The sequence below is a fragment of the Novosphingobium sp. BL-S-21 genome (assembly GCF_055521655.1).
This window is the reverse complement of record NZ_CM145496.1, coordinates 2,759,516-2,816,175: the sequence shown is the minus strand read 5'-3', so window position 1 is coordinate 2,816,175 and position 56,660 is coordinate 2,759,516. Positions and strand designations below refer to the sequence as shown.

The window sequence follows — 56,660 nt, the reverse complement described above, 5'->3', positions numbered from 1 at the left end:
GCGCGGCGAGTGTCAGGCGGTGCGCGCGGCGGACAAGGCGGGCATTCCCTTCACGCTTTCCACCGTGGGCGCCTGCACCATCGGCGAAGTGGCATCGGCGGCGGCCAAGCCCTTCTGGTTCCAGCTCTACATGATCCGCGACCGCGCCTTCATGAAGGACCTGCTGGCGAAAGCAGTCGAGGCGGGCTGCTCCACCCTGGTCTTCACCGTCGACATGCCGGTGCCCGGCAGCCGCTACCGCGACTATCACACCGGCCTGGCCGGAACCGGCGGCCTGAAAGGCGCGGCCTGGCGCTTCGCGCAGGCGGCCGCGCGGCCCGCATGGGCCTGGGACGTCGGCATCCACGGCCGCCCGCACACGCTCGGCAATGTCGCCCCGGTGCTTCAGGGACGGACCGGCATCGAGGACTTCTTCGCCTGGATGCGGAACAACTTCGACCCCTCGATCAACTGGCGCGATCTCGATTTCATCCGCTCGGAATGGAAGGGGCCGCTGGTCATCAAGGGCATTCTCGACCCCGAGGATGCGAAGGAAGCCGCCGCGCTTGGCGCTGACGGCCTGGTCGTTTCCAACCACGGCGGCCGCCAGCTCGACGGCGTGCTCTCCAGCGCCCGCGCCCTGCCGCCCATCGCCGACGCCGTGGGAGACCGCATGACCGTGCTGGCCGACGGCGGCATCCGCTCCGGCCTCGACGTGGTGCGCATGCTCGCGCTCGGCGCCAAGGGCGTGCTGCTCGGCCGTGCCTGGGCCTGGGCGCTCGCCGCAGGGGGCGAGGCGGGCGTCACCAAGATGCTCAAATTGATCGAGGCCGAGATGCGCGTCGCCATGGCGCTCACCGGCACGACGAAAATCGCAGAGATCGACAGAACGATCCTGGCGGGAGGGACCTGACAATGACGGAAACCGCAGAGCAAGAGGACAACTGGCGCAACACCATACTCGCCGGCCTTGCCAACTATATCGACGCCGGCTCGATCGTCGCCGGCTCCGCCGCGCTCGCGCTGTGGCAGGAGAGCTATCACCTCTCCAACGACTTCGTCGGCCTGATCGCCGCCTTTGGCCCCAACGCCATCGGCGCGGGCGTGGGCGCGCTGATCGGGGGCTGGCTCTGCGACAAGCTGGGCCGCAAGAAGATCTACCAGTGGGACATGCTGATCTACGCGCTCGGCATGTCGATGCTGGTCTTCGCGGTGGCGCCCTGGATGATCGTCGTCGGCTTCCTGATCGTCGGCCTGGCCGTGGGCGCGGACATTCCCGCCAGCTGGTCGCTGATCGCGGAGCAGGCGCCGGACAACAAGCGCGGCAAGCATTCCGGCGTGGCGCAGGCGCTGTGGTATCTCGGCCCGGTCGTGGTCCTGCTGATGAGCCTGGCGCTAACCTCGCTCGGCGTCCTCGGCGCGCGGATCGTCTTCGCGCACCTCGTGGTGATCGCGCTGGGCCTCACCCTGCTGCGCTCGAAGATGAAGGAATCGGAGCGCTGGGTGGAGGCGCAGAAATCGGACGTGAAGCGCCCGCCCTTCTCCTCGCTGTTCAAGGGCAAGTATCTCACCTCGATCCTCGGCCTCGTGGGCATGTACGGGTTCTGGAACCTCTGGGCCGGCACCAACGGCTTCTTCTTCCCCTACATCCTGCGCACCATGGGCGCGGCCACCCAGGCGCAGAGCGTCGCCATCCAGGCGGTCTCGTTCTTCGTCGCCATGATCTCGGTCACGTTCGTGTTCATGCGCCTGTCGGACAAGGTGAACCAGCGCACGCTGTTCATCATCTCGGCCGTGATCCAGATCGCGGGCATGATGCTCCTGGCCATCCTGCCGCTGACGATCCCGGTCGCCCTGCTCTATGTGTTCCTGCTCCAGTTCGGCGGCGGCTTCGGCGCGCAGAGCTTCTTCCAGCTCTGGAGCTCGGAGATGTTCCCGACGATGCTGCGCTCCACCGCGCAGGGCGTCTGCTTCGCCATCGTGCGTATCTCGCTGGGCGTGTTCAGCTTCTTCGTGCCCATGCTCAATGCCACGGGCTTTACGAACCTGGCCTGGATTCTTACCGGCTTCCTTGTCATCAGCGGGATCATCGGCGCACTCTGGGCGCCCCGCAACGAAGGCAAGTCGCTGGAACAGCTCGAAGCGGAACAGGCCAATCCCGGCCTGGCTCCCCAGAAGGAAGCACAAGTCGCATGCACGCCGAGGAACGCGAACGCCTGATACTGGAGGCCGTCGCCGACACGGGCTTCGTGAGCTATCGCGCTCTCGAAGCCCAGCTCGACGCCTCGCCCGCAACGATCCGGCGCGACCTGACGCGGCTGGAGGAATCCGGCCGCATCCAGCGCGTCCATGGCGGCGCCAAGCTGCCGGAAGACGACAAGCCGGAAAACCCCCTGGGTCTGGCGGGCACGCCTTTCGAGCAGTCCATCACCCAGCACCTGCCCGCCAAGCAGGCCATCGGCCGCGCCGCGGCCAGGCTCTGCCGGCCGAGCGAGGGGATCATGATCGACGGGGGCACCACCACGCTCCAGATGTGCCCCTATCTCGACGGGCTGGACATGCAGGTGCTCACCAACTCGCTGCACATCGTCCACGCCCTGCTCCCCCAGACGGGAACGCGCGTGCTGCTGCCCTCGGGCACGGTGTTTCGCGAGCAGAACATCGTCCTGGCCCCGGCGGGCGAAGACTCGATGCCGCGCTTCCACGCGCCCAAGCTGTTCATGGGCGCGGCGGCGGTTGGCCCGCAGGGGGTGATGCAACAGGACGTGATCCTGGTCGCCGCCGAGCGCCGGTTCATGGACCGTGCGGAGGAAGTCGTGCTCCTCGTCGACAGCTCGAAGTTCCGCTCATCGTCGGGCGCGATCGTCTGCGGGTTGGACGAAGTGGATACCATCGTCACCGATGAAGGGATTCCGCAGGACATGGCGGATCGGCTGCGGGATCTCGGGGTTAAGTTGATTATCGCCTGAAGGCAGGAAGAAGGCCTGGGGGATGATCCCCCAGGACCTCAGAATTTGGCGGGCTTGGTGCGCGGCTTACCTTTGCGGGCGGCGCCGCGTTCGATGGTCTCCTGACGGGAATGGCACGCCAGCCCGATAGGGCAGCATGCCATGTTCCTCGTCATTGCGAGGAGGCGAAGCCGACGCGGCAATCCAGAGCCGCGCCAAGCCGCCCTGGATTGCTTCGCTGCGCTCCCAATTACGAAGTGCAGGCGTTCAAAGTGAATTCCGCTTCGCAATCCCGCCCAGCACCGCAGCGCTCGGCTTGGGCGTGCGGGCGAACGTGGTGCGATCCACGCTGCACAGGCCGAAGCGCGGCTTGTAGCCGAAGATCCACTCGTAATTGTCCAGCAGCGACCAGTGCATGTAGCCAAGCACCGGCACGCCGTCGTCCATCGCCTGCTTCAGCCCTTCGAGCGCCGCTGGAATGAAGCGCGCGCGCAGCGTATCGTCCTCGGTGCCGACGCCGTGTTCGGAAACCAGCACCGGAACCTTGGTCGCGGCGTGGACATAGCGCACCGCGCCCGCCAGAGACGGCGCCCAGACTTCGGTGCCGGACCAGTTGCGATCGGCGCTATCCGGCGCGGGCAGGCGGCCCTTGTCGTTCCAGACCGCGCGTTCGTAGTTCTGCACGCCGATGAAGTCGTCGCCCTTGGCGATCTCCAGCCAGTCGCCGTAAAGCTCGGCGCGGACCTTGTCGCGCATCGAGTTCTTGCCGGAAGCCTGGTCGTCCAGCACCGAGAGCGTGAAGCCCACCGGCAGATCGCCGCGCACGGCCTTGATCGCGGCGCGGGCGGCCTTGTGCCCGGCCATCTGGCCCCGGACGATGACATCCACGTCCTCGCGCCCGGCGACATTGGCGCAGAGGAAACGCTCGACGCCGAGCCGCTTGGTGGCGGCCTCCAGAGTCTGGCGCTGCATGTCCCATACCGGCGGGGGCAGGATGTTCTTGAGGATGAGCAGGATATTCGGCTCGTTCAGCGTCATGGCCATGGCGATATCGGCACCGATCGCGCGAGCCACCTTGTCGCAGTAACGGCCGAAGAGCTGGGCGGATTCCGGGTTGCTCCAGCCGCCCTGCGCGCTGAACCAGCGCGGCGCGGTGAAGTGGTTGAAAGTCACCAGCGGGGCCAGGCCGCGGGCGTGGCAGCCTTCGACGATCCGCTTGTAGTGATCGAGCATGGCCTGCGAGAACAGGCCCTTCTCCGGTTCGATCCGCGCCCATTCCACGCCGAAGCGGTAGGAGGTGAGGCCCAGCGACTTCACGATATCCAGATCGGTCGCCCAGAGTTCCAGGCTGTTCACGGCGTCGCCCGAAGGCTCCGCGAAGATGGTCGGCTTCTGGTTTTCGACGAACCAGAGGTCGGACGCCACATTGTTGCCTTCGATCTGGTGCGGCGCGGTGGCCGCGCCCCAGAGGAAGCCCTTGGGGAAGGCCGGGTCTGGACGCTTCGCGGCGGCGCGTGCCATGACCGGCGCGGCGGCGGCAAGTGCTCCAGCGGCGAGCAGGCTTCGGCGGTCGAGATTCGCAATCTTGGTCATCGGATGCCCCTCAGGAATGGTCGGCGAAGAAGGAAAGCAGTTCGTCGGACAGCCGGCGGTCGGACGTGCCGAGATGCATGGCCATCGAATAGTGGTTGTGCCCGGAGGCGTAGTGCGCGCGCGGCAGATGGCCGTGGCGGCCGAGGCGGGCTTGCAGGAGGCTGGCCCATTCGGCCTGGAAGCGCGGCGGGTCGAACTCCGCGCAGGCGACCATGAGCGGCAGGCTGGTCGCCATCACCGCGCCCATCGGCATGCGCAAGTCGTAGCAATCCTGCGGGCCGTAATAGAGCATGTCGCGCTCATCCAGCGGTGTGAACCCATAGAGCCCCGAAAGCAGCGCGGCCCCGCGCACCAGCTTGCCGTGATCCTCGCGCGCTTTCAGAAAGGCCGAGACATGGACCGCGCCCGCCGACGTGCCGAGCAGGAAGATCCGGTCCGGATCGCCGCCATGCCCGGCCACGTTCGCGCGCAGCCAATCGACCGCAAGGCTCACGTCCTCCGCGCCCGAAGGCCACATGTGCGCAGGCGCGAGGCGGTAGTTCATCACCGCGCCGATCAGCCCGTTCGCGGCCGCCCAGCGCCCGACATGGGCATTGGTCCAACCGCTTTCGCCGGCGCCCGCTTGTCCACCTTTGTCGCCAACGAGGAAGCCCCCGCCATGAACGAACAGCACCACCGGACGGGGATCGCCTCCCTGGCCATAGAGATCGAGGCGGTTGCGGGGATCGGGACCATAGGCGCAGTCGAGCGCGACCGGCGCGATCTCGGCGGCGAGCACCTGCTGCTCGGCCTGGAACAGACCCCGGCACGCCGCAACGACATCGGGACCCAGCTTCGTACCCATCGCGACGATGGCGCGTCCCGTTTCACGAGCGGTCATGCCACTTCACTCCCTCGATGCGCGAACAGGCGGGTCAGCGAGTAAGTCGTTCCGGCCACGCCCAGCCCGGTTCCATAGACCAGCTTGAGCACGAGCGCGACTGACCAGCCGATCTCGCGCCACGGCCCGAAAAGACCGATCGCGGCGAGAACCGCAGCGCTCGCCAGGCCCGCCAGCACGACGGTGAGAACGGTCCGCGCGATGAAGCCGCGGCTACCCGTGCGCACTCCGGTCTTGCGAAGACTGGCCGAAACCACCAGCAGCGGCACCAACGAGGACATCAGGGCGATGGCCGCGGCCTGCGGCGGGAAATCCAGCGCGAAATTGTTGGGCGCAGCGAAATGCAGCGGGCGGTTCGCAAAGCCGAAAACGCCGAAGAAGAACACCGCGCTCAGGACCAGATTGATCGCGCCGCTGGTCACTTGCTCACGCCGCAGCCGGGCGGCGATGTTCATGGCCGGCATCCGAGATCGAAGCTCTGGAGATCGCGCGCGAGATCGACCGTCCCGGCATAGCGCGCGGCGATTCCGGAGCGGATGGCGGGTTCGAACTGCGGCAATGGCCCCGGCGGGACCGCGAAGTGAGTCAGCACCACCCTGCCCACACCTGCGTCGGCGGCGATCTCGCCGATCGCTTCAGGCTTAAGGTGATGGGTGGAAAGGTGGCGCTCCATGCCGGCCAGCATCTCGGGCGAGGCGTCCTTGCGGCGCTGGCGGATTTCACCAAGCAGAGCGTCGAGGGCGATGATCTCGGTCACGAACATGTCGCTGCCCTTGGCCAGCGCAGTAACGGCAGCGCTTGGGCCGGTGTCGCCGGTATAGGTAATGCTGCGGGTGCCCAGCGCGAAACGGTAGCTGAGCGAGACGTTGGCCGCATCCGGCTTGCCGTCATGGTCGAAGTGACTGTTGGCGGCGGTCTTCACGCTCACGCCCTGCCCGAGGTCGAGTGCCTGACCACCCGCCAGTTCGATCACACGTACCGAGTCCGCCGGGCGCGGCGGCGGTGTGCCGAGACCGAAGCCGATGCTGCCCGGTGTCGCCAGCGAGGCGACGATGCCTTCCACCACCGCCCGCGTACCCGCCGGGCCGTAGACGGTCAGGACGCCGGGAAACTGGTTCATCCAGCGCAGGCCGATCACGGCGGCGAGGCCGCCGGTATGGTCGAGATGATTGTGGCTGATGAATACCGTGTCGATGGCGCCAAGGTCGAGCCCGATCCGGGCGAGCTGGTCCACCGTGCCGTCGCCCGTGTCGACAAGCATCCGGCGATCACCGATGGTTAGGAGATTGGCCGGTTCCGAGCGCTCGGCCGTAGGCACCGGACCGCCGGCCGTTCCCAGCGTCGTCCAGCGCAGCGCCGGGCAGGTCGTGGCCGCCAGCGCGGGAACGGCGGACATCGCCGCTACCGTAAGCGCCAGCGACGTCATTGCGCGTTGAACCTGCATCATCACCCCTCTGTTGGCCGCCTCTTGAGGGCGCCTCGATGAATTGGGCCGGGGCCTTGCGGACCCCGGCCGGATACGATCAGAACTTCGTTTCGGCCTGGACGCCGATCGTGCGACGGCCTTCGCGGGTGAGCCAGTTCACGTAAGCCCCCGAGTCCGCGAACGGCAGGTGGATGACCGAGGCGTGGAAGCGTTGGTCGAGCAGGTTGCGCACGAAGGCGCCGACCCGCCAGTTGCCGTCCGGATGGCCGATCCCCATGCTCAGGCCGATCGTGCCGTAGCCGTCCTGATAGGCATAGGCATTGGCCACCGCGTACTGCACGCGGCTGCGATAGTAGATATTGGCCGAGGTATCGAACTGGAGGCTGTCGTTGATCGGCAGCTTCACGTCCGCGCCCAGCGTGGCGCTGTACTTCGGCGCGCCCGACAGCGGCTCGCCCTTGGCCTGGACCAGGCTGGTGACGCCGTCGGCTGCCAGGAAGCAGGAATATCCGGCCTTCACGTCCTCGGGGCAGGCAGTCACGTAGTCGGTGAACTTGGTGTCCGAATACGTGAAGCCGCCGCTGAACGAGAGCACCGGGGTGACGCGCCAGGAGGCGTCGATCTCGAAGCCCTTGGCGGTGAAGCCACCGGCGTTCTCGGTAACGAATTCCACGCCGTTGAACACCGAGGTCTGGAGGTTCTTGTACTTGTCGTAGAACAGGTTGGCGTTGAAGGTCACCGCGCGGTCGAACAGCTGCGACTTGATGCCCACGGTGATGTCGCGGACGGTCTGCGGCTTCACGTTGGTGCGCGTGCCGGTCAGGCCGGTGAAGGTCACCGTCGGGCCGAGGTAACCGCGCGCGATGGTGCCGAACAGCATGACATCGGGCGTGATCTTGAACTCGGCACCGCCACGGCCCGACCACGAACCCTTCTTGGTGCTGCCGGTCTGGAGCGAAGTGGGCGTATAGGGCGTCACGAAGCCGGAACCGTCGGCAGCAGGCGTAGCCGGCGCGAAGTTGGGATCGATGATCGAGAAGTAGGACGCCTTCACCCAGTCGTACTGATAGCGCAGACCGCCGATCAGGCTGAACTGGTCGGAGACGTGGAACTTGCCGTCGAAGAAGCCGGCCAGCGAATCCGAGCGCGTCTGGGTGTTGCCCTGCCCGCCGGAGATGTTGACGATGAAGCTCTGGAACGGGTTGGCGGGACGAAGCTGGGCACGGTTGAAGTCGTTGTCGTCACCCACCTTGCGCCGCGAGGCATAGACGCCCGAAGTGAATTCGAGTTGGCTGCCGCTCGGCGAACTGATGCGCAGTTCCTGCGAGAGGAACGACTGGTCCGTGCCGGTCTGCTGCGCGGTGAAGACCGGAACGCTCGAACCGTCGATCGAGAAGACCTGCGGGCCTTCGTCGAGGCGGCGATAGGCGGTGATCGAGGTCAGGTTGTAATCGCCAAGCGCGTAGTTGATCTCCATCGACCCGCCGAAGTTCTGCTCCGAGCTGTACCCGGCGTAGTCCTCCACCGACTTGGTGTTGTCGAAGCCTGCCGTCACGCCGAGCGCGGTGAGGTTACCGAAGCGCGCGGCCATCAGCGGATTGGCGAAGCTGGGCAGGCGATTAAGCGTCCAGAGCTGGCCCGGGCCCTTGCGGCTGATTTTCGAATAGTCGCCGATCAGGTAGATCGAGAAATCGTCCGTGGGCTCATAGAGGAACTTGGCGCGGCCGCCGTAGCTTTCCTCGCCGCCCCAGGTCTCGTCCCGGTAGACGTTCTTGAGGAAGCCGTCGTTGCGGCGGTAGAAGCCGAACACGGCAAGCGCCGAATTCTGGGATACCGGCACGTTGACGCTGGCATTGGCGTTGACTTCGTTCAGCTGGGCATAGCTCAGGAAGGCCTTGCCGAAGAAATGCGAGGGATCGGGCTTCTTGGTGGTGATGTTGATGACGCCGGACGAGGCGTTCTTGCCGAACTGGGTGCCTTGCGGCCCCTTCAGCACTTCGACGCGCTCCAGGTCGCCAAGGCTGTTGATCGGGTTGCCGAAGGGAATGACGACGTTGTCGACCACGGTGCCGACGTTCTGCTCGGACGAGCTGGAGAAGCCGCCGGCCGAGCCTACGCCGCGCAGGCGGAAGCCGGAATCGTTGGGCGAGGATCCGAACTGCACGCCGGAGAACTGGTACTGGATATCGGTCAGCTTCTGGAAACCGCTCTCGGTGAGCTGGGCGCCGGAGATGGCGGAGACCGCGATCGGCACGTCCTGGAGACGCTCGGCGCGGCGGGAGGCGGTGACGATGATGTCGGTGCCGGAAACCTGCGGGGCCTCGGCTGCCTGAGGCGCGGCGGCCTGAGGGGTCTCCTGGGCCTGGGCGGAAACGCTGACGGCGCCCAGGGCGATGCCGGAAAGCAGGCTGAACTTGCTGATGGTGTTCATATTGGTCTCTCCCCAAACTGATTGTTTATAGCCGGTTTTTATGGCCGATTTTATGGATGCGACCCGTCAGGTCTCGTCGATGACGGGGTTGGAAAGGGTGCCGATCACGCCCACGGACACTTCGACCGTGTCGCCGGCCTTGAGGTAGAGCGGGGGCTTGCGCTTGTCGCCGACGCCGCCCGGGGTGCCGGTGGCGATCACATCGCCGGGCTTGAGGTCGGTGAAAGTCGAGCAATAGGCGATGACCGTGGGGATATCCCAGATCATGTCGGAGACCGGCTGGTCCTGCACCAGTTCGCCGTTCACGCGGGTCTGCACGCGCTGCGAGGCCAGGTCTTCCACGTCCGAAGCGGCCACCATCGAAGGGCCGAAGCCGCCGGTGCCGGGCCAGGTCTTGCCCGGCGTGAACTGGATGTTGTGGCGCTGCCAATCACGGATCGAGCCATCATTGAACGGCGCGAAACCGGCAACGTGCTCCCATGCGTTCTCGGGCGCGATGCGGCGGCCGCCCTTGCCGATCACGACCGCCAGTTCGCCCTCGTAGTCGAAGCGTTCGCTTTCGGGCGGGCGGACCATGGGCTCGCCATCGGCGATCAAGCTGTCGGCCCAGCGGGTGAAGATCGCCGGGTGTTCCTTCTGCTCGCGGCCGGTTTCGGCAACGTGGCTGGCGTAGTTGAGGCCGACGCAGAGGATCTTTTCGGGGTTCGGCACGACCGGCAACAGCTTCACCGCATCGGTGGCGAACTCGCCCGTCGCGGGCAGCGCGGCAAGGTCGCCTGCCAGCACGTCCTTCAGCCATGCGTCCGCACCGGATGCGCCGAGATCGATCACCTTGTCCCCTTCGAGGCGGCCGAAGCTCTTGCTGCCATCGGGACGTTCGAAGCTGATGTAACGGTTCATGCGTAGTCTCCCCTGCCCCCGCGTCTCGCGCGGCGGCGGTCAAATGGTCAGAGCGGTGCGGCTTCCCAGTCGCGGCGGAAGCGGAAGCGTTCCTCGGCGCGGCGAAGGCCATCGAAATCCTTGTCGGACACGCCCCACTGGTCGATGCGACCCGCGGGCCAGGTCCAGTCGTCCGGCGCGCCGACCTTGTAGTCTTCCGGCACTTTCTCCACGGCGGTCGAGAATTCGATCACCGGGCCGAACGGGGCGATGAAGTAGGCGTAGACATTGGCGCCAGGCCCGTGGCGGCCGGGGCCCCAGGCAGGCACCAGCGCATGGTCACGCAAGCGGCCGATCCCGCGCATCACCGCGTCCATGTCTTCCATCTCGAAAGCGACGTGGTTGAGCGAGGCGAAACCGGCGCGGGCGAAGGCGGTGGAGTGGTGGCTGTCGTTGCAGCGCACGAAGACCATGCCCTTGGTGCGGTCGGACACGCGGAAGCCCAGCACATCCTCCACCGCATCGCCGCAGGCTTCGGCATCGGCGGCATTGAACACGACATGGGTGAGCTTCACCGGCAGATCGCGCCCGGCGATCGGTTCGACTTCGGTAGCATCGACGAGGAAGCGCAGGATCGTGCCTTCGGGCAGTTCGACCAGCACACCCTGCCCGCCGCCGAGATCGTCGCTCGTGGTCGGGCTCGCCGTCCATCCGGCGGCAGCGACGCGGGCTTTCAGGGCTTCCAGTTCCTCGGCGGTGCAGACGAACGTGGTGGAGCGGACGAATTCGTCCTCCGACTTCTCGAACGCCACGAGGTAGGGAAACGGCCCGGAGCCGCGCAGGTACTGCGTATCGCCTTCAGCTTCCGCAGCAGCCATGCCCCAGATTTCGGTCATGAACGCGGCGGCGGCAGCCGGGTCGGGCAGCGCCAGTTCGATGCTGCGCAGTTTCATGCTTCGGTCTCCTGAGAGAGCCCTGCCGCGCGGATGCCGGCGCGGGCGCAGTCGGCATCACACTCGCCGGTGTCACCGCTGACGCCGACGGCGCCGATCAAAGTGCCGGCGGCATCGCGGATCACCACCCCACCCGGGGAGAACGCGATGCGGCCGCCGACGGCAGCGGTGACGCTTTGAAAGAACACCGGATTGCCCTTGGCCCGCTCGGCCAGGACGGCGGTATCCGCATCCATGCCAACGGCGCCTTCGGCCTTGGCTTTGGCAATGTCGAAACGGAAGAGGCTCGCCCCGTCCTCGCGCGCGAAAGCGACCGGGTGGGCGCCGGCGTCGAGCACGATCACCGCGAGTTGCTTGGCACCGCGGGCGCGTGCCTCGGCAAGCGTGGCGGTAACGATGGTCTGGGCCTGAGCCAGCGTGAGAGTCATGCGGCAAGCTCCTGATGGCTGAAAAGCTGCGCCGCGCGGGCGGCAAGCAGGTCTTCGGCGCTGTGGCTGGCGGTTCCGAAGACGTAATGGTCAGGGCGGATCAGCACAGCATCGACGCCGTGTTCATCCAGCCATGCGGTCACCGCGCCATTGTCCGGCAGGGTGCTGGCGGCGATGCGGGTCACGCCCTCGGCTTGTCCCGGCACCGCATCGTCGCGGACGAACAGGCGCCAGTCGCCGCCGGTCAGGTCGTCGAGCTTGCGGCCATCGGTGAGCACCGGCTGCACGAAGCGCGCACCTGCGCCGGTCGTGCCGGGCAGGACCACGCCTTCGGCAATCGCCGGGATCAGGTCATGCGCGGTCTCGCCGGACTTCTGCCGCGCTTCCTCGCGGATGCGGGCATCGCGCGCGGCGGCCTCGGCGGGATCGAGTTCGCAGATGTAGCGCCCGGCGGCAACGGCGGCACCGATCACCGCACGGACATGCGGGTCGCGCTCGGGCTGGTAGCTGTCGAGCACCGCAGCGTCGGCGCCGTGGTTGGCCACTGCGTCCATCTTCCACGCCAGATTGGCGACATCGCGCAGGCCATGGCACATGCCCTGCCCGAAGAACGGCGGCGTCTGGTGCGCGGCGTCACCGGCCAGGAACACGTTCCCGACCTGCCACTGGTGCGCGACCAGGCCGTGGAAACGATAAGTCGCGGCGCGCACGATCCTGTGCGGCACATCGGCCATCCACGCACCGACGAGTTCGGCCACCTTATCCGGTGCCGACATCGCGACATCGTCTTCACCGGGAAGCAGCATGAACTCCCACCGGCGATGATCGCGGCGGCCGGGAACCACGGTGGCGGGGCGCGAGGGATCGCACATCATCACCGAGAGGCGCTGGAGGTCGGCCCCCTCGGGCACGCCGGAGAGCGGCGGGAAGGAGACCGGGCCTTCGACCTCGGCATCGACGACGAGCCAGGGCTCCTCGAAATCGAGATCGTCCAGTCCGACGCCCAGCGCCTTGCGGACCGAACTGCGGGCGCCGTCGCAGGCAATCACCCAGCGGGCGGAGGTCCTGCGCGTTTCACCGTCCTCGCTATAGTCGACGGTAACGCCGCTCTCGTCCTGCGTCAGGCCGAGGAACGTCGCGCCGAGCACGAGTTCGACGTTGTCCCTGCCTGCAAAGCCTTCGCGCAAGTGCGCTTCGAGTTCGGGCTGGTAGAAGAAGTAGTCGTTGGCCCAGCCAAACGGGCGCGGCTTGCCCACGGTGCCCATGTAGCGGATCACCCCGTGGTCGGCGCCAACATGCAGGTGGCCGTCGGTGGCGATCATGTCGCCTTCCACCCGATCGATCACCCCGGCCGACTGGAACAGGCGCATCATCTCATGATCGAGATGGACCGCGCGCGGCAGCGGATAGTGTTCCAGTTCCCGTTCGAGAACCAGCACGTTGAGCCCTTTCAGGCCGAGAAGGTTCGCAGCCAGCGCGCCCACAGGGCCGCAGCCTACGACAACCACGTCGTACGACATCTTGTAAGCCCTTAATAAACCTGGTCTTCAGCTCGGTTCGATCTCGGCAGGCGCCTTATGGAGCACCCCGCCCTTCATGATCATCTTCAGCCGGTCCTTGTCCTGCAGGATCGCGACGTCCGCCGTGGGATCGCCGTCGACCAGCAGCAGGTCGGCCAGCCAGCCTTCCTTCACCAGCCCGACCTCAAGCCCCATCAGCTCGCCGCCATACTGGGTGGCGGAGCGCAGCGCCTCGGCAGGCGTGAAGCCGTAATGCTGGACGAAGTGCTCCAGATCGCGGGCGTTGCGGCCATGCGGATTGAACGGGAAGCCATAGTCGCCGCCGGTCAGGATGCGCACGCCGCGTGCCTTGAGTTCGGGCACCAGCTTGCCTTCCAGGCCCATGCGGACGTTGGCGCTGGCCTTCATGTGCGTCATGTCGACATGCGGCGGCGGATTGGCCTCGATCGCGGCGATGGAGACGCCGGGACCGGGTGCGTAGAAGAACTTGTCGTTGTCCGCCGCCATGCGATCGACGGTGGCGTCATCCGCGAAGGAGCAGTGGTAGAGCACGCGCGCGCCGGCATCGAGCGCGAGGCCGATGGCCTCGGGGGAATAGGTATGCGCTGCGATCCACAGGCCGGCCTCGCGCGCGGCCTCTCCGGCGGCTTCCAATTCCTCGCGGGTGTAGAGCACATCCATCGCCGAATTCGGCTTGAGCGCGTCCTCTCCGGAGACGACCAGCTTGATCGATTGGACGCCCTCGTCCTTGCAGTAAGCCACGAAATTGCGCATCGCCTCGGGCCCGCGCCCGTTGAACACGTCGCCGGTGTCGACGCCTTCGTCGCCTTCCGGGCTGCGTTCGAGGGTGGAGGGCACCATGCGCGGCCCGGGCGTCTCGCCGGCGGCGATGGCCTGCGCCAGTTCCGGCTCGATCATGTCGCCCAGCGCGCCGGCCGAGTAGATCGAGGTGAAGCCGTGGTCCAGCAGCACCCGCGCATTGCGCCAGGCAGCGACTTTCAACTCGTCGGCCGGGAGGATGAACTGGTGATAGATCTTCTCGACCGACGACCCCCAGGTGAGGTGCGTGTGGGAGTCGACCAGGCCGGGCATCAGCGTCATGCCGTGGCCATCGATTACGGTGTCGGCCTCTTCCCCCGCCAGCGCGTCTGCGCCAAGGGCCACGCGCTGGATGCGCTCGCCCTCGATCAGCACCGCACCGGCCTGCGGCGCGGAGCCGGTGCCGTCGAAAATGGAAACCTGGCGGATCAGGGTCCGCATCGCTCTCTCTCCCGCGCTTTGTCGTTCGGCCGGTTGCCGGCTTGAGAGAGGTTTTGCCCCCTATTGGCCCTCAAGTAAAATAATGAGTTTTCTATTTGCCATAGGTGCAAACTATGGAACGACGGGCAAGGCCTTCAGCATGGCTTCCGCCAAAGGAGAGAGCCTCCGCCGGGCGAGGCGCAGCACGCCGACGCTGCGTTCGAACACGGCTTCCTTGATGGCGATGGCCCGGATCGATCCGTCGGATGCGCCGTCGAGCGCCACCGTGCGCGGAAGCACCGTGACCCGGTCCGTCTCGCGCACGATCGCGCGGGTGGTGAGCAGCGAATCGCAGCGGATCGTGGTGCGCGGCACCGAGACGCCCGCGGCGATGAACAGCGCGTCGACCTGCCGGCGAAAGGCGCCGCGCGCCTCGGGCAGGACCCAGGGATAATGCTCGACATCGCGCAGGGACACGCTGTCACCCAGGTCCGCATGGCGCGGACCGACGATGAGCGCGAAGGGATCGCGGGCAGAGGTCACTTCCTCGACATCGGAAGGCACGTTCTGGATGCGGGTGGTGACGAAGGCCAGTTCGATCTCACCCTTGCGCAGCATGTCCAGCAATTGCTCATCGGGCCGCTCCACCGCGCTCAGCGCAAAGTCGCCTACGGCCTGCTCGACGCGCAGGATCGCGCCGGGCAGCAGCGTGAGCAGCGCGCCGGGCGTGCCGCCGATCCGCAGCGGACCGGCTATGCGGTGGCGCGCATGCTCGACATCGCTCACCGCGTCGGACAGCAACCGCGCCATGGCCTCTGCCGGGCGGCGCAGCACTTCCCCCTCCCGGGTAAGCACGATGCCGCCGCGCCGCCGCTCGAACAGGACGACGCCGAGCCGCCGCTCCAGCAGGGCGATGGTGTTGGAGACGGAGGGCTGCGAAAGGTTCAGCATCCGCGCGGCGGCACTGATCGAGCCGGTCTCGCAGACGATGCGAAAGGTCATCAGGGCGCGGGGATCTATGGCCGGCATGCGCGCCAGCGGCAGGGAGGAAGCGGGTTCGTCCGTCATTCAGTGTTCCTCTCGTCGGCCCTGCTGGACCTTGCGGCGACTTCGACTTCGCCGCTCTCCTGGCCGCCCCCCCGCCGAACGGATTGCTGCTGCTGTCGAGAAACGGAACCTGAAAGGGGCCGGGACGGCGAGCCCGGTTCCGCGACGCGATCGCCGCGTCCTAGATCTGCCGCTTTTCCAGCTTGCGCGCGAGCGTGCGGCGATGGAGGCCGAGGCGGCGGGCGGCCTCGGAGATGTTGAATTCGCATTCGACGAGGGTGCGGTGGATATATTCCCACTCCAGCGTCTTGATCGAACTGCGCCGGCCGTCGACCGGCACACTCGCATCGCCCTCGCCGCTGGTGAAGGCGGCCTCGATGTCGTCGGTGTTCGAAGGCTTGGCCAGATAGTGCGAGGCGCCGAGCTTGATCGCCTCCACCGCGGTCGCGATCGAGGCATAGCCTGTCAGCACGACGATGCGGGTTCCCGGCGAGCGGGCGTGGAGAGACTGCACCACGGCCAGCCCCGAGGATGCCCCGAGCTTGAGATCGACCACGGCATAGTCGAAGACTTCGTCCACGCTCAGCGTCTCGGCCTCGTCCGGGCTGCCCGCCGAACTGACGCGGTAGCCGCGCCGCTCGAAGGAACGGCGCAAGGTGCGCGCGAAAGTGGGATCGTCCTCGACGATCAGCAAGCTGGCACCGCCGGGCTCGTTCGCAACTGTTTCCGTCATCATGCCCCGGCTGTGTCCTCGCCCTTCCTGGGCTCGTAGGCCAGTGTAGCAAGGGGAATCGCAAGTTGCACCCTTGCCCCGCCATCGGCGAGATTGTCGACCGCAACCTTGCCGCCGAGCTTGCGGATCACGTTGACGACCAGGAACAGCCCCAGCCCCCCGCCGTCGCGCCCCTTGGTCGAGGCATAAGGCTGGCCGACCCGCGGCAGCATGTCGGGCGCGAAGCCGGGTCCACGATCGCTGACGGTCAGGACCAGCCCGCCATGGTCCACCCGCGCCTCGATCACGACGAGGCCGGGCGAGACTTCCACGGCATTGTCGATCACGTTGCCGATCACCTGCCGCAGGCCGGGATCGGACACGATCGAGCGGTCTTCCTCGATGCGGTCGATGAAGCGCAGTTCGCCGGGCATGCGGGCACGCCATTCCTCCACGATCTCGCCCAGGAAGCCGCGCAGGGTCGTGACGGCCGGGTCGATGCCGCGGATCTCGCCGGCCGACATCAGGATGCCGCTGACGATGTTCTTGCAGCGCGCCAATTCGCGGCGCACGTCGGCGAGGTCGGCTGCCATGTCGGGATCGTCGGCAATGCCCGGCTGGCGCGCCCAGTCGCCCAGGATCACCGAGATCGACGACAGCGGCGTGCCCAGTTCATGCGCCGCGCCCGATGCGAGCAGGCCCATGCGGATGATATGGTCTTCCTCCACCGCCTGCTGGCGCAGCGCGGCGATCTTGGCGTCGCTCTCGCGCCGCGTGAAGTCCAGCCGCGCCACGAAGACGATCAGCAGCACCGCAGCCAGCACGAAACAGAACAGGCTGCCGTAGATGTAGAGTTCGAAGGGATGCTGGGCGTAGCGCTCGGGCAATTGCAGCGGCACGTAGAAATAGGTCAGCAGCAGCATGCAGAGGCAGGCGTTGATCGCGACCAGCGAACTCCAGCGCAAGTCGAGGATCACCGCGGCGATCACGATCTGGAGCAGGAACAGGAAAGTGAAGGGATTGGTCGCGCCGCCGCTGTGGTAAAGCTGCCAGCAGAGCGCGATCACGTCCACCATCAGCGCCGAGAACAGCTCGCCTTGCGTGAAGTCCCGCCGCCGCAGCACCACGCTGGCAGACGCGAGATTGACCACGATCAGCAGCAGCGGCGCCAGCAGCAGCGGCGCCAGCTCCAGCTTGACCCCCAGCCCTTGCGACACGATCACGATCGTCGCCAGCTGGCCGAAGACCGCCGTCCAGCGAAGCTGGGTAAGCAGCACGACATTGGCGCGGCTGGCCGATCCTCCGGGCAGTCCGTGCGGGGCGAACAGCTCTATCAGGCGGTCCATCGCCCGCGCCGCCAGACGAAGATCAGCGCCATGACCGACATGGCCGCCATGGCGAACCACGTCAGCGCATAGCTCAGGTGGCTGTCGGGGAAGTGGACCTGGGTGAGACCGGGCACCGGGCGCAGGCCCTCCACCGGGGCGGCCTGCTCGACTTGCGCGTCGATGAAGGCCGGTGCGACCGCGCCGATCCCGCGCACCAGCGCCAGCGCCTTCACATCGCGCGAATACCAGCGGTCGGCGGCGGGCTGGTTGGACTGGAGCACGCTGCCGCCCGGCTCGGTGGGGCGAAGCAGGCCGGTCACTTCGACGGGGCCCGGCGGGGTCGTGGCCGCAGCGGCCTCTCGCCGGGTACCGGCGGGCACGAAGCCGCGGTTGATCCAGACCTGCCGACCTTCGGCGGTCCTGATCGGCGTCATGGTCCAGTAGCCGGTGCCGAGTTCGGTGGCCGCCCGCACGAGCGAGGTTGCCCCCGCCTCGTAGCTGCCGGAAATCCTCACCCGCAGGTAATCGAGATCGCGCGTGCCCTCGCCGGTCGCGCCGGCGTCGTTCAAGCGCGCATCGTCAGGAACCGCGACCGGGGCCGCGTGGACGCGGGCCTCGACACGGGCGATCAGCGCGTGTTTCCAGTGCATGCGCTGCACCTGCCACACGCCGAGCGCCGCGAACATCGCGAAGGCCAGCAACAGAAACGCGGCGAGCCCCCAGGGCCGCCGCGCTTCCGCTTGATCCGTTACTGTCCGCATTGCTTCGGTCAGGTTGGTATCGTTCATTTCGCCTCGATCACGACGAGAGTCAGGGCAACTGGCCCATGTCGTGGGCGGTCATCGGCATCATGTTGTGGTTCAGGTGGTACATCACCCAAAGCGAGCCGGAAAGCGTGATCACGAGAATGACGATCGTGAAGATCAGCGCCATGACCGTCCAGCCGTTCTCGGCCTTCGTGTTCATGTGCAGGAAGTAGATCATGTGGACCACGATCTGCACCGCGGCGAAAGCCATGATGACCAATGCCGTGGTCGACTTGTCGGCGATCGCGCCGGTCATCACCAGCCAGAACGGAATGGCGGTGAGGATGACCGAGAGGATGAAGCCGATCACATAGTCGCGGAGCGAACCGTGGCTGCCGTGATCGTCGTCGAGATGGTGGTTGGGGTGAACGTGGTCGCTCATCACAGCATTCCCATGAGATAGACAAAGGTGAAGACGCCGATCCAGATCACGTCGAGGAAGTGCCAGAACAGCGAAAGGCACATCAGGCGGCGCTTGTTGGCCGGGATCAGGCCCTTCTTGCCGATCTGGACGACCAGCGTGAACAGCCAGACCAGGCCGAACGTGACGTGAAGGCCGTGCGTGCCCACCAGCGAGAAGAACGCGGTGAGGAAGCCCGAGCGCATCGGCGTCGCGCCCTCATGGATGAGGTTGGCGAATTCGTAGAGTTCGATCGCGAGGAACGAGGCGCCGAACACGGCGGTCACGAGCAGCCAGAGCTGCGTCGCGCCCTTCTTGTCCTTTTCCATGGCGAGCATGGCGAAGCCGTAGGTGATCGAGGAGAACAGCAGCATCGCCGTGTTCACCGCCACCAGCGGCAGTTCGAACAGGTCCTTCGGTCCCGGCCCTGCCGCGAAGCTGCCGCCGAGCACACCGTAAGCGGCGAACAGCATCGCGAAGATGAGGCAGTCGCTCATCAGGTACATCCAGAAGCCCAGCATGGTGCTGCCGCCTTCGGGATGGTCGTGCTCGTTCAGGTCGTAGAAGGCGGCCTGAAGTTGCGGCTGGGACAGTTCCGTCTTGATTGCAGTCGCAGTCATCGATCAGGCTCCTGCGGCTGCAAGCTGGCGCGTACGCGCGGCCTCGGTCGCTTCGACCGTCTCGACCGGGATGTGGTAATCGCGCTTGTAGTTGAAGGTATGGAAGATCGCGTAGCCGATCACGCCCAGGAACGACACGGCTGCGAGCCACCAGATGTACCAGATCATCGCGAAGCCGAGGACGGTCGACAGGCCGGCCAGGATCAGGCCCGTTCCGGTGCCCTTGGGCATGTGGATCGGACGGTAGCCGGTGGTCGGACGCTCCACGCCGCAGCGCTTCATGTCTTCCCAGGCGTCGATGTCGTGGACGATCGGCGTGAAGGCGAAGTTGTACTCCGGCGGCGGCGACGAGGTCGACCATTCCAGGGTACGGCCGTTCCACGGATCGCCCGTTTCGTCCTTCAGTTCCTCACGCTTCCAGATCGACACGGCGAACTGGACGAGCATGGCACCGATGCCGCCTGCAATCATCAGGGCGCCGAAGGCGGCGATGATGAAGAAGATCTGGATCGACGGATCGTCGAACACGCGCATGCGGCGGGTCACGCCCATCAGGCCGAGGATGTAGAGCGGCATGAAGGCGAACCAGAAGCCCGGGACCCAGAGCCAGAAGCTGACCTTGCCCCAGAATTCGTTCAGGCGGAAACCGAAGGCCTTGGGCCACCAGAAGTTGATCGCCGCGAAGATGCCGAACAGCACGCCGCCGATGATGACGTTGTGGAAGTGGGCGATCAGGAACAGCGAGTTATGGAGCACGAAGTCGGCAGGCGGCACCGCGAGGAGCACGCCGGTCATGCCGCCGATGGTGAAGGTGAGCATGAAGGCCACCGTCCACATCATGGGCAGGTCGAACCGGATGCGGCCACGGTACATCGTGAACAGCCAGTTGAAGAGCTTCGCGCCGGTCGGGATCGAGATCACCATCGTGGTGATGCCGAAGAACGAGTTGACGCTCGCGCCCGAACCCATCGTGAAGAAGTGGTGCAGCCAGACGAGGTACGAGAGGATGGTGATGACCAGCGTCGCGTAGACCATCGACGAGTAGCCGAACAGGCGCTTGCCGCTGAAGGTGGCGGTGACTTCGGAGAAGACGCCGAACAGGGGCAGGATGAGGATGTAGACTTCCGGGTGACCCCAGATCCAGATCAGGTTCACGTACATCATCGGCGAGCCGCCGAAGTCGTTGGTGAAGAAGTTGAAGCCCAGGTAGCGGTCGACGGTGAGCATGGTCATCACGGCCGTCAGCACCGGGAAGGCGGCGACGATCAGGATGTTGGTGCAGAGCGCGGTCCAGGTGAAGATCGGCATGCGCATCATGGTCATGCCCGGCGCGCGCATCTTGACGATGGTCGCGATCAGGTTGACGCCCGAGAGCAAGGTGCCGACACCGGCGATCTGCAAGGCCCATATATAGTAGTCTACGCCGACCCACGGACTGTAGGCCAGGTTGGACAGCGGCGGATAGGCCAGCCAGCCGGTCTGCGCGAACTCACCGATGAACAGCGAGGCCATGACCAGCACGGCGCCTGCCGTCGTCATCCAGAAGCTGAAGTTGTTCAGGAACGGGAAGCTGACGTCTCGCGCGCCGATCTGCAGCGGCACGATGTAGTTCATCAGGCCGGTGACGAAAGGCATCGCCACGAAGAAGATCATGATCACGCCGTGGGCGGTGAAGATCTGGTCGTAGTGATGGGCGTTGAGGTAGCCCTCGTTGCCGTTGAAGGCGATCGACTGCTGGATGCGCATCATGACCGCGTCGGCGAAGCCGCGCAGGAACATGATGAGACCCAGAATCATGTACATGATGCCGATCTTCTTGTGGTCCACGCTGGTGAACCACTCCTTCCAGAGATAGCCCCAGAGCTTGAAGTAGGTCAGCGCCGCCACCAGCGCCGCGCCGCCAAGGGCGACGACGACGAACGTGGCGAGCACGATCGGTTCCTGTGGCATGGCGTCCCACCACAGGCGGCCCAATAGCGGGCTCCAGTGCGAATGGTCTACAACTTCCATTGTTCTATCAGTTCCGGGAAATCTGAGAGGAGTGCGCGGCTTCGTTGGCGGCCACAGGCTCGCCCTTCGGTGCGGAGAGCGCCTGCTCGTCCTTGCCGAAGAGCGGCAGCGACTGCGGGGCCGCCATGCCGGCACCGGTCAGCGAACGCAGGTTGGCGGGCGCCTTGACCGTCTTGTCGGGCGCGGAGCCCGGCATCTGGCGGCAGAGCGCGCGAACCCAGGCCAGCTCGCGCTGGATGGCCGCGTTCGGGTTGGCATTGGCCGTGGCTGCAGCTTCGCGGCCGTGCTTGTCGTAAGCGAGCATCTCGACGTTGCGGATGCCGGCCTTGCCGAGGCCGCCGCGCGCGTCGAGCGCCATCATTTCGCTCATGCACATCTTGCCGGGCTCGACGCACATGTCGACGATCGCGTCGTAGAGGTTGGGCGCGACGGTGGCGTAGCGCGTGGCCGGGACCTTCTCGCTCGGCTTTTCAAGCTCGAGATAGGCGGCGCGGTCAAGATTGCCGCCGGTCTCGCCGTTCGTGGCAGGCGTGCCGGCCTTCACGTCGGCCGTCCACTTGGCGAAGTCCGCCTCGGTAACGGCATGCGTGGCGAAGCGCATGTTGGAGAAGCCGGCGCCAGAGTAGTTGGCCGAGAAGCCGACGGTTTCGATCGGCTTGTTGACCACGGCGTGCAGGCGCGTTTCCATGCCCGGCATCGCGTAGATCTGGCCGGCCATGGCGGGCACGTAGAAGGAGTTCATCACGCTCGAAGAGGTGATCTTGAACTGGAGCGGACGGCCGGTCGGCACGACCAGCTCGTTGACGGTGGCCACGCCCTGCTCGGGATAGATGAACAGCCACTTCCAGTCGAGCGCGACGACTTCGACTTCCAGCGGCTTGGCATTGGCGGCTACCGGGGTGGTGGCGTCGATGCGGCCGATGGTGCGGTAGGGATCGAGAAGGTGGGTGGTCACCCAGGTCAGCGCACCCAGGCAGATGATGATCAGCAGCGGGGCCGTCCAGATCAGCAGTTCGAGCTGGGTCGAGTGATCCCAGTCCGGCTGATAGACAGCCTCCTTGTTCGACGCGCGATAACGCCACGCGAACAGGACCGTCGCAGCCATGACCGGGACGATGATCAGCAGCATCAGCAGCGTGGAGATGACGACGAGGTCACCCTGCTGACGCGCGACATCGCCGGCCGGGTTCAGCACGACGGTGTTACAAGCGGAAAGCGCGCCAGTCAGGGACAAGGCGGCAAGGACTTTGGCGAGCGCGGTCAGCTGCCGCGGCTTCGGTCTGGACTCGGGTGGGCGCATGGGTGGAGCGCCTAGGCTCATGCCGCGAGTGCGAACATAGGACATTTTGTCCAATCCCCTTGACGGCCATCAATGACGATAGGGCCTCACCATGTAGCCGGGCGTTTCGCGCGCCCGCCTTGATTCGTCCGCATCCGGCAGGCTTTATCCAGGGCCGGCCGCGCGCGGACCCGAAACGAAGGCCGCAGAATCGAAATGACCAGCATCCCCCAGCCCCGCGAAGCCCTGGGCCTGCCGACGTTCAAGGAGCATCACCAGCCGTCGCCCGGTGAAATCGCCATCGGCGTGATCATCGGCCGAACGTCGGAGTTCTTTGACTTCTTCGTTTACGCCATCGCCTCGGTGCTGGTGTTCCCGAAGCTGTTCTTCCCCTTCGTCGACGCGCTGACCGGCACGCTCTATTCCTTCGCGGTCTTCGCGCTGGCCTTCGTGGCCCGCCCGTTCGGCTCGCTGATCTTCATGGCGGTCGACCGCGCCTATGGCCGCGGCACCAAGCTGACGATCGCACTGTTCATGCTCGGCGGCTCCACCGCGGCGATCGCGTTCCTGCCTTCGTATGAATCGGCCGGAAACACCGCGATCGTCCTGCTCTGCCTGTTCCGTCTGGGTCAGGGCTTCGCCCTTGGCGGCACCTGGGACGGCCTGGCCTCGCTGCTCGCGCTGAACGCGCCCGAGCACAAGCGCGGCTGGTATGCGATGATCCCGCAGCTCGGCGCACCGTTCGGCCTGATCGTGGCCTCCACGCTCTTCGCCTTCATGATCGCCGCCCTCCCCGCCGCCGACTTCCTCGACTGGGGCTGGCGCTATCCCTTCTTCGTGGCTTTCGCGATCAACGTCGTCGCGCTCTTCGCGCGCCTTCGCATCGTCGTCACCGAAGAGTTCGAGAACCTGTTCGCCAGCCGCGACCTTCAGCCGGTCAGCGTCGGCGCCACGCTCCGCAACGAGTGGAAGACCATCGTTCTGGGCGCTTTCGCCCCGCTCGCCAGCTTCGCGCTGTTCCACATGGTCACCGTGTTCCCGCTCTCGTGGGTGTTCCTCTTCACGCCCGATTCGCCGATCAGCTTCCTGCTGATCGAAGCGCTCGCGGCCGCCTTCGGCGTCGTCGCGGTGATCGCTTCGGGGCGCATTGCCGACCGTTTCGGACGCCGTAACCTGCTGGGCAGCTGCGCCGTCGCCATCGCAGTGTTCTCGGGCTTCGCGCCGCAGCTCCTCGATGCCGGTCCGGCAGGCGAAATCGCCTTCATGATCATCGGCTTCATTCTGCTCGGCCTCGCTTTCGGCCAGTCCTCGGGCGTCGTCGCCTCGGCCTTCGCCAGCGAGCATCGCTACACCGGCTCGGCGCTCACGAGCGATCTGGCCTGGCTGTTCGGCGCCGGCTTCGCCCCGCTTGCAGCGCTGCTGCTGTCCAGCCACTGGGGCCTGATCGCCTCGGGCGGCTACCTGCTCTCCGGCGCAATCGCCACCCTGGCGGCGCTCTGGCTGAACAAGGAACTGGCCAGCCGTAACTGATCGGCTGCCCATGGCGGGCCGCTTTCGGCGGCCAGTCACCCTATCGATCGGCAAGGGGGCGCTTCGGCGCCCCCTTTTCGTTGCGGCGGGCGATCTCCCAAGCCCGGCCAGACCCCGGCGCAAGAGCGAATCGGGCGATTTCAGCGGCTTCGAGAGAATTTGGGCGAGTGTTCAAATAACGCCATGCCGTAGTTTGTCAGAAATGAAGCCATTTCATTTGACAAAAAGGGCCTCGCGCAAGCACCCATTCTCCCAATCAAGAGCAAAGAAATCGGAGGGAGAGTCAATGCGTGCGTTCAAGCAGCTGATGCTGTGTTCGGCGGGCCTGTCGGGTATGTGCGGCCTGGGGTGGGTTGCCCCTGCCCTGGCCCAGGAAGCGCCCGATGCGGTGTCGGCCAACGAAGCCAACGTCATTATCGTCCAGGCCCGTCGCCGCGACGAAGACGTGCAGGACGTTCCCGCCGTGATCGACACCGTCACCGCTGACGAGATCGGCAAGCTCAACTTGCGTGACTTCAAGGAAGTTTCGACGCTGGCGCCGGGTCTCCAGCTCGACACCAATGCCAACGGCATCGGCGGCAACGCCAAGATGCGCGGCGTCAACTTCGACGTGAACGCCAGCGGCAACAACCCCACCGTCGAATTCTACATGAACGACGCGCCGATCACTGCCGGCATCGTGCTGCAGCAGATGTACGACATCGGCCAGATCGAAGTGCAGCGCGGCCCCCAGGGCACGCTGCGCGGCCGCGCCTCGCCCTCGGGTTCGATCACCGTCACCACCAAGAAGCCCGACCTCTATTCGCTGGGCGGTTTCGTGGACATGACGGCCAACGACATCGGCACGCAGAACATCAAGGCCGGCCTTAACATCCCCGTGATCGAGGGCATCGCCGCGATCCGCGCCGCCGGCGTCTGGGATGAGAACGAGCTGGACCGCGTCCGCTCGATCTACACCAACCGCGATCCCTGGTCGCGCACCAAGAGCGGCCGTATTTCCGGCCTCGTCACGCCCACCGACTGGCTCCGCTTCGAAGGCATGTACCAGCGCCTCGACCGCGACCAGCGCAGCTACGACCAGATCGCCTCCTTCTCGGAGGTCAATCCGGACGCCGCGCCCAGCCCGGTCTACATCTCGTCGAAGGACCGCCTCTCGAACTACGAGAGCCCGCGCCTCGTCAACCAGGCCTTCGATGTCTACAACTGGCGCGCGGAAGCCAGCGGCTGGGGCCAGCGCCTGATCTATCAGGGCCAGTACTATACCCAGAAGATCCACTCGACAGAGAACTTCGACAAGGGCAACGCCTTTGCCGGCAATGTCGACCAGATCACCGATACCCGTTCCACCTCGGAATCGCATGAAGTCCGGCTGCAGAACGAAGCGCGCCTGTTCGGCATGGTCGACTATGTGGCCGGCTTCTTCGACAGCCACAACAAGCCGCATACGGACCTGACCAACCCGACGATCGTGGCCCTGCCCGCGGCCTTCGGCGGCGGCATTGCGCAAGTCGTGCAGACGCCGATCACCAGCCAGGGCAAGACTCACGAACAGTCGATCTTCGGCAACCTCACCGTGCATATCGGCGATGCTACCGAAATCTCGGGCGGCGCGCGTCATATCGATTACAAGGACGAGAGCCAGCTTATCGTCAACGGCGCCACGATCTCCAACAATGCGCAGAAGGCGAAGAAGTGGATCTACAGCGGGTCGATCAAGCACAACTTCACGCCTGACCTCATGATCTACGCCGCCACCGGCAGCTCCTGGCGGCCCGGCATCAATGTCGTCGGCGATTTCAACATCACCCCTTCGCCGCTGGAAAACTCGTTCCTTCACCTGCCGGCCGAAACCTCGGAATCCTATGAAATCGGCCTGAAGTCCACGCTCATGGACGGCCGCCTGCGCTTCAACCTCACCGGCTACCACCAGAAGTTCAAGAACTACCCCTACCGCGTACCGGGTTCGGGCGTGTTCTACGTCAACACCGTCGCCCTGCGCGATCCCACCACGGGTGCGGTCACCGGGCTGGCCCAGCAGGTCAACAACTTCAACTTCGTCGGCGCCGTGCCGGTTGAGGTCAACGGTGTCGAAGGCGACGTCTCGTTCGACATCACGCAGGGCTGGACCTTGAACGCCTCGGCCAGCTACTCGCTGGGCAAGATCAAGGGCGGCAGCGTGCCGTGCAACGATCTGGACGGCGATGGCGTGCCCGATGCAACCACCAGCGCGCCCTCGCTGGCGGACCTTCAGGCCGCAGTCGGCGCCAACAACATCGCCGCCTGCAACGTCTCGCAGCGGGCCTCGTTCATGGCGCCCTTCTCGGCCACCGTGCAGAGCGAATATTCGTTCCCGGCCTTCGGCGGCAACGATGCCTACCTTCGCGGCCTCCTGACCTACACCGGCAAGTCGCAGGGCGACCCTGGCAACGCCTGGGACGACGTGAGCGACTATGCCCTGGTGAACCTCTTCGCGGGCCTGCGCTCGGGCGACGGGGCATGGGAGATCGGTCTCTACGCCAAGAACGTCTTCGACACGACGAAGACGCTCACCCGCACCAACCCGCTGTTCACGGCTTATCAGCAGCTTGGCTTCGCGGGCCAGTTCAACCCCGCCACCGGCCGCCCGGTCTTCACCGGACCGACGGGCGCCACGGCCACAAGCACGTATACCGGCGTGACCACCACGGCCCCGCGCGAATTCGGCATCAACGTGCGCTACGCCTTCGGCTCGCGCTGACCGCAACGGCCGATACGAAAAGGGGGCGGCAAGGCATCACCTTGCCGCCCCCTTTCGTTTGAGCCGCGAAGCCCGTCAGGTTTCCTGCCAGCTGCCACCCAGCGCGCGGAACAAGTCCACTTGCGCGAAGGCCACGGCGCGGGTCGCCGCTGCATAGTCGGCTTCGGACTGGGCCAGCGTGCGCTGGGCGTCGAGCACGTCGAGCGCATCGATCTGGCCCCTGGTCTCGCGCGCCAGACTGACGTTCGCCGCCCGCTCCGCCGCATCGCGGGCCGAGGCGAGGCGCGCCTTGCGCAGCAGGGCGTTGCGATAGGCCGAAAGCGCCGTCTCGGTCTCCTCCAGCGCGCGCAGCACGGTGCCGTCGAAACTGGCAAGATCGGCCTTGGCATCGGCCTTGGCCCCGCCGATCCGCGAACGGATCGCTTCCTGGTTGGGGAAAGCCCAGGAAATCATCGGCCCGAGCAGCCAGCGCAGCGGTCCGCCGCCGAAGATGTCGGTCGCGCCGACTGCCGTGGTGCCGATCGATCCGCCCAGCGTGATCTTGGGATAGAGATCGGCCGTGGCCACGCCCACGCGGGCGGTGTCCGCCGCAAGACGGCGCTCCGCCGCCTTCACGTCGGGGCGGCGCGCCAGCAGGGTGGCGCCGTCACCCACGGGAATCGGGCTGCTCACGTCCGGCGTGGTGGTGCGGGTCCGCGCCGCCTCGGGCAGGTCCTGCGGGGTGCGCCCGGTCAGGGTCGCGAGGCGGAACAGCGCCGCATCGCGGGCAGCCTGGAGGCTCGGGATCATCGCCGCCTGCTGCTCGCGAAGCTGGGTGACGCGGATCACGTCGAGCTTCTCGTTGAGGCCGCGCTCGAAGCGGGCATTGGTGATGCGCGACGAGCGGTCGAGCAGGTCCACCGTGCGCTGCGCAACGCCAAGCTGGTCGGCGGCGCTGGTGGCATCGACATAGGCGCGCACGGTATCGGCGACGACCGTCACCCGCACCGCATCGGCATCCTCCTGCGCGGCGCCGAGATCGCCGCGCGAGGCCTCGACCCCGCGCGAAACGCGGTCGAACAGGTCGAGTTCGTAGCTGACCGCAAGCTGGCCATCCACGCGGCGCCCTTCCCGATCGAAACCGGGAAGAGCCTGCGCTTCGGAAACGCGGCCATAGGTCCCGCTGGCGCTGACGTCGGTCTGCGGCAGGCGGTCCGAGCGGGCGCCGCGCAGGCTGGCGCGGGCCTTCTCGATCCGCGCCACGGCCACCCGCACATCGGTATTGGCGGCCAGGGCATCGGTCACCAGGCCGTCAAGCACCGGGTCGTTGTAGAGCCGCCACCAGGTATCGTCCGGCGCGGCGGCCGTGACTTCGGCGGTCTGGACGCCCACGAAGGGCGCCGCTGCCTGGGCCGGCGGCGTCGGCGCGACATAGTCGGGTCCGACGGCGCAGGCCGAGAGGGTCGTCGCGGCGAGAAGTCCCGCGACCAAGGATTTGATATTCAGGGACATCTTGCGTCCTTTCATTCCGCCGGCACGACCGCGTGGCTGGCGTGATGACCCGCTGCAGGCTTGCGCCGCAGGGAGGCCGCCAGCTTGCGGCAGACGACATAGAAGGTAGGCGTGAACAACAGGCCGAAGGCGGTGACGCCGGTCATTCCGAAGAACACCGCCGTGCCCAGCGCTTGGCGAAGCTCAGCGCCCGCACCCTTGGCGATCACCAGCGGCACCGTGCCGAGGATGAAGGCCAGCGAGGTCATCAGGATCGGGCGCAGGCGGGTGCGGGCCGCGTAGACGGCTGCCTCCACCGGCGAATAGCCCCGTTCCTCCTCGGCCTGCTTGGCGAATTCGACCACGAGGATCGCGTTCTTGGCGGCAAGGGCAATCAGCACGACGAGACCGATCTGGGTGAGGATATTGTTGTCCATCCCCCTGAGGTTCACGCCGAGCATGGCCGCGAAGAGGCACATCGGCACGATCAGGATGATCGCCAGCGGCAGGGTCAGGCTCTCGTACTGGGCGGCGAGCACCAGGAAGACGAAGAGCACGGCCATGCCGAACACCACGCCGGCGGTATTGCCCGCGGTGGCCTGCTGATAGGCGATACCCGTCCACTCGGTGCCGTAGCCCGAAGGCAGGGTTTCGCCTGCGATCTTCTCCATCGTCGCCAGCGACTGGCCCGAGGAATAGCCCTTGCCGTAGCTGCCGTCGATTTCCACCGCCGGGTGCAGGTTGTAGCGCACCACGCGGTAGGGGCCGGTCTGGTCCTTGAAGGTCGCGACCGAGCCGACCGGTACCATCGCGCCCGAGTCCGAGCGGGTCTGGAGGTTGGCGATGTCCGCGGTGGATCCGCGATGCTCGGCATCGGCCTGCGCGGTGACGCGATAAGTGCGCCCCAACAGGTTGAAGTCGTTGATGTAGGCCGAACCGAGGTAGACCTGCATCGCCTCGAAGACCTTGGCGGGAGAGACGCCCAGCATGTCCGCCTTGCGGCGGTCGACGTCGGCGAAGACGCGCGGGGTGTTCATGGTGAACAGGGTATAGACCTGGCTCAGTTCGGGGGCCTGGTTGGCCTTGGCGATCAGCGCGCCGGCCGCCTTCTGAAGCTCGGCCAGACCGCGCCCTTCCTTGTCCTCCACGACCATGCGGTAGCCGCCCGGGGGGACGATGCCGTTAATGGTCGGCGGCGGGATCAGCAGGACCTGCGCCTTGTCGTAGCCCTGCATCGCGGCCTGGGCCTGGGCCATGATCCCTTCATAGGTCACGCCGAGAGCTTTCCGCTCCTCGAAGCTCTTGAAGGGGAAGTAGATGGCGGCGGCGTCCGGCGCGGCGGTCTGCGAAGGACCGTGGAAACCGGCGAACATCACCGCGCCGCGCAGGCCCTTCACCGGCAGGATGCGCTTGGCGACTTCCTGCGTCACTTCGTCCGTGCGGTTGAGCGAGGAGCCCGGCGGCAGGAAGATCGCGGCGAGGAAGTAGCCCTGGTCCTGGTTCGGGATGAAGCCCGCAGGCGTCGCCCAGAACAAGCCCACGGTGGCGGCGATGAGCGCGGCATAACCGGCCATCATCTTCACCGGGCGCTTCACCAGCGTCAGCGTGAGGCGGGCATAGCCCTCGCTCATGCGTTCGAAGCCGTGGTTGAACCTGTCCGCGGCGCCTTGCAGCGTGCGCTTCCAGCGCGGGGCGCCCTCTGGCAGGGCATGGCGTTCCTTCAGCAGCATCGCCGCCAGGGCCGGAGACAGCGTGAGCGAAAGCACCAGCGAGATCACCGTGGCGGTGGTGATCGTGACGGCGAACTGCTTGTAGAACTGGCCCGACATGCCGGTGATGAACAGCGTCGGCACGAAGACCGCGCAGAGCACCAGGACGATGGCGATCAGGGCGCCCGTCACTTCGTCCATCGAGCGGCGAGCAGCCTCCAGCGGAGACATGCCCTCCTCGATGTAGCGTTCCACGTTCTCGACCACGACGATCGCGTCGTCGACGACGATGCCGATGGCGAGCACCAGCCCGAACAGCGAGAGGTTGTTGAGCGAGTAGCCGACCGCCGCCAGCATGATCGCGGTGCCGACCAGCGAGACCGGGATCGCGATGATCGGAATGACGGCGGCGCGCCAGTTCTGGAGGAAGACGAGGATGACGAGGACGACGAGGATCACCGCCTCGAACAGGGTGTGGTACACCGCGTCGATCGACTGGCCGATGAACTCGGTGGGGTTGTAGATGACGGAGTATTCGAGGCCCTTGGGGAAGTGCGTGGCCACGTCGTCCATCTCGGCGCGCACGGCCTTGGCGGCATCGAGCGCGTTCGAGCCCGGGCGTTGCAGCACGGCGATCACGACCGTGGGCTTGCCGGAAAGGTAGGTGTTGGTGGTGTAGTCCTGCGCGCCCAGTTCCACGCGCGCCACGTCACGCACGCGGACCTGGCGGCCTTCGGCATCGGTGCGCACGACGATGTCGCCGAACTGCTCGGGCGTGGTCAGGCGGCCCTGCATCTCGACGCCGACCTGATAGGCATTGCCGCGATCATACGGCGGCGCGCCGATCGCACCGGAGGAGACCTGCACGTTCTGGGCCTTCAGCGCGGCGACGATCTCGCCCGCGGTCAGGTTCATGGCGGCGGCCTTGGTGGGATCGATCCAGATGCGCATGCCGTAATCGCGCGAGCCGAACAGCTGCACGTCACCCACGCCGTTCAGGCGCGAGAGGCGGTCCTTGACCTGCGTGAGCGCATAGTTCGACAGGTAGTCACGGTTGAACGTGCCGTCGGGCGACTGCAGGTTCACGACCATCAGGAATTCGGGCGAAGTCTTGCGCGTCACCACGCCCATCGCGCGCACCGCGTCGGGAAGGCGCGGTTCGGCAATGGCGACGCGGTTCTGCACGAGAACCTGCGCGGCATCGAGGTCGGTGCCGATCTTGAAGGTGACGGTGATGGTCACCTTGCCGTCGCCGGTCGACTGCGAGGACATGTAGAGCATGTCGTCGACGCCGTTGATTTCCTGCTCGATGGGAGCGGCCACGGTGTCGGCGACGGTTTCGGCGGAAGCGCCGGGATATTGGGCGGTCACCGTCACCGTCGGGGGGACGATGTCGGGATATTGGCTGACCGGCAGGCCGAAGAACGCAAGCGCACCCACCACGGTGAGGATCACCGCGATGACGCCTGCGAAGATCGGCCGGTCGATGAAGAACCGGGAAAATCGCATGAGAATATGCCCCTGTCACGGGGAGCGGTCACTCAGGTCGAGGACCGCTCCCCCGATGGGTGAATGTCAGTTGGCGAGCGTGGCCTGCGCGGCCACGGGCGCGCTGGGACCGGAGACGACCGCAGCCGCCTTGGGATCCACCGCGATCTGGCCGCGGCGGGTATTGACCTTGGCGCCGGCAATGGCGGCCTGGTAGTTGGAGATGACGACGCGGTCGGTCGGGGCCAGGCCCGAGCGGATGACGCGAAGGCCGTCCACCAGCGGGCCGAGTTCGACCGGCTTGGCCGCGACTACGCTGTCCTTGCCCACCGTCAGCACCACCTTGCGGGCCTGGTCGGACTGGATCGCATCGTCGGGCACCAGCATGGCCTTGACCGTGCCGCCTTCGGCCAGACGCATGTTGCCGAACATGCCCGGCGTCAGGAAGCCGTCTGGATTGTCGAGCACGGCACGCACGCGGATCGTGCCCGAGCGCGGGTCGAGGCCGTTGTCGGTGAAGTCCAGCTTGCCGTTCCAGCGATAGGCCGCCTCGTCCTGGAGGCGGACCTGTACGTTGGCGGCGTCCTTGTGCTCGGCCTTCTCGCGCTGGGTCTTGAGGAACAGCGCTTCGGAGGCATCGAACGTGAAGTAGATCGGGCTGACGGCATTGATCGTGGTCAGCAGCGTGGCGCCGGTGCCGTTCTCGCCCGAGACGAGGTTGCCCACGTCCACGCGGCGGTCGGAGATCCGGCCCGAGATCGGCGCGCGGACGGTGGCGAACTCGACGTCGAGCGAACGCTGGCGCACGCGAGCATCGGCGGCGGCCAGCGCGGCAGTGGCAGCGCGGACCTTGGCGCGAAGCTGGTCGACTTCGCTGGCGGCCATGGCCTCGTCACCCTTGAGCCCGGCGACGCGGGCATAGTCGGACTTGGCAAGGACGAGCGCGCTCTGGGCGGAGGCCACTTCGGCCTGCGCCTCGGCCAGTGAAGCGCGGTAGGGACGCGGATCGACGGTGAACAGCGGCTGCCCTTCGCGGACGAAATCGCCGTCCTTGAAGAACAGCTGCGTGATCGCGCCCGAGACACGCGGGCGCACTTCCACCGACTTGCTGGGTGCGAAGCGGCCGACATAGTCGTCCCACTCGGTCACGTCGCGCATCAGCGGATTGGCGGCCTGGACGACGGCAGGCGCCATCGGCGCTGCGTCGGCTTCGGAGTGGCTGAAGGTTTTCCAGCCGATGCCCGCCACCGCGACCAGCGCGATGGCGGCAATGGCGGCCTGGCGCCCGCGGGACGGGCGGCCTCGCGGGCGGCTGCGCGGAAGCTCGGCTTCCGCTTCCGCCGCGGCGAGGGTTTCTGGGGATACGGGGAAATTCACGCGGCAAGCCTCCGGAACGGGGCGCGGGAGCGCCCGATAAAATCGATGACGGCGCCGATCTTGGCTTCGCTGTGGCCGGCCGCGCGGGCTTCCTTCATGACGGAAGCGGGCAGCGTGTAGCCATGATGCCAGGCCTGGACCGCCAGGCGGCGCAGCGCTTCCAGCTCCTCGTTGGCGAGCGTGGGCGAAGGCGGCTGCGGGCCGAAGATCAGGCGGGCGAACCAGCCGCGCTTGCGCTGCGGCCGGAGCGTTTCGAGACCATCTCCCCGCGCCAGTTCGACGATCCTGCGCTCGAAGCGCGAGAGGATTTCGGACACGGCGCCAAGGGGCGTCTCGGGAATGGGGCGGGTTACGGGCAGCGCCTGGAGCGCCGCATCGGAAAAGTCGATGAAGGCCATGATTCGTGCTCCCTGGAAAGTGCCCGGCACGCGCCCTCGGGACAGGAGGGGAAAAAGGGCGCGCGCCGGGGTTCTCCGGCGCAAGGGGCGTCGGAAAGTCTTGGGACACAGAAAGACACTCCCCGGAATCGCACTTCCGAAAACGTCTTCTGCACAGGTTCGTATTCTAGGAGTCACCTGCGGGGACAGGCGGCACCGAGGGGAGGCCCGGTTGACCGGACCCTTGGGAACTTGGCCCCCGCTACTCCCTCAAGCGGCGAGTCGGGTTACCTCGTTCTGTACCAAGCGGTATATATTGCGGTGCAGTATCCCGTCAAGCGACTTTCTGTACCGCTTGGTAAGATTTGTTCGAAAGTGCTCATTTCAAGGCCTGAACGCCGGTTGAATGAGATTTTTTCGAAGGGCCCGTTTACGCGGCGTCAACCTGACACACGTTCAGGATGATCCGGGGAAGCGCGCGAATTCGGCGCTTAAGCCGCTTAACGGCCCGGCCACATCGTCAGGTAGGTATCGACGACGCCCTTCAATTCCTGCGCGCAGGAACCGCCCTGGGCCTTGACGGACATGCCCTGGAGCACCGTGGTCAGGCATTGGGCCAGGCAGCGCGGATCGACGGTGTCGGGCAGATCGCCCTCGGTCTTGCCGCGTTCGAAGCGTTCGATGAGCGCATCCTCAGTGGCGATCCGGCGTTCGGTGACGAAGTTGCGGATCGAGGGATCTTCCATCGTGCAAGTGACGGTGGACATCACACCCAGGCAGCCATGCGGATCGCTGCCGCCGCAATGGGTGGTGATCGCCCCTTCCAGCAGCCGCTCGGCCACGCCGCGCGCGGTGGCGGCTTCCAGCGCCTTGCCGACATAGGCCAGCTTGTCGCGCTCGTAGAGGTCGAGCGCCTTCTTGAAGAGTGCTTCCTTGTTGCCGAAGCAGGCATAGAGGCTAGGCTTGGTGATGCCCATGGCCTCGGTCAGCTCCGCCATCGACGCGCCTTCGTAGCCGCGCTGCCAGAACACCCGAAGCGCCGCCGTCAGCGCCTCTTCGGGGTCGAACTCACGCGGACGACCGCGAGTCGTAGTGGGGGCCGAACATTTCATACCGGTCGGTATATAGGTAGCACCCTGCCGTCCGTAAAGTGTCACGCTCGATCATAGACCGAGCGTGACAGGCAACGGAAGAAGCCGGGACTTCCTTAACCTACGAACGCACGTTCGATGACGAAGTCGCCCGGCTTGGCATTCGAACCCTCGGTGAAGCCCCAGGATTCGAGGTCGGCCGAGAAGTCCTTGATCATGTCCATCGAGCCGCAGAGCATCACGCGGTCGGTCTCGGGGTTGAAGCGCGCATCGCCCTTCAGACCTTCGAACATGCGGCCGCTTTCCACCAGGGCGCCGATGCGGCCGCTGGTATGGAAGGGTTCGCGCGTGACGGTGGGCACATAAGTCAGCTGCACCAGCGCCTGCTCGGCCACCAGCGGATCTTCGGCCAGCTGGCTTTCTAGCTCCTCGCGGTAGGCCAGATCGCTGACGCGGCGGACGCAGTGGACGACGACGATCTCGTCATAGAGGTCATAGACGTCCGGGTCGCGGATCAGCGACATGAACGGCGCGAGGCCGGTGCCGGTCGAAAGCATGAACAGGCGCTTGCCCGGCAGCAGCGCGTCCGTGACGAGCGTGCCGGTGGGCTTGCGGCCGAGATAGATCTGGTCGCCCGGCTGCACGAGCTGCAGGCGCGAGGTCAGCGGGCCGTCCGGCACCTTGATCGAGAGGAACTCGATTTCCTCGGCCCACGAAGGACTGGCGATCGAATAGGCGCGCAGCAGTGGGCGCTTCTCGCCCTGGAGGCCGAGCATGACGAACTCGCCGGAGCGGAAGCGGAACGATGCCGGGCGCGACATCGTGAAGCTGAACAGGTGCTCGTTCCAGTGGCGGACGCTGAGAACTTCCTCGACCGAAAGGGCCGTCGTGGGTTCAAGAGTGGGCATCACGGCCTGACCGTCGCTCATCAATTCATTCCTCGGGTGGTAGAGTGGCTAAGCTCACATGTGGGCCCAAACAGGCGCGAGCCCGCAGAGTCAAGGCTTTCAGCGGGGCCGGAAGCATTCCGCATCGCTGCGGAACCGACTGAGCCGCCGCCCCTCCGCACGCCATGCGCGCGCTGGCGGCGCATAGCAGATGCAATCGCAGGCGCAAGCGCCCGGTGCCGGGAGAGGCGAAAAGGGATCATGGGCTTGGAGGTTTCGCCTAGTAGCCCGGTTCGCCGGGCTTGCAACGCAATTGCATTTTCACGCCCGAAAGCCAGACTTGGCCCCGCATCCGGGAACGCCGGTGCCGCACATTGCGCGGCGTTCGGTGTGAATACTCTCACCGCACCATGCGCCGCTCCGCATGAAAGACGCCTGCTGCGGCCACGTCCGGGTGCAGCGACGCGGGAGGCATCGATCGGAACCGGGAGCAAGGCAGCAGCGGCAAACATAGCGGCGCGACTACTATTATTGCTATCGACTTGCAATAGCACACATGCGCGCATCTGTTGACGTGCAGCGCCGGCGACGCGAGGCAAGGCGCGACCCTTCAAGAAACTGGAACAAGACGAACCAACTTATCCCAATACCCTGAACGGCCGAAACGGAGGAAACAGATCCCGCCTCCAACGCCGCGAAAGACCCTGCCATGACCCGCCTTCTCGAACCCTTCCACGACCGCGCCAACCGCTTCGCTGACATGGCGCAGCCGGTCATCATCGCCATGGGAACCGCGGGCCTGACCGGCGGCGCCATGGCGGCCTTGGCCCTGTTCACCGATCGCGCCATCCAATCCCGCGCCGCCGCCGCCGCGCACCGCTGACGAGACGGCCCTGCACCCGGGCCGCGCACCCGCCGGCCTTGCGCGCCAGAGGCTTTCCCCGAGGCTGCGGACAGTCTATCTGTCGCCGCGAAAACCGCGACCATGCCTCCCTCCTCACCCCCTTCCCCCTCCCGATCGGGCCTGGAAGCCGCCTTTCTCGAGAATCGGGACAAGCTGCTGCACTTCCTGCGCGCGCGCGGCGCCGGAGATTCGGCGGAGGACATCGTCCAGGAAGTGTGGCTGAAGATCTCGCGCAGCAGCCCCGGCCCTGTCGCCTCGCCGCTGTCCTATCTGTTCCGCACCGCCGACCTCCTGATGATCGACCGCTTCCGCTCCGCCCGGCAATCCGGCACGCGTGAGCGCGACTGGACGGATGCGAATGCAGACGACGCCGGCGCCTCGCCCGAACCTTCCGCCGAACGCCGCCTTGCCGCCGCGCAGGAAGCCGGGCGCGTGCTCTCCCTCCTCGAAAGCCTGGGCCCGCGCGTCTCGGCCATTTTCCGCAGCCACCGGATAGACGGCATGGCGCAGAAGCAGATCGCGGCCGCATTCGGCATCAGCGTCAGCACCGTGGAAAGCGACTTGCGCATCGCTTATCGGGCGCTCGCCCAATGGAAGGAACGCAGCGATGGGGCCTGAGATCGAAAGGCCTGAGACCGACGGGCCTGGGACCGGCAGCCTCGGAACAACAAGGCCGTCGCCCATTGTCTCCGTCTTCGCCGCAGAAGGAGCGCGCGATGAGTGAAGACGACAAGATCCGGGCCGAGGCGCTCGACTGGGCCGTGCGCGCGGGCGATCCGGCCTTCGAGGACTGGGAAGGCTTCACGCGCTGGCTCGACGAGAACCCCGCCCATGCCGCCGCTTACGACCGGATCGCCGCGTCCGTTCTGGACGGGGCCGAACTGATCGCCGCCGCCGCGCCGGCCAATGACGATGGGGGCGAAACGCCCGTTCCGACAGGCGCCGCGCTGCGCCGGTCGGCGCGGCCGTGGATCGGCGGCGCGCTGGCCGCTTCGCTGGCGCTCGTCGCGGGCCTGTGGATGTGGCAGGCCGGCAGCCGCGACCTCTACCGGATCGAGACCGCACCGGGCCAGGTCCGCACCGTCGTGCTCGACGCGCAGACGCGGGTGGATCTTGCCGGCGGCACCGCGATGGCGTTCGACCGCAAGGACCCGCGTTTCGCCCGGCTCGAAAGCGGCCAGGCGCTCTTCACCGTCCGCCACGACGAGGCCAGGCCGTTCCGCGTGACCGTGGGCAAGGACACCCTCGTCGACGTCGGCACCGTCTTCGACGTGCGCAGCCAGAGCGGCGACCTCAGCGTTGCGGTGTCGGAAGGCGCCGTGCAGTTCAATCCCGAAGCGCAGGACCTGCGCATCGCCCCGGGCGAGATCCTGCAGCGGCGCGGCCGGTCCGGCGACTATACGCTGGGCAAGATCGCGCCGGAGCAAGTGGGCGAATGGCGGGGCGGGCGGGTGACCTTCCAGGATACCGCGCTCGGCGCCGTGGCCGCCGATCTCGCCCGCGCGACCGGCGTGGACTACCGCGTGGCGCCCGGCAGCGCCGAGCGGCAGGTTTCGGGCTCGCTGCTGGTGGCACCGCTGCGCAAGGACCCTGCCGCCCTCGGCCCGCTGCTCGGCGTCGAGGTCCGCGCCGAAAGGCCGGACGGCGCCGATCCGCGCTGGGTGATCGGCGTGCGCTGATCGTGAAGGGTGCGGCGTGGCTTCTGGCGGCCCTCGCGGCCATGCCTGCGACCGCCTTGGCGCGCGATGCCGACGTGCTGACGCGCGCCGGCACGGCGAGCGAAGCCGTCGTCGAACTGGCGCGCCAGACCGGCACCAGCATCGTCATCGCCGATCCGGCGATTGCCCGCCGCCCGATCCCCGCACTGCGGGGGCGCATGCCCGTGGCCGAGGCGCTGAACCGGCTTGCCCGCGCGGCCGGGGCGCGCGCCGTTCCGGTCGGTCCCTCGGCCTGGCGGCTCGAAGCCGCGCGGCCCGCAGCGCCCCTCGCCCGCCCGCCTCGTGAGGCAGCCCGAACCGCAGCGCCCTCCGCCCCTGTCGAAACGCGCGGCGAGCCGATCGTCGTCCAGGCCACCAAGCGCGACTTGCGGGTGGAGGATGTGCCCGGCCAACTCGCGATCCTTGACGGCAAGGCGCTGGAATCGGGCGGCGTGGGCGGGACGGAGAAGTTGACCCGCCAGTTGGCGACCGTGTCCTCGACCCATCTCGGCAGCGGGCGCAACAAGCTGTTCATCCGCGGCATCGCCGATTCCAGCTTCACCGGCCCGACCCAGGCCACCGTCGGCCAGTACCTGGGCGACATGCGGCTGACCTACAATGCGCCGGACCCGGATCTTCGCCTGTCCGACCTTGCCCGCGTGGAAGTGCTCGAAGGACCGCAGGGCACGCTCTACGGCGCCGGATCCCTGGGCGGGATCATCCGTCTGGTGCCTCATGCCCCGGTCATGGGGGAAACGGGCGGCACGGTGATCCTGGGCGGCTCGCTGACTCAGCACGGCACGCCCGGTGCCGATGCCAGCGCAACGGTCAATCTGCCGCTCGCGGGCGAGAGCGTGGCCCTGCGCGCCACCTTGGACAGCTCCACCTCCGGCGGGTACATCGACAAGCCACTGCTCGGCCGCACCAACGTCAACCGTTCCAACGTGCTGGGCGGCAAAGTGGCCCTGCGTGCCCGGATCGCGCCCGACTGGACGATGGACCTGCTCGCGCTGGCCCAGACCACCGAGGCCGACGACAGCCAATATGCGGACCGGGACGGCAAGCCGCTGGAAAGCTCGGCGCGGGTGCCCGAAGGCTCAAGGGCGGACTATGCCCTCGGCCAGTTCGTGGTCTCGGGACGGATCGGCGCGGTGAATCTGCGGTCGACCACCGGGATCGTCGCGCAGGACCTGCACGAGCATTATGACGCCAGCGAGCCCGGCGGCGATCCGCGGCTGTTCTCGCAGACCAACGATACCCGCATGATCGTGCACGAGACGCGCCTCTGGCAGAGCGAGCGGCACGGCTTCGGCTGGCTGCTCGGCGCGAGCTACACCCACAACCGCACCACCCTCAATCGCGACTTCCAGAGCCCGGCCTTGTCGGTGCGCAAGGCAGCGACGGGGGTGCGCAACACCATCGACGAATTCACGCTCTACGGCGAGGCCAGCCTGCATCTGGCCGGTCCGCTGACGGCGACCGGCGGCGGCCGCCTCACCCGCTCGCGGCTCGGCGGCGACGGGGAGGATATCGCCATGGCCACTACCATGGCGCTCGCCGCCTCGGGCGTGACGGCAAAACGCACGATGAGCACTTTCCTGCCCTCCTTCGCGCTGAACGCCCGTTTCTCGCCGGAAGATTCGCTCTACTTGCGCTACCAGGAAGGCTTCCGCCCCGGCGGCTTCGCGATCGAGAGCAATGCCGTGCGCCGTTTCCAGAGCGACCGCACCGGCACGTTCGAAGTCGGTGCCCGCCACGGCCGCGCCGGCGCCAGCCCGTTCGACATGGCGCTCAGCCTTTCCTACACGCGCTGGCGGGACATCCAGGCAGACTTCATCGACGGCTCCGGCCTGCCCAGCACGGCGAACATCGGCGACGGCCGCGTCTGGTCCGCCAGCATCTCGGGCGGCGTGCTGCTCGCGCCCGGCCTGCGCGTGGAACTGGGCGCGACCTGGAACGAGAGCAAAGTGGACGAACCGTCCGCGGCGCTGGTGCAATACGTGCTGGCGCCGGTCGGCCTGGCAGCGGCTACGCTGTCGCGGGCGGACGTCCTGCGCTATGTGTCAGCGCGGGGCATGCAGGTGCCGAACATCGCCCGGTTCGCCGGCCACTCGGCCCTGGCATGGACGCATGAGCTTGGCGGGTTCCGGGACGGAGACTGGGCGATCAACGCCAACGGCTGGGTCAATTACATCGGCCGCTCGCGCCTCGGCATCGGGCCGGAACTGGGCGCACCCCAGGGCAACTACGTCGACAGCGGGTTCGACATGCGCTTCGGCACGCCTGCTTACGGCCTCACCCTGAGCGTGACCAACCTCGCCGATGTCCAGGGCAACCGCTTCTCGCTCGGCACGCCGTTCAGTACCGGCCGCGAGCAGGTGACGCCGCTGCGCCCGCGCACCTTGCGCCTGGGTCTCGACGCGCGGTTCTGACGGCACGATCCGCGCACCGGCCATCGCCGGATCCCCGCCTTCCCTGCTGACGGGCGGGCAAGCGCGGACGGCAAGCGAAACTTTTTTCCAAGGCTGCCGGCGAGTGTCTCCGTCTCAGGTGTCAATACGACCTGAAGGGACGAAGATGCCTCGCTACCTGCTTGCTTCCACCGCGCTTTTCGCACTGGCGACTGCAGCCCACGCCGAAGACGTGACGACCAAGAAGACCACGCCGCTGCTCACCTCGACGATCAAGGCCGGTGCGGCCGACGCGATCAACGTGACCAAGGACGGCTCGGTCGTGCTGACCGGCGGCACGGCCGTGACGATGGACAGCAACAACAACGTCGCCAATGCCGGCGCCCTGACCGTCACCAATGCCAACGGCGCGCGCGGCATCGTCGCCAATGCCGGGACCACGGGCGACATCGTCAACACCGGCACGATCACGCTGGACGAGCCCTATACCCCGACCGACGACGACAAGGACGGCGATCTCGACGGTCCCTTCGCGCTCGGCTCGAACAGGATCGGCATCCGCACCGAAGGCGATCACATCGGCAAGATCACCCAGAGCGGCACGATCACCATCGAGGGCAACGATTCCGCAGGCGTTTCGCTGGGCGGCAAGCTCACCGGCAATTTCACCCATGACGGCAAGACCAGCGTGCTGGGCGACAACGCGATCGGCGTGAAGACCGGCCAGATCGACGGCAACGTCCGCCTCGCCGGCTCGGTCCAGGCCCAGGGCAAGAACGCCATCGGCGCGCAGTTCGGCGGCGACGTCAACGGCGCGATGGTGGTGCAGGGTTCGATCGTCTCGACCGGCTACCGCTATCCCACCCCGCCCGCCGATCCTTCCAAGCTCGACGCCGACGACCTGCTTCAGGGCGGCTCCGCGATCGTCGTTGCGGGCAATGTGACCGGCGGCATCGTCCTGGCCGTGGCGCCCAAGGACAGCGATCCCAACAATGCCGACGAGGATGGCGACGGCATTCCCGACGCCACCGAAGGCGCGGCCAAGGTCTCCAGCTACGGCAAGGCGCCAGCCATGATGATCGGCGCGGCCGGCAGGGATATCGCCATCGGCCCGGTTGCGGCCACGGCCAGCAAGTACGGCCTCCAGATCGACGGCACCGTCGAAGGGCACGGCCTCTACACCGGCATCGACGGCAATGGCCTGGCCATCGGCGGCCTTGGCGGCAACGTCACCATCGCGGGCGGCATCGGCATCAACGGCTCGGTCGCCGCGACTTCCAAGGACGCCGCCGCCACCGCCCTGCGCCTCGGCGCGGGGGCGAGCACGCCGCTGATCCAGAACGCCGGCACCATCAGCGCCTCGGGCGCCCAGGCCGTCGCCGTCCGCATCGACGCCGGCGCCAGCCTCCCCATCTTGCGCAACTCCGGCACGATCAAGGCAGCCGCGGTCAACGAGAACGGTTCGGCCACCGCCATCAGCGATGCCAGCGGCACGCTGGCCCTCGTCGAGAACAGCGGCGCCATCTCGGCCACCGGCGCCAAGGCGGGATCGGGCAGGAACATCGCCATCGACCTCTCCAGGGCGGCCGGCAGCGTGACGGTGAAGCAGACCCAGGTGGGCGCGGGCTTCACCGCCCCCTCGATCGTCGGCGACATCCTGCTGGGCGGCGGCAACGACGTGGTCGACATCGCCGACGGCACGGTGACCGGCAACGTCGCGTTCGGCAGCGGCAACAATACCCTCTCGCTTTCGGGGGACGCCGTGCAGACCGGCAATGTCACTTTCGGCGCCGGGTCGGACAGCATGACCCTGGCGGGATCGTCGCGCTTCGTCGGCACGGCGGACTTCGGCGGCGGCACCGATACGCTTGCCCTTGCCGGCACTTCGGTGTTCTCGGGCGCGCTGGCGAATGCCGGCAATCTCGCGGTCAAGATCACCGGCGGCACGCTCGACGTGAAAACGCCGGCCTCGATCGGGTCCCTCGAAGTCGGCAAGGACGGCGTCCTCGCGGTGACGCTGAACAAGGCACCGGGCCAGGGCTCGGCCTATAACGTCGCCGGTACCGCCTCCTTCGCGGACGGGGCCAAGCTCTCGATCAAGCTGGCCGACGTCTCGACCGCCGAAGGCAGCTACCAGGTGCTCACTGCCGGCACGATCCAGGGCCGCGACACGCTGAAGGCCGCGACCGATCTTGTGCCCTACATGTTCAAGGCCACGCTGAACGATACCGCCGCCGCCAATACCCTGGTGGTGGACATTGCCCGCCGCACCGTGGCCGAACTAGGCCTCAACCGCTCGCAGGCGACGGCCTACAATGCGATCTTCACGGCTCTCAGCCAGGACGAGAAGATCGAGGACGTGTTCCTGGGCATCACCAATGGCGACCAGTTCCGCCAGAGCGTGGGCCAGATGCTGCCCGACCATGCGGGCGGTGCGTTCGAAGGCATCAGCCTCGGCGCACGCACGCTCGCGCGCCAGCTCATGGACCCGGTCAACCCGGTCTGGGGCGAAGGCCGGTTCAGCACGACGATGAACCTCTCGTTCTGGGGCAGCGACAAGAACGCGGGCAGCACCGCGGCCTACAACCTGCAAGGCTACGCCATGTCGCTGGGCGCGGAGTACCTCACCGGGCTCGGCCGGTTCGGCGGCACGTTCTCGTACTTGTGGAACCGCCACACCAGCGGCGGCACCAGCGAGATCAAGTCGAACTCGTTCGAATTCGCCGGTCACTGGCGCGGCCAGTTCGGCGCGGTACAGGGCTTCGGCCGCGCCTCCGTGGGCCGTTCGAACTACGACAGCGAGCGCCAGTTCATCGGCGCGATCGGTACCGAGAACGTCAACCGCACGATCAAGGGCAAGTGGAACGGCACGTTCGTGACCGCAGCGGGCGGCGCCTCGTGGGAGGGCGGCGGCAGCCACTTCTTCTACCGTCCCGCCGTCTCGGTCGACTACGTGCGCCTGAAGGAAGACGGCTATACCGAGAACGGCGGCGGCAAGGCGCTCGACCTCACGGTGGCTTCGCGCACCAGTGACGAGCTGGGCGTCAACGGCGGCCTGACCCTCGGCATCGACTTCATGGGCATGCAGAGCCGCGACGAGAACTGGTTCCGCGTCGAGACCGAGGGCGGCTGGCGCGAAATCGTCAGCGGCGGCATCGGATCGACCACCGCCCACTTCGCCGGTGGCCAGAACTTCACGCTCGACGGCGACGAGGCCACCAGCGGCTGGTTTGCCCGCCTGCGCGCAGTGGGCGGCACGCTGGGACTGACGATGGGCGGCGAACTCTCGGCCGAGGATCGCCACGGCCATGTCGACCTCGCCTTGCGCGGATCGGTCACCATCGGCTGGTGATCGTCCGCGCCTGAGCAAGGCTGGAAACGGCCACCGGACCGGCGCCCCAGCCGGTCCGGACCGCCGCGCAAGGAACGCCGCCCCACCCCAACCCCGCGCCCCCAAGGCGCACGGCGTTCCTTCCGCCCAGCCTCCGGCCCCGGTCGTCCCCAAATGCGACCGGGGCCGGACCCTTTTCGACCCGCCTCTCACCGGCGCGACGCTTGCCATGATCCCGATATCCGGTATTCCATTTCGCAAAATGGAACGGAGATGAGGATGAACAGAGCCCTGTCGGCACTCGTGGCGGGCGCAGCGGGCGCAGCGCTGATATTCGCGGCGCCAGCGTCAGCATCGGGATCGGAATCGGCATCGGCTGGACCCGGCCCGCGCGAATGGGTCGATCCGGTCACCGGGCACCGCATCGTCCGGGTGGACGACCGGCCCGGCGTCTATGGCCTCTACTTCAATTACAACGCCTTCACGCCCGGCGGGGACCGCATGGTCTACCTGACGGCGGAAGGCATTCGCACGGCCTCCACCCGCGACTGGTCCACCAGGCTGGTGTTCCGGGGCAAGGTGGACCGCCTGCTCTTCACCGGCCATACCCGCGCGACGGCCTATTACACCACCCGCCCGGCCGGCAGCGACGATGGCGAGGGACCGTTCACCGTCTGGATGCTGGACCTGGACACCGGCAAGTCGCGGCAGGTCGCCAGCATGCCCGGCGGCCGCATCGAATCCATCAATGCCGACGATACGCTGCTCGCCGGCCATCGCGAACTGGCGCCTCCGCCGCCGGCGATCGCCGCGCAGGGCCGGCGCGATCCGAAGACCGGCTCACCCACTTATTCCGGTACCGACGCGCAGGGCCGCCCGCTGCCTTTCGCCGAAGCCAAGGCGCGCTGGATGGATGCCCGGCTGGCCGCGAAAGTGCCGATGGAGATCTTCACGCTCGATATCGCCACGGGCGCCGCCCGCAGCATTCACCGTGCCACCGACTGGCTCAACCACGTCCAGTTCTCCCCCACCGATCCGGCGCTGATGATGTTCTGCCACGAGGGCCCCTGGCACAAGGTCGATCGCATCTGGACGATCCGCACCGACGGCAGCGATCTCACCCGGATCCACCACCGCACGATGCAGGGCGAGATCGCCGGGCACGAATACTGGTCGAGCGACGGCAAGGCGATCTGGTACGACCTGCAGATGCCCCGCGGCGGCATGCTCTGGCTCGCCCGCCACGAGATCGGCGCAGGCCGGGATGCGGCGAAAGGTCCTGCACGCCGCACCTGGTACAAGGTCGCGGCCGACCAGGGATCCTACCACTACCTCACATCCCCGGACGGCACGGTCGTCGCCGGGGACGGCAACGATGCGGGCAAGTTCATCAGCCTCTTCCGTCCCGTGCCGGACCCTTCCCCCGAAGCCGCCGAAACGCTGGACGGAGACCGCCTGATCGCGACCGGATCGCTGAAAAGCGAGAGGATCGTCGATCTCTCCCGCCAGGACTATACCCTGGAGCCGAACGAGCACTTCACGCCGGATGGGCGCTGGCTGGTCTATCGCGCCAATGTCGAAGGCCGGCCCGCGCTCTACGCCGCGCAGCTCTGAGGATCGGCCCGGCCAGCGGGCATGCCGGCCCAGTGTGGGCGGCGCGCGGTTTCGGCCTGGTCTGAGCACTTATGCCCACAGGAGCCAATCGGCTTCTCGCGCGCTTTCCTATGGTCACGGTCCTTCGTGACCAGAAACGCCAGGAGAGAGAAATGAGCATCAAGGGCCAAGCAAAGGAAGCCGCCGGCTACGTGAAGGAAGAAGCCTTCGAGCACGGCAAGTCGCCCGAAAGCCAGGAAAAGGCCCAGGAAGGCCGCGATCTTCGTAACGAAGGCCGCATCGAAGACGGCAAGGCGCCGAAGCCGGGCGCTCCGGGCACTGAAAAGCCCTAACCCCTTACAAGGCCGCCTGCGCTCCATTTCGATGGCGCCAGGCGGGCCTTGTCCCTTTCGAAGGCCCGCTGTCGGGACCTTGTTGCCGGTTTCCGCGTTAAGTCCGGCATGATTACTGTCCATCACCTTGAAAACTCGCGCTCCCAGCGTGTCCTCTGGCTGCTGGAAGAGCTGGGGCTGCCTTATGCGGTCCGCCGATATAAGCGCGACGAGAAGACGATGCTGGCGCCCCCCAGCCTTCGCAAAGTCCATCCGCTCGGCAAATCGCCCGTGATCGTCGATGACGCGCCTGTCGAGGACGGAGGCGCAGGGCAGGCCCCGCGTACGGTCGCCGAGACCGGCGCGATCATCGAATATCTCACGGAAAAGGCCGGTGGCCGCCTTGGCCCGCCGCAGGATCGCGAGGGTGCGCTGCACTATCGCCACTTCCTGCACTATGCCGAAGGCTCGCTGATGCCGCCGCTACTGGTCAAGCTGGTGCTCGGCCAGATCCCCATCCTCGGGCGCCATGCCCAGAAGCGGCTGCAACCGATGATCGACGTTCATCTCGACTTCGTGGAGCAGGAACTGTCGCGCCGCGAATGGTTCGCCGGCAGCGCATTCACCGCGGCCGATGTCATGATGAGCTTCCCGCTGGAAGCCGCGCGCAGCCGTGCCGGGCTGGACGATGCCCGGCCCGCGACGATGGCCTGGCTCGACAGGATCCACGCCCGCCCCGCCTATCAGGCCGCGCTCGCCAGCGGCGGTCCGTACAAATATGCCTGACGCGCCCGCCGTTGCCGCTTGCCTGAATTGACAGGCGGCAAGGCGGCGGAGCAAAGCGCGGAACGGCGCGTTTCGACGCGTGACGAATTTCGACAGGGGCAATTCCAGAAATGACCATGAACCGGGCGCGCGTCGAGAACGGGGGCTTGATCCTCTTCCTGGCCGCGATCACCATCGCCCTCACCCTCGTGGTGTCGAGCTTCATCGGCGCCCTGCTCTGGGCCGCGCTGGCCGCGCTGTTGTTCCAGCCGCTGTTCCAGCGCCTGCTCGCCCGCTGGCCGGAGCGCCGCAACCTTGCCGCGGCCCTCACCCTGCTGGTCATTTCCGTGGCGGTCGTGATCCCGGCGCTGATCATCACCAGCCTGGTCGTCGAACAGGCCGCCGGCGTCTACGCCCAGATGCGCGACGGACAGATCAACTTCGCGGAATATTTCCAGAAGATCCACGACGCCCTTCCTTTCCGGATCCAGGAACAGATCGACGGCTTCGGCTTCAACTCCTTCGAGCGCGCCCAGGCCCGCATCAGCGAGGCGGTGAGCAACAGCGTCAGCGTGATCGCCAGCCGCGCGCTGGCCATCGGCGCCAATGCCGCGTCCTTCATCCTCGCCTTCGGCGTGGGCCTCTATGTGACGTTCTTCCTGCTGCGCGACGGCGAGAAGATCGGCCCTGCCGTGGTGCGCGCGCTCCCGCTCGAACTCAACGTGGCGCGCCGCCTGTCGGAGCGTTTCGTGATCGTGGTGCGGGCGACGATCAAGGGCAGCGGCCTGGTCGCCCTGGCGCAAGGCGCGCTGGGCGCCATCACTTTCGCCATCGTGGGCCTGCCCGCCGCCCTGCTCTGGGGCCTGCTCATGGCCATTGCCGCCCTGCTGCCCGCCATCGGCCCGGCCATCATCTGGGCCCCGGTCGCGGTCTACCTCCTGGCCACCGGCGCGATCTGGCAGGGCGCCGTGGTCGTCGGTTCGGGCGTGCTGGTCATCGGCCTGGCCGACAATGTCCTGCGGCCCATGCTGGTGGGCCGGGACACCGGCATTCCGGACTGGCTGGTGCTGGTGACGACGCTGGGCGGGATCGAACTGGTGGGCCTCAGCGGCATCGTGATCGGCCCGCTCGCCGGCGCCCTGTTCATGACCGGGTGGAAGATCATGACCGAACAGCGCATCGGTCACGAAATCTAGGTTTCCTTCGGCGCCGTTTCCGCTCCGGCGGAAAGGCCTGACCACGAAAAGCGCCGCGGGGAGCAAGCCTCCCCGCGGCGTTTTTGTCGTTCCGGTCAATCGACCAGGAAGCTGGTCGTGGCGATGCGGTGCAGCACGGCCACTTTGCCGACCGAGGTTTCGAAGGCGCCTTCATCCTTCTGCGAGGCCGTCAGCAGATAGCGCCCCTTCCCGCGCACCGGCACGGCGACCACGCCCTGGGCATCGGTCTTGAGCGACTTCTTCCACTTGTCCGGCGAGATCACGGTGACTTCGGCCCCGGCCACGGGCTTGCCGTCGCGCACGACCACGAAGCGATCGGCTCCGGCACTGGCAGGAGCGATTTCGAAGGGCATGACCGCGCGGGCATCGGCGCGGCCGGCGCGGGCGTAATAGGCCACGGCTTCCTTTTTGCCGTCTTCGCCCCAGGGATCGAAGACGCTGTCATCCTGCGCGCGCACGTCGCCCGCAGGCACCGCCACTTCGAGATAGCCGGCCTTGCGCGTCATCGGCGCCTTGCTGGCGGGGACAAGCTTGGGCGCCTTGAGATGATCGAACTCGGGATCGCCTTCGGGGGGAAGGACTTCCTCGGGTTCACCCAGGTAGATCCGCGCGGGACCGGTGCCGTCGCGTTCGATCCAGACCTCGTGGGCCTGCACGGACGGTGCGAGAATGGCCAGCGCGAGCGGGGCCAGGTACTTGGCTTTCATGGTCGAACTCCTTGCTGAAGGATGGGCTCAGGGATAGGCGAAGCGAAGCGTGGCGAAGACCGTGCGCGGCGTGCCGAAATAGTTGCCGCGTCCGGTGGAGGAGATGCGCGCATAATACGTCTTGTCGAGCACATTGTTCACGTTGACCGACAGGGAGATGCGCTCGTCGAACTCATAGCCCGCGCGCAGGTCGACCACCGCATAGGCGCCCTGCCGCACGATGGAAGAGCGGGTGACGAGCGCGCCGGCTGCGTTGAAGGTTGCCGGATTGCCGCCATAGGTGGAACTGAACCAGGTCAGGCCGCCGCCCAGGCTGAGTCCGGCCAGCGCGCCTGCCGGCGCCTTGTAATTGGTGAAGACCTTGACCGAGTGCTTCGGAATGATCGGCACCAGCGGCAGGCCTTCGAAGCTGGCGTTGGCGTCCTCGAGATACTTGGTGCGGGTATAGCTGTAGCCGCCGTTGATGCGCCAGCCCGGCAGGATTTCCCCGGCCGCCTCGGCCTCGAACCCGCGCGCGCGGACCTTGCCGATCTGCAGCACGACACCGGCATCGTCAGGATCGTTGAACAGGCGGTTGGTCTGCTCGATCTGGTACGCCGCCGCGGAAAGCAGAAGCCGGTCGTTCATCAGCGAGAGCTTGGTGCCCAGTTCGTACTGCGCACCGACCAGCGGCTCGACTTGCTGGCCATCGGGACGGATCCTGCCCGCAGGCGCCGCCTGCGGCGTGAAGCTGTCCGCATAGGAGGCATAGATGTTCCACTCGCGCGTCGCATCCCAGACCAGGCCGGCATAAGGCGTAAAGCGCGCGTCGATGGAATAGCCGCCCTTGCGGCCCAGCGTCGGCAGCAGGGTCTGGGTATCGGTATCCCACCAGGTCAGGCGTCCGCCGCCAATCGCGGTCAGGCCCTCGACCGGGCTGAAGCGCATCTGGCCATAGGCGCCGAACTGCGCGATCCGCGTGTCGCTTGCGCTCAGGTTCTGCGGCACCGTCTGTCCCGTGCCGCCTTGCACCGGGTAAGGGGGCGAAGGCTTGTAGGGATCCAGCGGCGGCTCCAGCGGGGAAACCGGATTGTAGACGTCGATCCGGGCATAGTTCGAAAGGCGCGTGCCGTAGGACTGATAGGAGCTGTCCTGATAGTCGAAGCCCAGGATCAGCGTTTGCTCGCGCCCGAAAGCCGGGAAGCTGCCCACCGCGTTGAAATCGAACGAATGCGACTTCATGAAGCTGTCGCCGCGATAGGCGATGTGGTTCGTAAGTCCGTTGGTTTCCGTGATCGGCTGGTTGCCGATATAGCTGTACACGTCGACGCGCTCGACGTCGGTGTAGAGCGCGCTGGCGCGGATCGTCCAGCGGTCGCTGATTTCGTGAGTAATGTCCGCGAAGGCCGACCAGATGTCGGACTTGAAGCGGTTCCAGTCAGCACCGAGGTAAGTGGAACGCCGAATGTCGAGCAACTGGCCGTCGCTGCCGTCCGCCCCGCCGATCAGGCCCGGCAGGCCCGACTGGATGGCCGGCTTGAAGCGGTCGTAAGTCGCGCCGAAGGTGAAAGTCGTACGCTCGCCGATATCGATCTTGCCGACGCCGAACGCGGTCACGCGGTTGCGATGCGCCACGTCGAAGAACTGGTCCTGGTCCTGCACCATGGCGCCTGCACGCACGGCCACGCCCTTTGCCAGCGGCGCCGAGACGTCGATCTCGCCGCGGAAGTTCTGGTAGCTGCCATAGCCGAGCGATCCCTGCAGCTTCAGCTCGTCCAGCGGACGCTTGCGCACCAGGTTGATACTGCCCGCCGGATTGCCGGAACCGCTGAACAGCCCCGCGGGACCGCGCAGCACTTCGAGCCGGTCATAGGCGAACAGGTCGGGGACGACCGAAGGGAAGCCGAAAGACAGGGTCGGCGTGCCGTCGATCAGGTAATTGCTGATCGCGAAGCCGCGCGACATGTAGGAGGGATCCTCGCTGCCGACGCCGGTGACGGTGATGCCTGGCGTGGCGGTGAGCGCATCTTCCAGCGTGAAGAGGTTCTGCGCCTGGATCTGCTCCCGGTCGACCAGCGTGACGGTATTGGGAATGTCCTTGAGCGGCGTGACCGTCTTGCCGACTTCCTCGCCATAGCTCTTGCCGAGGACGACGATTTCCGGCCCTCGTTCGTTTTCGGCATCGGCCGCCTCGTCGGCCCAGGCCTGCGCCGGGCATAAGGAAAAGATGGCGGCGCCCACGGCGCCGACAGAATTCAACAGACTGGTTTTCACTGGGTCGCTCCCTGATTCGCAGGGGCGGATAGCCAATCCGCTATCGCGAGTCACTCGCAATAGCGGATTGGCTGGAATATTTATCGCTCAGCATGCTGTTGAAACATGCGGGAAATGTTCGGAAACACCTGCCCGGAGCCTGAGCTGTCGGCGCTCACCCCGCGCGCTGCCTGCCCGGCCTAGTTGGCGCGACTGACGCTGTTGCCCACGCCGGTGTTGCTGACCCTCGGCGCGGCCTTGCCCGGCGCGCGCCAGCTGATCCGGTTGCTGCTGCCCACCACGCTGATCGTGGCCTTCTCGGCCAGTGCGGCCGTGACGACATTGCCCGATCCTTCGACCACGAGGCGAGTGCATGCCCCTTCAACGGTGACGCGGTTCTGCGACCCGGTGATCTCGGCGGTACCGCCGCCGCAATCGAGCGTGGAAGTCTGTCCGGCCCCTTCGAGACTTGCCTGGGCGCTGGCGGGCAGCGCCAGGCCTCCACCGGCAAGAAGGGCAAGGCCCGAATAGAGAAAGCGGCGAGAAGTGCTCATGGCCATTGCTTCATCCTCATCGTCTGCACAGGTCGAACTTGCGTGCATGACTTGCACGCTTTTCGTCCAGCATAAATGCCGATGCGGCCATAAGGCTGCCGGGTCGTGAAATGCCCGCATGGGCATTTTCAAACGAGCGTTCAGGCCGCCTTCTGGGCAAACAGGATGACGTGCTCCAGATCGTCACCGCCGATCGTGTCGCCGGTGCGCGCTTCCACGGGCACGACCGTCACCGCGAACCCCATCTGGACCAGTAGCGCCGCAAATTCGGCATCGGGCGTGGCCGACCATATGGCCAGGATACCCCCGGGCGTGAGCGCCGTCATCGCCGACTGGAGGCCCCTGCACGAATAGAGCCAGTCGTTGACCCGGCGCGTCAGCCCTTCCGGGCCGTTGTCGACGTCGAGAAGGATCGCGTCGTAAGCGCAATCCGCCGCGTCGATCAGGATGGCGACATCGTCCTGGACGAGCCGCACGCGATCATCGTCCAGGCATCCCCCGGTCCAGGCTCCCATCGGTCCCCTGGCCCAGGCGATGATTTCCGGCACGATTTCGGCGATCGTCACGCTCGCGTCCCCGCCCAGCACCGCCAGTGCGGCCCGCAGGGTGAAGCCCATGCCATAACCCCCGATGAGCCACTGCGGCGCCGGGCGCACGCCCATGCGCTCGCAGGCCATCGTCGCCAGTGCTTCTTCCGATGCGTAGAGGTCCGTGCTCATCAACTCGTGATGGTCGAGCAGGATGACGAAATCCTCGCCATTGCGGACAAGCCGCAAGCGGTCTCCGTTCGGGACATGGGCAACGTCGATCAGTTCGTCGCCGGGAAGAAGATCAAGACTGACGGCGGTCACCGGAAAGCTCCGGTGCCGCACGGGGGAAAATCATGCATTTACCGTGTCAGTTCCGGCGTGCCTTGCGCGCTGCATATCGCGCATCGCGAGCGGCCTTGCGCTCTGCTTCGGTCGGCGGCGCTGCTGCGGCGGCCTGCTCGGCCTTGAGCGCTGCGGCGCGTTCACGCTTTTCCTTGTCCGCCTTGCGCTTCTCGGCCTGGGCCTGTTCGCGGGCCTCTGCCTTGGCGATGCGTTCCGCCTGGACGGCCGGATCGATCGGCGGCTTCGCCTTCAAGGCTGCAAGCGCTTTCGCGCGCGCCTCGTTCGCGGCCTTGCGGCGGGCCTCAACCCCTGGTTCCTTGTATGCTGCCATTATGCCTTACCCGATTTGAAAGTGGTTAGCGAAAGCGCAGACGCGCCGCGCTCGGTTGAAAGTGCCGCTGATGCCTGCAGCTGCGAGATCACGCCGGCGACCGATCGACCGCAGCGGCCATGAAGCTCTGCATTGAAAACCCAGCGTTGCCGGAGATCATGGACCGATCCTTGTTCGTAGCGTCGAAAGACCAACGTCGACAGGACGCGGCCCCTGGCTCTTGCAGCGACTATGGAACGAGGAAGCCGACTGAACGGTCCAATATCCGTTTAGAGCGACATCAGCGCCGCCCCGATAGCACGATTTCCCGCAAGCGCCCAGCGACATCGAAAGGCGGCACCCCGCCTGCCTCCACGAAGCACGCGCCAGGTCATATCGTCATGCTGATGGATCTGGCTGCCGCATCTCCGCCAACAAACGCACCGGGACCATGTCGCGGAAGCGGCCTTGCAGCGAATACCGATGTCGTTGTAGGTAACTGCGCGTCGCAGTGGCTCTTGGCGGAGAGGGTGGGATTCGAACCCACGGTACGGTTTCCCGTACACTGCATTTCGAGTGCAGCGCATTCGACCACTCTGCCACCTCTCCGCTAGAGATGCGATGCAGCGGACAGAGCCGCCGGGTCAGGAAGCGCGCCGATAGCCCGGCTTATCGGACTTGCCAAGCCCCTGTTTTCAAAAAATGGGGATTGTCCACAAGGCTTGCTTGTGGGCAGGCCGCAGGAAACCTATATTTCTCCTATGAACAAGGCGTCATTTTTTTCTCCGACAGCGGGCCGCGTCATCGACGCGCCGCGTGAAACGCGTGCGCGATTCGCGATCGGGGATGTCGTTCGCCACCGGAACCACGACTTCAGGGGTGTGGTTTTCGATATCGATCCCGTCTTCGCCAACAGCGATGAATGGTACGAGTCCATTCCCCTGAACGTCCGTCCGCGACGCGATCAGCCGTATTACCACCTGCTCGCCGAGAACGAGGATTCCAGCTACGTCGCCTATGTCAGCCAGCAGAACCTGATCACGGATTCCGATGGCGGCCCGGTGGACCACCCCTCGCTCTCGCAGATCTTCGATGACTTCGACAATGGCCGCTATCACTTGCGGCGCGGGCTGACGCATTGAGGGCCTGACGGGCCGTCTCTCCAGACGCAGAAAACCCCGGCCGGAGGGTCCGACCGGGGTTTTTCGAAGACCTTGAAGTGCCGGGCGGTCAGCCCTTGATCTTCCAGCCCGACCGCAGGACCATGTAGACGATCGCTGCCAGCACCGCGTCGAGCAGGCCCATGCCCAGCGCGCTGTGCAGCACCGCCATGTTGGTATCGCCAATGTCGCTGACGCCCAGGAAGCCGAAGCGGAAGCCCGAGATCACATAGAAGAACGGGTTGAGACGGCTGACCACCTGGAAGGCGGGGGCCAGGTTGTCGATCACGTAGAACGTGCCGGACAGCAGCGAGAGCGGGGCGATCACGAAATTGGTGACGGCCGCGTTGTGGTCGAACTTCTCGGCCCAGATCGAGGACAGCAGGCCCAGCAGCGAAAGGAAGATCGAGCCGGTGAGGCCGAACCATACGGCAGCCCAAGGGTGCGCCATGGACAAGTCGACGCCGGGCCACAGCATCATCGCCGCGGTCAGCGCCAGGCCGACGAGCAAGGCGCGGGTCACGGCGGCGCCGGTCATGGCCAGCATCAGTTCGCCTTCGGTCAGCGGCGGCATCAGGTAGTCGATGATGGTGCCCTGGATCTTCCCGGCCAGGAAAGAGAAGCTGGCATTGGCGAAGGCGTTCTGCATCATCCCCATGACGATGAGGCCCGGTGCCACGAAAGTGGCGAAGTTGACGCCGAGCACTTCCCGGCCGCCGCGGCCCAGCGCGACCGTGAAGATGACGAGGAACAGCATCGTCGTGATCGCCGGTGCCCAGATCGTCTGGGTCTGGACCTTGAAGAAGCGCCGCACCTCCTTCATATAAAGCGTCTTGAGCCCCTCCCAGTTCACCTGGTGGATCAGGGCTTCTCCCTTCGCCGGGAAATGGCGCGCCGAAATTGCGGCGGGCGCGATCCCGTCGGACGTCGGCAGTTCGGTCGAATTCGTTTGATCGGGCATGGACCGGCGAGTATCGGCTGCGGCTTTCCAAGGCAAGCCGCGCCACGGAATTTTGGCGATTCTCAGGTCGCCCGATGAAGAGATGGAACACGAATGAGCTGGACGGACGAGCGGATCGAGAAGCTGACCAAGATGTGGGAAGGTGGTGCCACCGCCAGCCAGATCGCGGACGAGCTTGGCGGCGTGAGCCGCAATGCAGTGATCGGCAAGGCCCACCGCCTCGGCCTCAAGGCACGCCCTTCGCCGGTGAAGGCCAACGAGAAGCCCGCGCGCCCGGCGCCGGCCCCCAAGAAGCCGAAGCCGGTGGAAGCAGCGCCCGCTGCGCCCGAGCCTCAGGCCGAAGCCCCGGCGGTACGCGCTGCCGCGCCGCAGCCGGCCGCCGCGCCTGCTCCGCGCGCGCCGGAACCCGCCGCGCCGCCGGTTGCCGCCGACGATGCCGCTCCCGCGCCTGCCCCCAAGGGCCCGCGCGTGGTCTCGGTCGGCCCTGGCGGCTTCCTGCGTCAGGGCCCTGGCGACCAGCAGCAGCCGATCCCGCCGGCGCCGCCGCGCCGCCTGGTGCCGGCCAAGCCGAGCGCGGAAATCGCCGACAAGACCAGCCTGCTCGACCTCAACGACCGCGTCTGCCGTTGGCCGATGGGTCACCCGGGCGAGCCCGACTTCCACTTCTGCGGAGACAAGGTGAACCCCGGGTTCCCTTATTGCGTCGAGCACTGCGGCCGGGCCTATCAGGCCCAGCTGCCGCGCGGCGCGCGCCGTCCCCCTCCGCCCCTGCCCTTCGGCGGCCCGCGGGTACGCTGATCCGATGATGAAGGCGCGGCCCGTGAACCCGGCATTCCGGCTCCTGGCCGCGCCTCTTTCCGCAAGGGCATCGCTCGCTCTTGTGGCGGCCTTCGCGGCGGGTGCCATGGTGCCCCCTGCCCTGGCCCAGGAAGCGCCGGTTGCCGCACCGCCGGTGGCGGCAGCGCCTGTCGAGCATGTCTATGTGGCACTCACCACGAGCGCGGGCGTCATCGTGCTGGATCTCGACAAGACCCACGCCCCGCTGACCGTCGCCAATTTCCTGAAATACGTAGACAGCAAGCGCTTCGACGGCGCGAACTTCTACCGCGCCATGCACATCGACTGGGGCGACCAGCCCAACGGGCTGCTGCAGGGCGGGCTTCAGGGCGTCAATGTCCTCCCGCCCGTCGCCCATGAACCGACCAACATAACCGGCATCAGCCACAAGGCCGGGACGATCTCCATGGCCCGCTTTGCGCCGGGCAGCGCCACCGCCGATTTCACGATCATGCTGGGGGACATACCTTCCCTCGACGCCAAGCCGGATTCCGACAACCCGGACACCCGCGCCGGCTTCGCGGCTTTCGGCCACGTCGTCTCGGGCATGGACGTGGTGCGCAAGATCTGGGACGAGCCGCGCTCCGCCACCAAGGGTGACGGTGTGATGAAGGGCCAGATGCTGGAGCCGATGGTGAAAATCGTCAGCGCCCGCCGCCTCGCAGGTCCGCCGACGGCCCCCTGAAGGCCGGAAATGCTGCTGCGGGAGCCTTGTGAAGGCTTCCCATCCTCCGATTATTAAGAATTCACCGCCTCGCGGAGCGTTAGCTGCTATGCGCAACGCCGCCCTCGCACGCCCCCTCGGCGAATCGATTATCTTGTAATTTCAACGTCGCATCACACCGCTATCGCTCTCGGAATCTCGCCGGTTTTCCGCGGTAAGAGATGATTTACTTTAATTCCGATCGAATACGGGAAATCCCTTAGTTGGTCCTGTCGACCCCTACAGCCATTGCTCTGGCGGGGGTTGTGGAATTCCCTCTCAGGTCCGGGGGCACGGACTGCATCTATTCGGTTCGCTGTACTATTGAGAGTGCGATGGTAGAAAATTTACCTTGGAATTGCGCCGGCGAGGCCGGTCCAAATGTCGTTTCGCACGAAGAGTTCTGGTTCTCGCTGAAACTGAGGGTTGATTCAACTTCTCAGCTTTGGCAGGCGGCCGCGCTTCGCTGCATGAGCCATGCGGACATGTCCTATGAGGACGTGGACGAACTGATCGGTCCGATCGAGGATCCCTCGATCGCCGATTGCCTGATGATCCTGGCGCTGCCGGACCGTATTCCGGGCTGCACGCGGCTGGACGTGGCCCTTCAGGCCGCGGAAAGCCCCAGCCTGGCGGCCACGATCGGCAGCAGCGATTGTCGCTCCACGGTGGGCCAGGCCTGAACGAGAGCATTCGATCCCACCGCGTCGGATCGAATGCTTCAGGTTTCCGGTCTGTCGCGGTTTTCCGGGGCATCGGGTCATTCCACCTGATGGGAAAGGCTTTGGCCGGCCAAACGAAGAACACCCCTGAACCGCGTGGTTCAGGGGTGTTCTTCTTTTACGGACCGGGGCGCCGTGAGGCCCCGGTGGAAGGCCTCAGTTGTCGATGTTGGTCCCGGCCGCGGCAATCGCGACGAGGCCCGATGCC

49 protein-coding genes and 1 tRNA gene (2 of these 50 running past the window's edge) are annotated in these 56,660 nt (G+C 66.5%); 18 read left to right on the top strand and 32 right to left on the bottom strand.

Features of this window, described 5'->3' with window-relative positions; all coding sequences use genetic code 11:
• The 3 genes in view from lldD to ACZ1J6_RS21950 are tightly spaced (at most 2 nt apart) and all read left to right on the top strand, a layout consistent with a single transcriptional unit that may run on beyond the window.
• Positions 1–892, top strand: the 3' portion of a protein-coding gene (gene lldD / locus ACZ1J6_RS21960) for an FMN-dependent L-lactate dehydrogenase LldD (RefSeq protein WP_132261682.1). Its footprint begins 257 nt before the window's first position; 892 of the gene's 1,149 nt are visible here — the last part of the coding sequence; its start codon lies beyond the left edge, outside the window; it ends in the stop codon at positions 890–892.
• Positions 893–894: 2 nt separating this feature from the next.
• Complete coding sequence (locus tag ACZ1J6_RS21955) at positions 895–2,199, top strand: MFS transporter (protein WP_132261680.1); 1,305 nt, start codon at positions 895–897, stop codon at positions 2,197–2,199.
• Positions 2,172–2,948 (top strand): DeoR/GlpR family DNA-binding transcription regulator, encoded by a 777-nt coding sequence (locus ACZ1J6_RS21950; RefSeq protein WP_431568656.1) that lies wholly within the window; start codon positions 2,172–2,174, stop codon positions 2,946–2,948. Before ACZ1J6_RS21955 ends, ACZ1J6_RS21950 begins: the two co-directional genes overlap by 28 nt.
• Before the next feature lie 246 nt (positions 2,949–3,194).
• Here ACZ1J6_RS21950 and ACZ1J6_RS21945 read toward each other — a convergent pair whose 3' ends face one another.
• From ACZ1J6_RS21945 to cyoA, 18 genes are all read right to left on the bottom strand, one after another.
• Positions 3,195–4,520, bottom strand: coding sequence for a family 1 glycosylhydrolase (locus ACZ1J6_RS21945; protein WP_132261677.1), 1,326 nt, complete (start codon positions 4,518–4,520; stop codon positions 3,195–3,197).
• Positions 4,521–4,530: 10 nt separating this feature from the next.
• Positions 4,531–5,400: an alpha/beta hydrolase gene (locus tag ACZ1J6_RS21940; protein WP_431568655.1), complete on the bottom strand. Its 870-nt coding sequence runs from the start codon at positions 5,398–5,400 to the stop codon at positions 4,531–4,533.
• Entirely contained in the window at positions 5,397–5,855 is a 459-nt protein-coding gene (locus tag ACZ1J6_RS21935) for a hypothetical protein (RefSeq protein ID WP_431568654.1), read from the bottom strand. The genes ACZ1J6_RS21940 and ACZ1J6_RS21935 overlap by 4 nt, the downstream gene beginning before the upstream one ends.
• Positions 5,852–6,844 carry an MBL fold metallo-hydrolase gene (locus ACZ1J6_RS21930; RefSeq protein WP_431568653.1) on the bottom strand — a complete coding sequence of 331 codons (993 nt, stop codon included), beginning with the start codon at positions 6,842–6,844 and terminating at the stop codon, positions 5,852–5,854. Before ACZ1J6_RS21930 ends, ACZ1J6_RS21935 begins: the two co-directional genes overlap by 4 nt.
• Positions 6,845–6,923: 79 nt before the next feature.
• The gene (locus ACZ1J6_RS21925) at positions 6,924–9,257 is read right to left on the bottom strand and encodes a TonB-dependent receptor (protein WP_431568652.1); all 2,334 of its coding nucleotides are present in this window, start codon (positions 9,255–9,257) and stop codon (positions 6,924–6,926) included.
• A gap of 66 nt (positions 9,258–9,323) precedes the next feature.
• Complete coding sequence (locus ACZ1J6_RS21920; protein WP_431568651.1) at positions 9,324–10,157, bottom strand: fumarylacetoacetate hydrolase family protein; 834 nt, start codon at positions 10,155–10,157, stop codon at positions 9,324–9,326.
• 47 nt (positions 10,158–10,204) lie between these two features.
• Positions 10,205–11,089 (bottom strand): VOC family protein, encoded by an 885-nt coding sequence (locus ACZ1J6_RS21915; protein ID WP_431568650.1) that lies wholly within the window; start codon positions 11,087–11,089, stop codon positions 10,205–10,207.
• The gene (locus ACZ1J6_RS21910; protein ID WP_431568649.1) at positions 11,086–11,517 is read right to left on the bottom strand and encodes a GlcG/HbpS family heme-binding protein; all 432 of its coding nucleotides are present in this window, start codon (positions 11,515–11,517) and stop codon (positions 11,086–11,088) included. The genes ACZ1J6_RS21915 and ACZ1J6_RS21910 overlap by 4 nt, the downstream gene beginning before the upstream one ends.
• On the bottom strand, positions 11,514–13,037 hold the full coding sequence (locus ACZ1J6_RS21905; RefSeq protein ID WP_431568648.1) for a bifunctional 3-(3-hydroxy-phenyl)propionate/3-hydroxycinnamic acid hydroxylase: 1,524 nt from the start codon (positions 13,035–13,037) through the stop codon (positions 11,514–11,516). Before ACZ1J6_RS21905 ends, ACZ1J6_RS21910 begins: the two co-directional genes overlap by 4 nt.
• 27 nt (positions 13,038–13,064) lie before the next feature.
• Entirely contained in the window at positions 13,065–14,297 is a 1,233-nt protein-coding gene (locus tag ACZ1J6_RS21900) for an amidohydrolase family protein (RefSeq protein ID WP_431568647.1), read from the bottom strand.
• A 111-nt stretch (positions 14,298–14,408) separates the two neighbouring features.
• Positions 14,409–15,344 carry a LysR family transcriptional regulator gene (locus ACZ1J6_RS21895; RefSeq protein ID WP_243841118.1) on the bottom strand — a complete coding sequence of 312 codons (936 nt, stop codon included), beginning with the start codon at positions 15,342–15,344 and terminating at the stop codon, positions 14,409–14,411.
• Between the two features lie 160 nt (positions 15,345–15,504).
• Positions 15,505–16,059, bottom strand: a complete 555-nt coding sequence (locus ACZ1J6_RS21890) for a response regulator transcription factor (RefSeq protein WP_431568646.1) — start codon at positions 16,057–16,059, stop codon at positions 15,505–15,507.
• Entirely contained in the window at positions 16,056–17,381 is a 1,326-nt protein-coding gene (locus ACZ1J6_RS21885; RefSeq protein ID WP_132261660.1) for an ATP-binding protein, read from the bottom strand. Before ACZ1J6_RS21885 ends, ACZ1J6_RS21890 begins: the two co-directional genes overlap by 4 nt.
• Positions 17,369–18,151 carry an SURF1 family protein gene (locus ACZ1J6_RS21880; protein WP_431568645.1) on the bottom strand — a complete coding sequence of 261 codons (783 nt, stop codon included), beginning with the start codon at positions 18,149–18,151 and terminating at the stop codon, positions 17,369–17,371. The genes ACZ1J6_RS21885 and ACZ1J6_RS21880 overlap by 13 nt, the downstream gene beginning before the upstream one ends.
• Positions 18,152–18,173: 22 nt before the next feature.
• Positions 18,174–18,551 (bottom strand): cytochrome o ubiquinol oxidase subunit IV, encoded by a 378-nt coding sequence (gene cyoD / locus ACZ1J6_RS21875; protein ID WP_208324890.1) that lies wholly within the window; start codon positions 18,549–18,551, stop codon positions 18,174–18,176.
• Positions 18,551–19,189 carry a cytochrome o ubiquinol oxidase subunit III gene (gene cyoC, locus ACZ1J6_RS21870; RefSeq protein WP_132261656.1) on the bottom strand — a complete coding sequence of 213 codons (639 nt, stop codon included), beginning with the start codon at positions 19,187–19,189 and terminating at the stop codon, positions 18,551–18,553. Before cyoC ends, cyoD begins: the two co-directional genes overlap by 1 nt.
• Before the next feature lie 3 nt (positions 19,190–19,192).
• Positions 19,193–21,199: a cytochrome o ubiquinol oxidase subunit I gene (gene cyoB, locus ACZ1J6_RS21865; RefSeq protein WP_132261655.1), complete on the bottom strand. Its 2,007-nt coding sequence runs from the start codon at positions 21,197–21,199 to the stop codon at positions 19,193–19,195.
• Positions 21,200–21,206: 7 nt separating this feature from the next.
• Positions 21,207–22,499 carry a ubiquinol oxidase subunit II gene (gene cyoA / locus ACZ1J6_RS21860; protein ID WP_132261653.1) on the bottom strand — a complete coding sequence of 431 codons (1,293 nt, stop codon included), beginning with the start codon at positions 22,497–22,499 and terminating at the stop codon, positions 21,207–21,209.
• 195 nt (positions 22,500–22,694) lie between these two features.
• Between cyoA and ACZ1J6_RS21855 the strand changes: the two genes are divergently transcribed.
• Both ACZ1J6_RS21855 and ACZ1J6_RS21850 read left to right on the top strand, forming a co-directional pair.
• Positions 22,695–24,008: an MFS transporter gene (locus tag ACZ1J6_RS21855; RefSeq protein ID WP_132261652.1), complete on the top strand. Its 1,314-nt coding sequence runs from the start codon at positions 22,695–22,697 to the stop codon at positions 24,006–24,008.
• 286 nt (positions 24,009–24,294) lie between these two features.
• A complete protein-coding gene (locus ACZ1J6_RS21850; RefSeq protein WP_431568644.1) occupies positions 24,295–26,745 on the top strand; it encodes a TonB-dependent receptor in 2,451 nt (816 codons plus the stop codon).
• 75 nt (positions 26,746–26,820) lie between these two features.
• Here the strand turns inward: ACZ1J6_RS21850 and ACZ1J6_RS21845 are convergent, their stop codons facing one another.
• From ACZ1J6_RS21845 to ACZ1J6_RS21820, 6 genes are all read right to left on the bottom strand, one after another.
• The gene (locus ACZ1J6_RS21845; RefSeq protein ID WP_431568643.1) at positions 26,821–28,236 is read right to left on the bottom strand and encodes an efflux transporter outer membrane subunit; all 1,416 of its coding nucleotides are present in this window, start codon (positions 28,234–28,236) and stop codon (positions 26,821–26,823) included.
• A gap of 11 nt (positions 28,237–28,247) precedes the next feature.
• Positions 28,248–31,433: an efflux RND transporter permease subunit gene (locus ACZ1J6_RS21840; protein WP_431568642.1), complete on the bottom strand. Its 3,186-nt coding sequence runs from the start codon at positions 31,431–31,433 to the stop codon at positions 28,248–28,250.
• 66 nt (positions 31,434–31,499) lie between these two features.
• The gene (locus tag ACZ1J6_RS21835) at positions 31,500–32,789 is read right to left on the bottom strand and encodes an efflux RND transporter periplasmic adaptor subunit (protein ID WP_431568641.1); all 1,290 of its coding nucleotides are present in this window, start codon (positions 32,787–32,789) and stop codon (positions 31,500–31,502) included.
• Positions 32,786–33,187, bottom strand: coding sequence for a hypothetical protein (locus tag ACZ1J6_RS21830; RefSeq protein WP_132261645.1), 402 nt, complete (start codon positions 33,185–33,187; stop codon positions 32,786–32,788). Before ACZ1J6_RS21830 ends, ACZ1J6_RS21835 begins: the two co-directional genes overlap by 4 nt.
• Before the next feature lie 479 nt (positions 33,188–33,666).
• Positions 33,667–34,278, bottom strand: a complete 612-nt coding sequence (locus ACZ1J6_RS21825; protein WP_431568640.1) for a TetR/AcrR family transcriptional regulator — start codon at positions 34,276–34,278, stop codon at positions 33,667–33,669.
• A 95-nt stretch (positions 34,279–34,373) separates the two neighbouring features.
• Complete coding sequence (locus tag ACZ1J6_RS21820; protein WP_132261641.1) at positions 34,374–35,186, bottom strand: ferredoxin--NADP reductase; 813 nt, start codon at positions 35,184–35,186, stop codon at positions 34,374–34,376.
• A gap of 667 nt (positions 35,187–35,853) precedes the next feature.
• On the opposite strand from ACZ1J6_RS21820, the gene ACZ1J6_RS21815 reads away from it, so the two are divergent.
• The 9 genes from ACZ1J6_RS21815 to ACZ1J6_RS21775 all read left to right on the top strand — a co-directional run bounded on the left by ACZ1J6_RS21815 (position 35,854) and on the right by ACZ1J6_RS21775 (position 47,373).
• Positions 35,854–36,027, top strand: a complete 174-nt coding sequence (locus ACZ1J6_RS21815; RefSeq protein WP_431568639.1) for a hypothetical protein — start codon at positions 35,854–35,856, stop codon at positions 36,025–36,027.
• Between the two features lie 102 nt (positions 36,028–36,129).
• Positions 36,130–36,666: an RNA polymerase sigma factor gene (locus ACZ1J6_RS21810; protein ID WP_431568638.1), complete on the top strand. Its 537-nt coding sequence runs from the start codon at positions 36,130–36,132 to the stop codon at positions 36,664–36,666.
• A gap of 98 nt (positions 36,667–36,764) precedes the next feature.
• Positions 36,765–37,727 (top strand): FecR family protein, encoded by a 963-nt coding sequence (locus tag ACZ1J6_RS21805; RefSeq protein ID WP_431568637.1) that lies wholly within the window; start codon positions 36,765–36,767, stop codon positions 37,725–37,727.
• Positions 37,728–37,768: 41 nt separating this feature from the next.
• The gene (locus ACZ1J6_RS21800) at positions 37,769–40,177 is read left to right on the top strand and encodes a TonB-dependent receptor (protein ID WP_431568636.1); all 2,409 of its coding nucleotides are present in this window, start codon (positions 37,769–37,771) and stop codon (positions 40,175–40,177) included.
• 145 nt (positions 40,178–40,322) lie between these two features.
• On the top strand, positions 40,323–43,508 hold the full coding sequence (locus ACZ1J6_RS21795; protein ID WP_431568635.1) for an autotransporter outer membrane beta-barrel domain-containing protein: 3,186 nt from the start codon (positions 40,323–40,325) through the stop codon (positions 43,506–43,508).
• Positions 43,509–43,766: 258 nt separating this feature from the next.
• Positions 43,767–45,101 (top strand): oligogalacturonate lyase family protein, encoded by a 1,335-nt coding sequence (locus tag ACZ1J6_RS21790; RefSeq protein ID WP_431568634.1) that lies wholly within the window; start codon positions 43,767–43,769, stop codon positions 45,099–45,101.
• A 152-nt stretch (positions 45,102–45,253) separates the two neighbouring features.
• Complete coding sequence (locus ACZ1J6_RS21785; protein ID WP_132261631.1) at positions 45,254–45,433, top strand: hypothetical protein; 180 nt, start codon at positions 45,254–45,256, stop codon at positions 45,431–45,433.
• 108 nt (positions 45,434–45,541) lie between these two features.
• Positions 45,542–46,198 carry a glutathione S-transferase family protein gene (locus tag ACZ1J6_RS21780; protein WP_431568633.1) on the top strand — a complete coding sequence of 219 codons (657 nt, stop codon included), beginning with the start codon at positions 45,542–45,544 and terminating at the stop codon, positions 46,196–46,198.
• Between the two features lie 110 nt (positions 46,199–46,308).
• Positions 46,309–47,373, top strand: coding sequence for an AI-2E family transporter (locus ACZ1J6_RS21775; protein WP_132261628.1), 1,065 nt, complete (start codon positions 46,309–46,311; stop codon positions 47,371–47,373).
• 95 nt (positions 47,374–47,468) lie between these two features.
• On the opposite strand, the gene ACZ1J6_RS21770 is transcribed toward ACZ1J6_RS21775, so the two are convergent.
• The 6 genes from ACZ1J6_RS21770 to ACZ1J6_RS21745 form a co-directional block, all read right to left on the bottom strand.
• Complete coding sequence (locus tag ACZ1J6_RS21770) at positions 47,469–48,101, bottom strand: DUF4198 domain-containing protein (RefSeq protein ID WP_431568632.1); 633 nt, start codon at positions 48,099–48,101, stop codon at positions 47,469–47,471.
• A gap of 27 nt (positions 48,102–48,128) precedes the next feature.
• Positions 48,129–50,354, bottom strand: coding sequence for a TonB-dependent siderophore receptor (locus tag ACZ1J6_RS21765; RefSeq protein WP_431568631.1), 2,226 nt, complete (start codon positions 50,352–50,354; stop codon positions 48,129–48,131).
• 179 nt (positions 50,355–50,533) lie between these two features.
• Complete coding sequence (locus ACZ1J6_RS21760) at positions 50,534–50,887, bottom strand: DUF3060 domain-containing protein (RefSeq protein WP_165921299.1); 354 nt, start codon at positions 50,885–50,887, stop codon at positions 50,534–50,536.
• A 140-nt stretch (positions 50,888–51,027) separates the two neighbouring features.
• Entirely contained in the window at positions 51,028–51,738 is a 711-nt protein-coding gene (locus ACZ1J6_RS21755; RefSeq protein WP_134095171.1) for a spermidine synthase family protein, read from the bottom strand.
• 46 nt (positions 51,739–51,784) lie between these two features.
• A complete protein-coding gene (locus ACZ1J6_RS21750) occupies positions 51,785–52,090 on the bottom strand; it encodes a DUF6481 family protein (RefSeq protein WP_132261622.1) in 306 nt (101 codons plus the stop codon).
• A 498-nt stretch (positions 52,091–52,588) separates the two neighbouring features.
• A tRNA-Ser gene (locus tag ACZ1J6_RS21745) sits at positions 52,589–52,678 on the bottom strand.
• 152 nt (positions 52,679–52,830) lie between these two features.
• On the opposite strand from ACZ1J6_RS21745, the gene hspQ reads away from it, so the two are divergent.
• Positions 52,831–53,211 carry a heat shock protein HspQ gene (gene hspQ / locus ACZ1J6_RS21740; protein ID WP_132268793.1) on the top strand — a complete coding sequence of 127 codons (381 nt, stop codon included), beginning with the start codon at positions 52,831–52,833 and terminating at the stop codon, positions 53,209–53,211.
• An 88-nt stretch (positions 53,212–53,299) separates the two neighbouring features.
• Here the strand turns inward: hspQ and ACZ1J6_RS21735 are convergent, their stop codons facing one another.
• Entirely contained in the window at positions 53,300–54,190 is an 891-nt protein-coding gene (locus ACZ1J6_RS21735; protein ID WP_431568630.1) for an ABC transporter permease, read from the bottom strand.
• 93 nt (positions 54,191–54,283) lie between these two features.
• Here ACZ1J6_RS21735 and ACZ1J6_RS21730 point away from each other — a divergent pair, with 93 nt between their 5' ends.
• The 3 genes from ACZ1J6_RS21730 to ACZ1J6_RS21720 all read left to right on the top strand — a co-directional run bounded on the left by ACZ1J6_RS21730 (position 54,284) and on the right by ACZ1J6_RS21720 (position 56,413).
• Entirely contained in the window at positions 54,284–54,988 is a 705-nt protein-coding gene (locus ACZ1J6_RS21730) for a GcrA family cell cycle regulator (RefSeq protein ID WP_465128040.1), read from the top strand.
• Between the two features lie 22 nt (positions 54,989–55,010).
• The gene (locus ACZ1J6_RS21725) at positions 55,011–55,712 is read left to right on the top strand and encodes a peptidylprolyl isomerase (RefSeq protein ID WP_431567287.1); all 702 of its coding nucleotides are present in this window, start codon (positions 55,011–55,013) and stop codon (positions 55,710–55,712) included.
• A gap of 488 nt (positions 55,713–56,200) precedes the next feature.
• Positions 56,201–56,413: a hypothetical protein gene (locus ACZ1J6_RS21720; RefSeq protein ID WP_431567286.1), complete on the top strand. Its 213-nt coding sequence runs from the start codon at positions 56,201–56,203 to the stop codon at positions 56,411–56,413.
• A gap of 195 nt (positions 56,414–56,608) precedes the next feature.
• Here the strand turns inward: ACZ1J6_RS21720 and ACZ1J6_RS21715 are convergent, their stop codons facing one another.
• Positions 56,609–56,660 carry the final stretch of a flagellar hook assembly protein FlgD gene (locus tag ACZ1J6_RS21715; protein WP_132268667.1) on the bottom strand. The gene runs 623 nt beyond the window's last position, so only the last 52 of its 675 coding nucleotides appear in the window; its start codon lies beyond the right edge, outside the window; its stop codon occupies positions 56,609–56,611.

What these genes read in the sequence shown, in the direction of transcription:
- ACZ1J6_RS21955 (WP_132261680.1), top strand. Translation starts at nt 895, where the DNA reads ATGACGGAAACCGCAGAGCAAGAGGACAACTGGCGCAACACCATACTC.
- ACZ1J6_RS21950 (WP_431568656.1), top strand. Translation starts at nt 2,172, where the DNA reads ATGCACGCCGAGGAACGCGAACGCCTGATACTGGAGGCCGTCGCCGAC.
- ACZ1J6_RS21945 (WP_132261677.1), bottom strand. Translation starts at nt 4,520, where the DNA reads ATGACCAAGATTGCGAATCTCGACCGCCGAAGCCTGCTCGCCGCTGGA.
- ACZ1J6_RS21940 (WP_431568655.1), bottom strand. Translation starts at nt 5,400, where the DNA reads ATGACCGCTCGTGAAACGGGACGCGCCATCGTCGCGATGGGTACGAAG.
- ACZ1J6_RS21935 (WP_431568654.1), bottom strand. Translation starts at nt 5,855, where the DNA reads ATGAACATCGCCGCCCGGCTGCGGCGTGAGCAAGTGACCAGCGGCGCG.
- ACZ1J6_RS21930 (WP_431568653.1), bottom strand. Translation starts at nt 6,844, where the DNA reads ATGCAGGTTCAACGCGCAATGACGTCGCTGGCGCTTACGGTAGCGGCG.
- ACZ1J6_RS21925 (WP_431568652.1), bottom strand. Translation starts at nt 9,257, where the DNA reads ATGAACACCATCAGCAAGTTCAGCCTGCTTTCCGGCATCGCCCTGGGC.
- ACZ1J6_RS21920 (WP_431568651.1), bottom strand. Translation starts at nt 10,157, where the DNA reads ATGAACCGTTACATCAGCTTCGAACGTCCCGATGGCAGCAAGAGCTTC.
- ACZ1J6_RS21915 (WP_431568650.1), bottom strand. Translation starts at nt 11,089, where the DNA reads ATGAAACTGCGCAGCATCGAACTGGCGCTGCCCGACCCGGCTGCCGCC.
- ACZ1J6_RS21910 (WP_431568649.1), bottom strand. Translation starts at nt 11,517, where the DNA reads ATGACTCTCACGCTGGCTCAGGCCCAGACCATCGTTACCGCCACGCTT.
- ACZ1J6_RS21905 (WP_431568648.1), bottom strand. Translation starts at nt 13,037, where the DNA reads ATGTCGTACGACGTGGTTGTCGTAGGCTGCGGCCCTGTGGGCGCGCTG.
- ACZ1J6_RS21900 (WP_431568647.1), bottom strand. Translation starts at nt 14,297, where the DNA reads ATGCGGACCCTGATCCGCCAGGTTTCCATTTTCGACGGCACCGGCTCC.
- ACZ1J6_RS21895 (WP_243841118.1), bottom strand. Translation starts at nt 15,344, where the DNA reads ATGACGGACGAACCCGCTTCCTCCCTGCCGCTGGCGCGCATGCCGGCC.
- ACZ1J6_RS21890 (WP_431568646.1), bottom strand. Translation starts at nt 16,059, where the DNA reads ATGATGACGGAAACAGTTGCGAACGAGCCCGGCGGTGCCAGCTTGCTG.
- ACZ1J6_RS21885 (WP_132261660.1), bottom strand. Translation starts at nt 17,381, where the DNA reads ATGGACCGCCTGATAGAGCTGTTCGCCCCGCACGGACTGCCCGGAGGA.
- ACZ1J6_RS21880 (WP_431568645.1), bottom strand. Translation starts at nt 18,151, where the DNA reads ATGAACGATACCAACCTGACCGAAGCAATGCGGACAGTAACGGATCAA.
- cyoD (WP_208324890.1), bottom strand. Translation starts at nt 18,551, where the DNA reads ATGAGCGACCACGTTCACCCCAACCACCATCTCGACGACGATCACGGC.
- cyoC (WP_132261656.1), bottom strand. Translation starts at nt 19,189, where the DNA reads ATGACTGCGACTGCAATCAAGACGGAACTGTCCCAGCCGCAACTTCAG.
- cyoB (WP_132261655.1), bottom strand. Translation starts at nt 21,199, where the DNA reads ATGGAAGTTGTAGACCATTCGCACTGGAGCCCGCTATTGGGCCGCCTG.
- cyoA (WP_132261653.1), bottom strand. Translation starts at nt 22,499, where the DNA reads ATGCGCCCACCCGAGTCCAGACCGAAGCCGCGGCAGCTGACCGCGCTC.
- ACZ1J6_RS21855 (WP_132261652.1), top strand. Translation starts at nt 22,695, where the DNA reads ATGACCAGCATCCCCCAGCCCCGCGAAGCCCTGGGCCTGCCGACGTTC.
- ACZ1J6_RS21850 (WP_431568644.1), top strand. Translation starts at nt 24,295, where the DNA reads ATGCGTGCGTTCAAGCAGCTGATGCTGTGTTCGGCGGGCCTGTCGGGT.
- ACZ1J6_RS21845 (WP_431568643.1), bottom strand. Translation starts at nt 28,236, where the DNA reads ATGTCCCTGAATATCAAATCCTTGGTCGCGGGACTTCTCGCCGCGACG.
- ACZ1J6_RS21840 (WP_431568642.1), bottom strand. Translation starts at nt 31,433, where the DNA reads ATGCGATTTTCCCGGTTCTTCATCGACCGGCCGATCTTCGCAGGCGTC.
- ACZ1J6_RS21830 (WP_132261645.1), bottom strand. Translation starts at nt 33,187, where the DNA reads ATGGCCTTCATCGACTTTTCCGATGCGGCGCTCCAGGCGCTGCCCGTA.
- ACZ1J6_RS21825 (WP_431568640.1), bottom strand. Translation starts at nt 34,278, where the DNA reads ATGAAATGTTCGGCCCCCACTACGACTCGCGGTCGTCCGCGTGAGTTC.
- ACZ1J6_RS21820 (WP_132261641.1), bottom strand. Translation starts at nt 35,186, where the DNA reads ATGAGCGACGGTCAGGCCGTGATGCCCACTCTTGAACCCACGACGGCC.
- ACZ1J6_RS21815 (WP_431568639.1), top strand. Translation starts at nt 35,854, where the DNA reads ATGACCCGCCTTCTCGAACCCTTCCACGACCGCGCCAACCGCTTCGCT.
- ACZ1J6_RS21810 (WP_431568638.1), top strand. Translation starts at nt 36,130, where the DNA reads ATGCCTCCCTCCTCACCCCCTTCCCCCTCCCGATCGGGCCTGGAAGCC.
- ACZ1J6_RS21805 (WP_431568637.1), top strand. Translation starts at nt 36,765, where the DNA reads ATGAGTGAAGACGACAAGATCCGGGCCGAGGCGCTCGACTGGGCCGTG.
- ACZ1J6_RS21800 (WP_431568636.1), top strand. Translation starts at nt 37,769, where the DNA reads ATGCCTGCGACCGCCTTGGCGCGCGATGCCGACGTGCTGACGCGCGCC.
- ACZ1J6_RS21795 (WP_431568635.1), top strand. Translation starts at nt 40,323, where the DNA reads ATGCCTCGCTACCTGCTTGCTTCCACCGCGCTTTTCGCACTGGCGACT.
- ACZ1J6_RS21790 (WP_431568634.1), top strand. Translation starts at nt 43,767, where the DNA reads ATGAACAGAGCCCTGTCGGCACTCGTGGCGGGCGCAGCGGGCGCAGCG.
- ACZ1J6_RS21785 (WP_132261631.1), top strand. Translation starts at nt 45,254, where the DNA reads ATGAGCATCAAGGGCCAAGCAAAGGAAGCCGCCGGCTACGTGAAGGAA.
- ACZ1J6_RS21780 (WP_431568633.1), top strand. Translation starts at nt 45,542, where the DNA reads ATGATTACTGTCCATCACCTTGAAAACTCGCGCTCCCAGCGTGTCCTC.
- ACZ1J6_RS21775 (WP_132261628.1), top strand. Translation starts at nt 46,309, where the DNA reads ATGACCATGAACCGGGCGCGCGTCGAGAACGGGGGCTTGATCCTCTTC.
- ACZ1J6_RS21770 (WP_431568632.1), bottom strand. Translation starts at nt 48,101, where the DNA reads ATGAAAGCCAAGTACCTGGCCCCGCTCGCGCTGGCCATTCTCGCACCG.
- ACZ1J6_RS21760 (WP_165921299.1), bottom strand. Translation starts at nt 50,887, where the DNA reads ATGAGCACTTCTCGCCGCTTTCTCTATTCGGGCCTTGCCCTTCTTGCC.
- ACZ1J6_RS21750 (WP_132261622.1), bottom strand. Translation starts at nt 52,090, where the DNA reads ATGGCAGCATACAAGGAACCAGGGGTTGAGGCCCGCCGCAAGGCCGCG.
- hspQ (WP_132268793.1), top strand. Translation starts at nt 52,831, where the DNA reads ATGAACAAGGCGTCATTTTTTTCTCCGACAGCGGGCCGCGTCATCGAC.
- ACZ1J6_RS21735 (WP_431568630.1), bottom strand. Translation starts at nt 54,190, where the DNA reads ATGCCCGATCAAACGAATTCGACCGAACTGCCGACGTCCGACGGGATC.
- ACZ1J6_RS21730 (WP_465128040.1), top strand. Translation starts at nt 54,284, where the DNA reads ATGAGCTGGACGGACGAGCGGATCGAGAAGCTGACCAAGATGTGGGAA.
- ACZ1J6_RS21720 (WP_431567286.1), top strand. Translation starts at nt 56,201, where the DNA reads ATGAGCCATGCGGACATGTCCTATGAGGACGTGGACGAACTGATCGGT.